The organism is Paraburkholderia sp. RAU6.4a, from assembly GCF_050435625.1.
Classification (GTDB): domain Bacteria; phylum Pseudomonadota; class Gammaproteobacteria; order Burkholderiales; family Burkholderiaceae; genus Paraburkholderia; species Paraburkholderia tuberum.
Genome location: NZ_JBNDKQ010000002.1, coordinates 3,783,836 through 3,840,647, shown reverse-complemented (window position 1 = coordinate 3,840,647; position 56,812 = coordinate 3,783,836). Strand labels below are relative to the sequence as shown.

At 63.2% G+C, this 56,812-nt stretch carries 52 protein-coding genes, 1 tRNA gene and 5 pseudogenes (2 of these 58 cut by a window edge); 31 read left to right on the top strand and 27 right to left on the bottom strand.

Going from position 1 to position 56,812, the window contains the following annotated elements; translation table 11 throughout:
• The 3 genes from uvrA to OKW40_RS22595 form a co-directional block, all read right to left on the bottom strand.
• A protein-coding gene (gene uvrA / locus OKW40_RS22605; protein WP_429491568.1) for an excinuclease ABC subunit UvrA crosses the window boundary here: on the bottom strand, positions 1–3,263 show its 5' portion. Its footprint begins 2,686 nt before the window's first position; the window shows 3,263 of its 5,949 coding nt (coding positions 1–3,263); it begins with the start codon at positions 3,261–3,263; the stop codon falls past the left edge of the window.
• Between the two features lie 221 nt (positions 3,264–3,484).
• Entirely contained in the window at positions 3,485–4,999 is a 1,515-nt protein-coding gene (locus tag OKW40_RS22600; RefSeq protein WP_429491567.1) for an amino acid racemase, read from the bottom strand.
• A gap of 137 nt (positions 5,000–5,136) precedes the next feature.
• The gene (locus OKW40_RS22595; protein WP_429491565.1) at positions 5,137–6,027 is read right to left on the bottom strand and encodes a LysR family transcriptional regulator; all 891 of its coding nucleotides are present in this window, start codon (positions 6,025–6,027) and stop codon (positions 5,137–5,139) included.
• Between the two features lie 118 nt (positions 6,028–6,145).
• On the opposite strand from OKW40_RS22595, the gene OKW40_RS22590 reads away from it, so the two are divergent.
• Positions 6,146–6,889 (top strand): SDR family oxidoreductase, encoded by a 744-nt coding sequence (locus OKW40_RS22590; protein ID WP_429491563.1) that lies wholly within the window; start codon positions 6,146–6,148, stop codon positions 6,887–6,889.
• Positions 6,890–6,973: 84 nt separating this feature from the next.
• On the opposite strand, the gene OKW40_RS22585 is transcribed toward OKW40_RS22590, so the two are convergent.
• From OKW40_RS22585 to OKW40_RS22575, 3 genes are all read right to left on the bottom strand, one after another.
• Complete coding sequence (locus OKW40_RS22585) at positions 6,974–7,999, bottom strand: aldo/keto reductase (RefSeq protein ID WP_429491562.1); 1,026 nt, start codon at positions 7,997–7,999, stop codon at positions 6,974–6,976.
• 68 nt (positions 8,000–8,067) lie between these two features.
• Positions 8,068–9,807, bottom strand: a complete 1,740-nt coding sequence (locus tag OKW40_RS22580) for a tetratricopeptide repeat protein (RefSeq protein ID WP_429491560.1) — start codon at positions 9,805–9,807, stop codon at positions 8,068–8,070.
• Positions 9,808–9,917: 110 nt separating this feature from the next.
• Positions 9,918–10,493 carry a DUF4142 domain-containing protein gene (locus OKW40_RS22575; protein ID WP_429356927.1) on the bottom strand — a complete coding sequence of 192 codons (576 nt, stop codon included), beginning with the start codon at positions 10,491–10,493 and terminating at the stop codon, positions 9,918–9,920.
• 350 nt (positions 10,494–10,843) lie between these two features.
• On the opposite strand from OKW40_RS22575, the gene OKW40_RS22570 reads away from it, so the two are divergent.
• Positions 10,844–11,836, top strand: a complete 993-nt coding sequence (locus OKW40_RS22570) for a chemotaxis protein (RefSeq protein ID WP_090803881.1) — start codon at positions 10,844–10,846, stop codon at positions 11,834–11,836.
• Between the two features lie 100 nt (positions 11,837–11,936).
• Here OKW40_RS22570 and OKW40_RS22565 read toward each other — a convergent pair.
• From OKW40_RS22565 to OKW40_RS22550, 4 genes and pseudogenes are all read right to left on the bottom strand, one after another.
• A pseudogene (locus tag OKW40_RS22565) lies at positions 11,937–12,053 on the bottom strand (asparaginase); the annotation flags it as partial.
• 56 nt (positions 12,054–12,109) lie between these two features.
• Positions 12,110–13,372: an MFS transporter gene (locus OKW40_RS22560; RefSeq protein WP_187611969.1), complete on the bottom strand. Its 1,263-nt coding sequence runs from the start codon at positions 13,370–13,372 to the stop codon at positions 12,110–12,112.
• A 276-nt stretch (positions 13,373–13,648) separates the two neighbouring features.
• Complete coding sequence (locus tag OKW40_RS22555) at positions 13,649–14,845, bottom strand: phytanoyl-CoA dioxygenase family protein (protein WP_429491557.1); 1,197 nt, start codon at positions 14,843–14,845, stop codon at positions 13,649–13,651.
• A 71-nt stretch (positions 14,846–14,916) separates the two neighbouring features.
• Positions 14,917–15,819 (bottom strand): class I SAM-dependent methyltransferase, encoded by a 903-nt coding sequence (locus tag OKW40_RS22550; RefSeq protein WP_429491555.1) that lies wholly within the window; start codon positions 15,817–15,819, stop codon positions 14,917–14,919.
• Between the two features lie 295 nt (positions 15,820–16,114).
• Between OKW40_RS22550 and OKW40_RS22545 the strand changes: the two genes are divergently transcribed.
• From OKW40_RS22545 to OKW40_RS22510, 8 genes are read left to right on the top strand one after another with little or no spacing between them, the layout of a single operon-like run.
• Positions 16,115–18,916, top strand: a complete 2,802-nt coding sequence (locus OKW40_RS22545; RefSeq protein ID WP_429491553.1) for a monovalent cation/H+ antiporter subunit A — start codon at positions 16,115–16,117, stop codon at positions 18,914–18,916.
• Entirely contained in the window at positions 18,916–19,248 is a 333-nt protein-coding gene (locus OKW40_RS22540; RefSeq protein ID WP_090803875.1) for a Na+/H+ antiporter subunit C, read from the top strand. The genes OKW40_RS22545 and OKW40_RS22540 overlap by 1 nt, the downstream gene beginning before the upstream one ends.
• Entirely contained in the window at positions 19,245–21,026 is a 1,782-nt protein-coding gene (locus OKW40_RS22535) for a monovalent cation/H+ antiporter subunit D (protein ID WP_429491551.1), read from the top strand. The genes OKW40_RS22540 and OKW40_RS22535 overlap by 4 nt, the downstream gene beginning before the upstream one ends.
• A gap of 2 nt (positions 21,027–21,028) precedes the next feature.
• A complete protein-coding gene (locus OKW40_RS22530; protein WP_184032634.1) occupies positions 21,029–21,523 on the top strand; it encodes a Na+/H+ antiporter subunit E in 495 nt (164 codons plus the stop codon).
• Entirely contained in the window at positions 21,517–21,792 is a 276-nt protein-coding gene (locus OKW40_RS22525; RefSeq protein ID WP_018418609.1) for a K+/H+ antiporter subunit F, read from the top strand. Before OKW40_RS22530 ends, OKW40_RS22525 begins: the two co-directional genes overlap by 7 nt.
• A gap of 8 nt (positions 21,793–21,800) precedes the next feature.
• Positions 21,801–22,193 carry a Na+/H+ antiporter subunit G gene (locus OKW40_RS22520; protein WP_429491548.1) on the top strand — a complete coding sequence of 131 codons (393 nt, stop codon included), beginning with the start codon at positions 21,801–21,803 and terminating at the stop codon, positions 22,191–22,193.
• 59 nt (positions 22,194–22,252) lie between these two features.
• Positions 22,253–22,333 (top strand): hypothetical protein, encoded by an 81-nt coding sequence (locus tag OKW40_RS22515; RefSeq protein WP_409259047.1) that lies wholly within the window; start codon positions 22,253–22,255, stop codon positions 22,331–22,333.
• Complete coding sequence (locus OKW40_RS22510; RefSeq protein WP_429336071.1) at positions 22,323–22,613, top strand: contact-dependent growth inhibition system immunity protein; 291 nt, start codon at positions 22,323–22,325, stop codon at positions 22,611–22,613. Before OKW40_RS22515 ends, OKW40_RS22510 begins: the two co-directional genes overlap by 11 nt.
• Before the next feature lie 108 nt (positions 22,614–22,721).
• On the opposite strand, the gene OKW40_RS22505 is transcribed toward OKW40_RS22510, so the two are convergent.
• The 7 genes and pseudogenes from OKW40_RS22505 to OKW40_RS22475 form a co-directional block, all read right to left on the bottom strand.
• On the bottom strand, positions 22,722–23,333 hold the full coding sequence (locus tag OKW40_RS22505) for a phytanoyl-CoA dioxygenase family protein (RefSeq protein ID WP_429491546.1): 612 nt from the start codon (positions 23,331–23,333) through the stop codon (positions 22,722–22,724).
• Between the two features lie 6 nt (positions 23,334–23,339).
• Positions 23,340–23,801, bottom strand: coding sequence for a hypothetical protein (locus OKW40_RS22500; protein ID WP_429356917.1), 462 nt, complete (start codon positions 23,799–23,801; stop codon positions 23,340–23,342).
• Between the two features lie 176 nt (positions 23,802–23,977).
• On the bottom strand, positions 23,978–25,108 hold the full coding sequence (locus tag OKW40_RS22495; RefSeq protein WP_429491543.1) for a 2Fe-2S iron-sulfur cluster-binding protein: 1,131 nt from the start codon (positions 25,106–25,108) through the stop codon (positions 23,978–23,980).
• Between the two features lie 15 nt (positions 25,109–25,123).
• Positions 25,124–25,927 (bottom strand): annotated as a pseudogene (locus tag OKW40_RS22490) (RHO alpha subunit C-terminal catalytic domain-containing protein); the annotation flags it as partial.
• Between the two features lie 37 nt (positions 25,928–25,964).
• A complete protein-coding gene (locus OKW40_RS22485; protein WP_184032630.1) occupies positions 25,965–26,165 on the bottom strand; it encodes a hypothetical protein in 201 nt (66 codons plus the stop codon).
• Positions 26,166–26,226: 61 nt separating this feature from the next.
• Positions 26,227–26,712 carry a hypothetical protein gene (locus OKW40_RS22480; RefSeq protein WP_260330531.1) on the bottom strand — a complete coding sequence of 162 codons (486 nt, stop codon included), beginning with the start codon at positions 26,710–26,712 and terminating at the stop codon, positions 26,227–26,229.
• Positions 26,713–26,740: 28 nt separating this feature from the next.
• Positions 26,741–27,505 carry a hypothetical protein gene (locus tag OKW40_RS22475; protein WP_429491541.1) on the bottom strand — a complete coding sequence of 255 codons (765 nt, stop codon included), beginning with the start codon at positions 27,503–27,505 and terminating at the stop codon, positions 26,741–26,743.
• A 618-nt stretch (positions 27,506–28,123) separates the two neighbouring features.
• Here OKW40_RS22475 and OKW40_RS22470 point away from each other — a divergent pair.
• The 8 genes and pseudogenes from OKW40_RS22470 to OKW40_RS22435 all read left to right on the top strand — a co-directional run bounded on the left by OKW40_RS22470 (position 28,124) and on the right by OKW40_RS22435 (position 34,488).
• Positions 28,124–28,366 carry an AAA family ATPase gene (locus tag OKW40_RS22470; RefSeq protein WP_429491539.1) on the top strand — a complete coding sequence of 81 codons (243 nt, stop codon included), beginning with the start codon at positions 28,124–28,126 and terminating at the stop codon, positions 28,364–28,366.
• Positions 28,363–28,926: pseudogene (locus OKW40_RS22465) on the top strand (IS30 family transposase); the annotation flags it as partial. The gene OKW40_RS22470 and the pseudogene OKW40_RS22465, both read left to right, overlap by 4 nt.
• 773 nt (positions 28,927–29,699) lie before the next feature.
• Positions 29,700–31,040 (top strand): group II intron reverse transcriptase/maturase, encoded by a 1,341-nt coding sequence (gene ltrA, locus OKW40_RS22460; RefSeq protein WP_429491537.1) that lies wholly within the window; start codon positions 29,700–29,702, stop codon positions 31,038–31,040.
• Between the two features lie 85 nt (positions 31,041–31,125).
• Positions 31,126–31,584: pseudogene (locus OKW40_RS22455) on the top strand (IS30 family transposase); the annotation flags it as partial.
• A 5-nt stretch (positions 31,585–31,589) separates the two neighbouring features.
• Positions 31,590–32,582 (top strand): AAA family ATPase, encoded by a 993-nt coding sequence (locus tag OKW40_RS22450; protein WP_429491535.1) that lies wholly within the window; start codon positions 31,590–31,592, stop codon positions 32,580–32,582.
• 17 nt (positions 32,583–32,599) lie between these two features.
• A complete protein-coding gene (locus OKW40_RS22445) occupies positions 32,600–32,926 on the top strand; it encodes a hypothetical protein (RefSeq protein ID WP_429491533.1) in 327 nt (108 codons plus the stop codon).
• A 29-nt stretch (positions 32,927–32,955) separates the two neighbouring features.
• On the top strand, positions 32,956–34,116 hold the full coding sequence (locus OKW40_RS22440) for an IS30 family transposase (RefSeq protein WP_429488392.1): 1,161 nt from the start codon (positions 32,956–32,958) through the stop codon (positions 34,114–34,116).
• A gap of 36 nt (positions 34,117–34,152) precedes the next feature.
• Positions 34,153–34,488: a hypothetical protein gene (locus OKW40_RS22435; RefSeq protein ID WP_429491531.1), complete on the top strand. Its 336-nt coding sequence runs from the start codon at positions 34,153–34,155 to the stop codon at positions 34,486–34,488.
• A gap of 238 nt (positions 34,489–34,726) precedes the next feature.
• Here the strand turns inward: OKW40_RS22435 and OKW40_RS22430 are convergent.
• The 4 genes from OKW40_RS22430 to acs all read right to left on the bottom strand — a co-directional run bounded on the left by OKW40_RS22430 (position 34,727) and on the right by acs (position 39,480).
• Positions 34,727–34,817: transfer RNA gene (locus tag OKW40_RS22430), tRNA-Ser, on the bottom strand.
• 70 nt (positions 34,818–34,887) lie between these two features.
• Positions 34,888–36,906, bottom strand: a complete 2,019-nt coding sequence (locus OKW40_RS22425) for a sodium:solute symporter family protein (protein ID WP_429491529.1) — start codon at positions 36,904–36,906, stop codon at positions 34,888–34,890.
• A 4-nt stretch (positions 36,907–36,910) separates the two neighbouring features.
• Complete coding sequence (locus OKW40_RS22420; protein WP_429491527.1) at positions 36,911–37,339, bottom strand: DUF4212 domain-containing protein; 429 nt, start codon at positions 37,337–37,339, stop codon at positions 36,911–36,913.
• Positions 37,340–37,497: 158 nt separating this feature from the next.
• Positions 37,498–39,480: an acetate--CoA ligase gene (gene acs / locus OKW40_RS22415; RefSeq protein ID WP_429491526.1), complete on the bottom strand. Its 1,983-nt coding sequence runs from the start codon at positions 39,478–39,480 to the stop codon at positions 37,498–37,500.
• A 467-nt stretch (positions 39,481–39,947) separates the two neighbouring features.
• Between acs and OKW40_RS22410 the strand changes: the two genes are divergently transcribed.
• The 9 genes and pseudogenes from OKW40_RS22410 to OKW40_RS22370 all read left to right on the top strand — a co-directional run bounded on the left by OKW40_RS22410 (position 39,948) and on the right by OKW40_RS22370 (position 47,385).
• Entirely contained in the window at positions 39,948–40,850 is a 903-nt protein-coding gene (locus tag OKW40_RS22410) for a DMT family transporter (protein ID WP_429491524.1), read from the top strand.
• 208 nt (positions 40,851–41,058) lie between these two features.
• A complete protein-coding gene (locus tag OKW40_RS22405; protein WP_184062143.1) occupies positions 41,059–41,409 on the top strand; it encodes a YqhA family protein in 351 nt (116 codons plus the stop codon).
• A 51-nt stretch (positions 41,410–41,460) separates the two neighbouring features.
• Positions 41,461–42,985, top strand: a pseudogene (locus tag OKW40_RS22400) (fumarate hydratase).
• A 202-nt stretch (positions 42,986–43,187) separates the two neighbouring features.
• Positions 43,188–43,667: a bacterioferritin gene (gene bfr / locus OKW40_RS22395; RefSeq protein WP_018418627.1), complete on the top strand. Its 480-nt coding sequence runs from the start codon at positions 43,188–43,190 to the stop codon at positions 43,665–43,667.
• 164 nt (positions 43,668–43,831) lie between these two features.
• Complete coding sequence (gene murI, locus OKW40_RS22390; protein ID WP_429356908.1) at positions 43,832–44,719, top strand: glutamate racemase; 888 nt, start codon at positions 43,832–43,834, stop codon at positions 44,717–44,719.
• A 149-nt stretch (positions 44,720–44,868) separates the two neighbouring features.
• Positions 44,869–45,123, top strand: coding sequence for a (2Fe-2S)-binding protein (locus OKW40_RS22385; protein ID WP_090803857.1), 255 nt, complete (start codon positions 44,869–44,871; stop codon positions 45,121–45,123).
• A 328-nt stretch (positions 45,124–45,451) separates the two neighbouring features.
• On the top strand, positions 45,452–46,189 hold the full coding sequence (locus tag OKW40_RS22380; protein ID WP_429491522.1) for an energy transducer TonB: 738 nt from the start codon (positions 45,452–45,454) through the stop codon (positions 46,187–46,189).
• Between the two features lie 28 nt (positions 46,190–46,217).
• A complete protein-coding gene (locus tag OKW40_RS22375) occupies positions 46,218–46,949 on the top strand; it encodes a MotA/TolQ/ExbB proton channel family protein (RefSeq protein ID WP_429491520.1) in 732 nt (243 codons plus the stop codon).
• A gap of 16 nt (positions 46,950–46,965) precedes the next feature.
• Positions 46,966–47,385 (top strand): ExbD/TolR family protein, encoded by a 420-nt coding sequence (locus tag OKW40_RS22370; protein ID WP_090803854.1) that lies wholly within the window; start codon positions 46,966–46,968, stop codon positions 47,383–47,385.
• A gap of 434 nt (positions 47,386–47,819) precedes the next feature.
• On the opposite strand, the gene OKW40_RS22365 is transcribed toward OKW40_RS22370, so the two are convergent.
• On the bottom strand, positions 47,820–48,830 hold the full coding sequence (locus OKW40_RS22365) for a LysR family transcriptional regulator (protein ID WP_187613915.1): 1,011 nt from the start codon (positions 48,828–48,830) through the stop codon (positions 47,820–47,822).
• 122 nt (positions 48,831–48,952) lie between these two features.
• On the opposite strand from OKW40_RS22365, the gene OKW40_RS22360 reads away from it, so the two are divergent.
• From OKW40_RS22360 to hemP, 4 genes are all read left to right on the top strand, one after another.
• Positions 48,953–49,831, top strand: coding sequence for a pirin family protein (locus OKW40_RS22360; protein WP_429491518.1), 879 nt, complete (start codon positions 48,953–48,955; stop codon positions 49,829–49,831).
• Positions 49,832–50,035: 204 nt separating this feature from the next.
• Positions 50,036–50,434, top strand: a complete 399-nt coding sequence (locus OKW40_RS22355) for an OsmC family protein (RefSeq protein WP_429491516.1) — start codon at positions 50,036–50,038, stop codon at positions 50,432–50,434.
• Positions 50,435–50,519: 85 nt separating this feature from the next.
• Positions 50,520–51,002: an SRPBCC family protein gene (locus tag OKW40_RS22350; RefSeq protein ID WP_090803848.1), complete on the top strand. Its 483-nt coding sequence runs from the start codon at positions 50,520–50,522 to the stop codon at positions 51,000–51,002.
• Between the two features lie 184 nt (positions 51,003–51,186).
• Positions 51,187–51,447: a hemin uptake protein HemP gene (gene hemP / locus OKW40_RS22345; protein ID WP_090803846.1), complete on the top strand. Its 261-nt coding sequence runs from the start codon at positions 51,187–51,189 to the stop codon at positions 51,445–51,447.
• A 278-nt stretch (positions 51,448–51,725) separates the two neighbouring features.
• Here hemP and OKW40_RS22340 read toward each other — a convergent pair whose 3' ends face one another.
• From OKW40_RS22340 to uvrB, 5 genes are all read right to left on the bottom strand, one after another.
• Positions 51,726–53,135, bottom strand: coding sequence for a 4Fe-4S binding protein (locus tag OKW40_RS22340; RefSeq protein ID WP_429491515.1), 1,410 nt, complete (start codon positions 53,133–53,135; stop codon positions 51,726–51,728).
• Positions 53,132–53,977: an FTR1 family iron permease gene (locus OKW40_RS22335; protein WP_429491513.1), complete on the bottom strand. Its 846-nt coding sequence runs from the start codon at positions 53,975–53,977 to the stop codon at positions 53,132–53,134. The genes OKW40_RS22340 and OKW40_RS22335 overlap by 4 nt, the downstream gene beginning before the upstream one ends.
• A gap of 108 nt (positions 53,978–54,085) precedes the next feature.
• Complete coding sequence (locus tag OKW40_RS22330) at positions 54,086–54,418, bottom strand: cupredoxin domain-containing protein (RefSeq protein WP_429491512.1); 333 nt, start codon at positions 54,416–54,418, stop codon at positions 54,086–54,088.
• 111 nt (positions 54,419–54,529) lie between these two features.
• Positions 54,530–55,078 (bottom strand): iron transporter, encoded by a 549-nt coding sequence (locus OKW40_RS22325; protein ID WP_184032585.1) that lies wholly within the window; start codon positions 55,076–55,078, stop codon positions 54,530–54,532.
• Between the two features lie 340 nt (positions 55,079–55,418).
• Positions 55,419–56,812: the 3' portion of an excinuclease ABC subunit UvrB gene (gene uvrB / locus OKW40_RS22320; RefSeq protein ID WP_184062154.1), read on the bottom strand. Its footprint extends 700 nt past the window's final position; the window shows 1,394 of its 2,094 coding nt (coding positions 701–2,094); its start codon lies off the right edge, out of view — the gene reads right to left on this strand; the stop codon is at positions 55,419–55,421.

Below are 56,812 nucleotides of genomic sequence, written 5' to 3'. Positions count from 1 at the left end.
CCTTCGTGGAACAGGATGTCGAACGCGAGCGTCGATTTGCCCGAGCCCGACACGCCGGTGATCACGTTGAACTTGCCGTGCGGAATGTCGACGTCGAGCGCCTTCAGGTTGTGCTCGCGCGCGTTGACGATGCGCACGACGTTCTCGCCTTCGATCGCGCGACGTGCGCGGGCCGCGCTCAGGGCCTTCTGCAGCGGGATGCCCTGGGGCTCCGCCGCGGTTGCGGTGTCCATCGCGCGGTCGTATTGCAGCAACGCCTCGCCAGTATGCGATTCGGCGCACGCTTTCACTTCGTCCGGCGTGCCCGCGCACAACACGCGGCCACCGCCGTCGCCGCCTTCGGGACCGAGGTCGATGATCCAGTCGGCCGCGCGGATCACGTCGAGATTGTGCTCGATTACGATCAGCGAATGACCGCTCGCGAGCAGCTTGCCGAACGCCTGCATCAGCTTCGCGATGTCGTCGAAATGCAGACCCGTGGTCGGTTCGTCAAACATGAACAGACGCTTCGCGATCACCTGCTTCGCGCCGCGTGCGCCGCGCGCCTGTGCCGACTCCGCGAGAAAGCCCGCGAGCTTGAGCCGCTGCGCCTCGCCACCCGACAGCGTCGGCACGGGCTGGCCGAGCTTCACGTATTCGAGCCCGACGTCGACGATCGGCTGCAGCACCCGCAATACTTCGGCGTCCTGCGCGAAGTACGCGGCAGCCTCGCTGACGGTCAGTTCGAGCACGTCGGCAATGCTCAACCCGCGCGCCGGCTGGTCGCGCTCGATCTTCACCTCCAGAATTTCCGCGCGATAACGGCGCCCGTCGCAATCGGGGCAGCGCAGGTACACGTCGGAGAGGAACTGCATTTCGATGTGCTCGAAGCCCGAGCCGCCACAGGTCGGGCAGCGGCCGTCGCCCGAATTGAAGCTGAACATGCCGGGGCCGTAGCCGCGCTGTTGCGCGAGCGGTGCCTTCGCGAACAGCTTGCGGATTTCGTCGAACGCGCCGACGTAGCTGGCCGGATTCGAGCGTGCGGTCTTGCCGATCGGCGACTGGTCGACGAACACGACGTCGGTGACCTGGTCCGCCCCGTTCAGCGCCTTGAACGCGCCGGGCGCTTCGGTGGCGAGCCCGAAGTGGCGCGCCATCGCCGGATACAGCACGTCCTGCAGCAGCGTCGATTTGCCGGAACCCGACACGCCGGTCACGCAGACGAGCCGCTGCAATGGAATTTCGACCGTGACGTCGCGCAGATTGTGCTCGCTCGCGCCTTCGAGCACGATGCGCGGCGTGCTCGCGTCGACCGCGCGACGCGACCAATGCGCGGCATCCGCGACATGGCGCCGGCCGCCGAGGTACTCGCCGGTCAGCGTGCCGGTCGAGCGAATCGCCTCGGGCGCGCCGTCGAAAATGATCGAGCCACCGCGCTCGCCCGGTCCCGGACCCATGTCGATGAGCCGGTCCGCCGCGAGCATCACCGACGGATCATGCTCGACCACGACCAGCGTATTGCCCGCGTCGCGCAGCCGGTGCATCGCTTCGACGATGCGGTTCAGGTCGCGCGGGTGCAGGCCGATGCTCGGCTCGTCGAGCACGAACAGCGTCTTGGTCAGCGACGTGCCGAGCGCGGTGGTCAGGTTGATACGCTGCACCTCGCCGCCCGACAGCGTGCGGCTTTGCCTGTCGAGCGTCAGATAGCCGAGACCGACGTCGCATAGATACTTGAGGCGCGTGCGCACTTCGGCGAGCAGCAGCTTCAGCGCGTCGTCGAGCAACGCGCTCGGCAGCGTGATGTCGTCGAAGAAGCGGCGGATGCGCTCGATCGGCATCAGCATGAGATCGTGCACGGTCAGGCCCGGCAACGCCTCGAGCTGCGCGCGCGACCACTTCACGCCGCGCGGCATGAAGCGCTGCGCGGGCGCGAGCACGTCGTTCGCATTGGCCTTGCTGCCGAGGCGCCACAGCAGCGATTCGGTTTTCAGACGCGCGCCGCCGCAGGTTTCGCACGGCGTGTAGCTGCGGTATTTCGACAGCAGCACGCGGATATGCATCTTGTACGCCTTCGATTCGAGATAGTCGAAGAAGCGTTTGACGCCGTACCAATGCGTCTGCCACTTGCCGTTCCAGTCCGGCGAGCCGTTGATGACCCAGCTGCGTTCGCGCTCGCTGAGCTCGCCCCACGGCGTGTCGCGGCGGATGTCGGCTTTCGCCGCGTAGCGCATCAGGTCGTCCTGGCACTCCTTCCACGCGGGCGTCTGCATCGGCTTGACCGCACCTTCGCGCAGCGTCTTGCGCGCGTCGGGGATCACGAGACCGAGGTCGACGCCGATCACGCGGCCAAAACCGCGGCAGGCATCGCAAGCGCCATAGGCCGAGTTGAACGAGAACAGCGCGGGCTGCGGATCGGCATAGCGCAGATCGCTTTCAGGGCTGTGCAAGCCGGTGGAGAAACGCCAGATGCGCGGCTCGACGGCTTCGGCCTGCGGCTCGTCCGAGGTAGCCGGCAGCACGTAAATATTGACGCGCCCGCCGCCGCGCTTCAGCGATGCCTCGATCGCCTCGATCGCGCGTGCTTTATCCACCGAGCGCAGCCGGAAGCGGTCGGCGACGACGTCGAGCAGCTTGCGCTTGCCGGTCGGCGAATCGACTTCGCGCTGCGCCTGCACGCGCGTATAGCCGCTCGCCGACAACCACTGCTCGACCTCCTGCGCGGACGCCGACTCCGGCAGCTCGACCGGGAACGTGACGACGAGCCGCGGCTCCTCCTGCGCGGTGCGCTCGAGCAGTTCCGCGTAGATCGTCTCCGGCGTGTCGTGCCGCACCAGATACGCGCTCTGGCGGTCGAACAGCTCGGCCGCGCGCGCGTACAGCAGCTTCAGGTGATCGTTGAGCTCGGTCATCGTGCCGACCGTGGAGCGCGAGCTGCGCACCGGGTTGGTCTGGTCGATCGCGATGGCGGGCGGCACGCCGTCGACGCGGTCGACCTGCGGCCGATCCATCCGGTCGAGGAACTGGCGCGCGTACGCGCTGAAGGTTTCGACGTAGCGGCGCTGACCTTCCGCATACAGCGTGTCGAACACGAGGCTCGACTTGCCCGAGCCGGACGGCCCCGTGACGACCGTCATTTCGCCGGTGCGCACGTCGAGGTCGACGTTTTTCAGGTTGTGCTGGCGGGCGCCGCGAATGCGGATCGTGCCCTGGATCTTGTTGCCGCTCGGGTTGCCGCCTTGGGGAGTGTCAGCGAGGGTGTCAAGGGTTGCGTCGTTGGAGGACAATTTTTCCGACCGTCTGAAGGAGTGGGTCACCTCTCACGGCCGGCTCTCGCGACCGCGCAAGTTCGGTGCAGCCGGGTCGGCGCGAGGAGCGCCCGGAAGCCTGGCTGTAGGGGGATACTATACTGTATGTTTATACAGTTTTCCATGGCGGGCGCAGACGCGCCTTGACCTCTGGATCGGCGGCGAGGCGCAAACGGCTGCGCCGCGGTCACGCCACCCGACTAGCCCAGCGCGCTTTCAACCCGCGAGCGCCCGGCCGCATCCGGCGTCGCGCAACCCGCCGGTGTGCCACACGCGACACCGTCGCCATGCGCATACGCAACGCAGCGCCTCGCCAGCACGTCGGTCGGATCGACCAGCCGCACCACGCGCCCGCCCGGACACGCGAGCACCGGCTCACGCAACAGCAACGGCAACTCCGTGCACGCGAGCACGATCACCTGCACGCCCTGCGCGAGCAGATCGTCGACGGCCGCCGCGAGGTCGTCGCAACAGTCGCCCGACGTGTGCCCCGCCTTCACGCCGCGCGGGCCGTAGATCGCGTTCATCAGACGCGCTTGCGCAGTGGCGGACGGCGCGATCTGCGCCAGGCCGCGCGCGTCGAGCGCCTGTTCGTAGACGCGGCTCGCGAGCGTACCCGAGGTGGCCAGCACGCCCACTTCGCGCAGACCCGGAAAGGTCTCGCGCAGATAATCGGCGGTACAGGTCAGCATATTGACGATAGGCACGCGCAGCGCCGGCTGGAGCCGCTCGACGAACGCATGCGCGGTATTGCACGGAATCGCGATCAGATCCGCGCCGCCGTCCTCGAGCGTCTTGCAGGCCGCGTACAGCGCGAGGGTGGGATCGTCGCCGCGCTCGAGCAGCGCCGCGGTGCGGTCGGGGATCTGCGGATTCTGCTCGACCATGATCCGGATATGGTCCTGGTCGCGCGCGGCCGGCGTGTTGCGCACGACCTTGGCCATGAAATCGACGGTCGCGGCCGGCCCGATGCCGCCGACCACGCCGAGGCGGAACGCCCGCTCCGGCTGCGTGTACTGCGCCGCCGCGACATAGCGCGCATACACCTGGTTCGTATCGACGAGCGGCACCTCGATGCGCCCGAGCGCGCGCAGCACGAGGCCGATCTCCGCGAGCCCCGGCACGATCACGTCGACGCCCTGCGCGACCAGATCCGCGCACGCCGCGCGCAACAGCTCGACGGGCCGCCCGTGCAGGCGCCCATCGCGGATGCCCCCGACACCGAAGACGGCGCTCGTCACGCCGTCGAAACCGGTGTCGTTGCGCGGATAGCACACGTCGAACTGCCCGGCTTCGAAGTAGCGCTCGAACAGGCCGTTCGCGCGAATCGCCGCCGACGTCAGCACGCCGATTCGGCGCGCCGACGGATAGGTGCGCCGCACGTGCGCGGACAGCGCGGTCATGATGTTGGCGACCGGCACGCTGACGTTGGCCGCGAGTTCGTCGATGAAGGTATGGCTCAGAAAGCATGGCAGCACGATCGCGTCGACGCCGCGTTTTTCGAACGCGCGCATCGTGTCGAACACGTGGATCTTGAACTGCGGGTCCGTCGCCTCGGGCGCGGCGGGCCCCTGCCACGCGCGCGGTTCGAAAATCAGATCGAAGGGGCGCGCCTCGCCTGGCCGGCGCGACGCCGTGCTAATCCGGCTGAGGATGTCGGCACTGGCGAACTGCGCCGCGCCCGTCGCCACACCCAGCGAACGAAAACGATTCATGATCAGATCCCCCGGTCGTTCTGTGCGTCCACCCTCGATCACGGGCGGCTTTCTGCGCTCTTGAGAATGACATTATGCGAGGCGCACATGTCCAGGCGTTAACCACGAAAACGCATTCCTTTGCGTTTTTCGCTCCCTCAGCTCACCGGCTCGAAAATCTCCCGCAGCCACTGCGCGAACACCCGCACGCGCGACGACAACTGCCGGTTCTGCGGATACAGCACCGACACCGGCATCGGTGGCGGCGGATAGTCCGCCAGAATGACCCGCAGCCGCCCCGCCGCCAACTCGCCATCCACGCGGTAACGCGGTACCTGCACGATGCCGAGCCCGGCGAGGGCCGCGCCCGTGTACAGTTCGGCGCCGCTGACCGACACCGCCGACGGCAGCACGAGCGCGGCATCCCGCCCGTCGACGCGGAATTCGAGCGGCACCGGCTTGCCGGTCGCGCTCGACACGTAGTTGACCGCGCGATGCGTCGACAGCGCGTCAGGATCGGCCGGCTCGCCATACTTGGCCAGATACGCGGGACTCGCGACCGTCACCTGCTGCAGTTGCGCGACGCGCCGCCCGACCATCGACGAATCCTGCAGCACGCCCGCGCGCAGCACGCAATCGATGCCCTCGCGCACGAGGTCGACGAGCCGGTCGTCCTCGCCGATCATCAGCTCGATGTCGGGAAAGCGCGCGAGAAACGCGGGCAGCGCCGGCACCACGAAGTGTCGCGCGAGCGTGCCCTGCACGTTCACGCGCAACAGCCCCTTTGGCGCGAGATTGGAAAACGCCCCCTCGGCCTCCTCCATATCGGCGATCAGGCGCACGCAGCGCTGGTAATGCGCTTCACCGTCGGGCGTGAGCCGCACCGTGCGGGTCGTGCGTTCGAGCAACCGCGCGCCGAGCCGCTGCTCGAGGCGCTTCATCAGGTTGGTGACGGTCGCGCGCGGAATTTGCAGATCGTCGGCGGCGCGCGTGAAGCTCTGGCGCTCGGCGATCCGCACGAATACGCGCATTTCCTCGAAACGGTCCATAGCGGCGGATTATTAAAGCAAACGGAATGATGATGGCGAGTCTAACCGGATTATCTCTGCGCGCAAAGCGTTCATGATCCACCTCACCGATCCACCACCTTCTATGAGGAAACCAATCATGAACACGAACCCACAACCGAAAGTCGCCATCGTCACGGGCGCATCGCGCGGCATCGGCACGGCGATCGCACAGCGGCTCGCGAACGACGGCTATGCGGTCGCCGTCAACTACGCAGCGAGCGCGGGCGAAGCCGACGCGCTCGTCAGCGCGATCCGCGAAGCTGGCGGCAAGGCGGTCGCGGTGCAAGCCGACGTGTCGAAGCCCGGCGACGTACGTCGCATGTTCGAAATCACCGAACGCGAACTCGGCAAGGTGGATGTGCTCGTCAACAACGCGGGCGTGATGAAGCCCACGCCGCTCGCCGACACGCCCGACGCACTCTACGACCAAACCTTCGACATCAACGTGCGCGGCACCTTCAACACGCTGCGCGAAGCGGCCGCGCGCCTGAACGACGGCGGGCGCATCGTCAATTTCTCGACCAGCGTGCTCGCGCTGAACCTGCCCGGCTATGGCATCTACACGGCGACCAAGGCGGCCGTCGAAGCGTTCACGCGTGTGTTCGCGAAGGAACTGCGCGGGCGCAACATCACGGTGAATGCGCTCGCGCCGGGACCGATCGCGACCGCGCTGTTCCTCGAAGGCAAGACCGACGAGCAGATCGAGACGTTCGCGAAGATGCCGCCGCTGCAACGCCTCGGCGAGCCGGAAGACGTGGCGGGCGTGGTCGCGTTTCTGGTCGGCCCGGATGCGGGTTGGGTCAATGGGCAGGTATTGCGGGCCAATGGCGGTTTGGCTTGACGGGATGCGCTGGTCCAGCGTGCGGCCGCGCTGGACCAGCGCATTGCGCCGGCTGCGGCGCCTGGAACGTGGTCGACCCGCCGCTCAAACCGCCTTTGGATTGCGTTCCGCGAAGCCTTCCTGATGCCAGTACGGATACGCGGGGCGCACCGTGCTGGCCGCATCGAGCTTCGCGACCTGGTCCGGCGTCAGATTCCAGCCGACCGCGCCGAGGTTTTGCCGCAGTTGCTCCTCGTTGCGCGCGCCGATCAACAGCGTCGCGACGGTCGGCCGTTGCAGCAGCCAGTTCAGCGCGATCTGCGGCACGGTCTTGCCGGTTTCGGCGGCAACTTCGTCGAGCGCGTCGAGCACGTGGAACAGATAGTCTTCCGGCACCGGCGGCCCCATGTCGGCGGTCTTGTGCAGACGGCTCGTCTCCGGCAGCGGCTGGCCGCGCTTGAGCTTGCCGGTCAAGCGGCCCCAGCCGAGCGGGCTCCACACCACGGCACCGACGCCCTGGTCGACACCGAGCGGCATCAGCTCCCACTCGTAGTCGCGCCCGACCAGCGAGTAGTAGGTCTGATTCGCGACATAGCGCGGATAGCCGTAACGGTCGGCGATATCAAGCGACTTCATCAGATGCCAGCCGGAGAAATTCGACACGCCGATATAGCGGATCTTGCCCGCGCGCACGAGGTCGTCGAGCGTGGACAGCACTTCGGGGATCGGCGTTTTCGCGTCGAAGCCGTGCAACTGGAACAGGTCGATGTAATCGGTTTGCAGACGCTTGAGCGCTGAATCGACCGCCTGGATCAGATGGAAGCGCGACGAGCCGACGCCGTTCGGATCGTCGTCGAAACGAAACGTCGCCTTGGTCGACAGGATCGCCTTGTCGCGCTTGCCCTTCAGCGCCTCGCCGAGCACCGACTCGGACGCGCCCTTCGAATAGATGTCGGCGGTGTCGAACATCGTGACGCCCGCGTCGAAGCAGATGTCGATCAGACGCCGCGCTTCGGCGACGTCGGTCGCGCCCCACGCCTGGAAAAATTCACCCTTGCCGCCGAACGTACCGGTGCCGAGACTCAGCACCGGCACCTTGAAACCCGATGCACCCAGATGTCTGTATTCCATTGAAGAACTCTCCGTGGCATTGCCATCGATGAACGGAAGTTCAGTCTACGCGTGTCCGCCCGAAGGCGTCACGAAGGCGGGGCGCTCAGATTCACCAATGCATCGCGCACGGCATCGATCACGCCGCCCCAATCGCCGAGCGCCGGTTGACGGAACAGACGTGCGCACGGATACCACGGCGTGTCGCTGCGTTCGAGCAACCAGCGCCAGCAGGTGTCGAAGCGGTTCAGGATCCAGACGGGTTTGTCGAGCGCGCCGGCCAGATGCGCGGTGGAGGTGTCGACCGAAATCACCAGATCGAGACTGGCGACGAGCGCGGCGGTATCGGCGAAATCGTGCAGCAGCCCGGTGTAATCGGCGACGCGTTCACCGTAGGCGCTTTCGGCTAATTGCGGCGCGGCCGCGCCCTTCTGCACGCTGAAGAAGCGAACGTTCGGCACCTCGAGGAGCGGCGCGAGTTGCTCGAACGTGAGCGACCGACGCGCGTCGATCTTGCGCAGCTCGGCGATATGCGCGCGGTTCTCGCCGGCCCAGACGAGGCCGACTTTCAGCGGCCTGATTGCGTTGGCATCCGCGTTGATGTTGCCGTCGTGTTCGATCCGCTCACGCCATTCGCTGACGGCCGCCGGCTGCGCAAAAAGATACGGCGTCGCCGCCGGAATGCTCGCTTCGTTCGTGCCGAACGCAAGCGGCAAGCTCAGCAGCGGGCAATGACAATCGAACGGCGGCAACGGCTGCCCCGCTTCGATCAACTGATCGACACCATCGAGCGTCGACAGCAATCGCAACAACGCGCCCGGCACTTCGAGCACGACCTTCGCGCCGAGCTTCGCAACGAGCGGCGCATAGCGGCAGAACTGCAACGTATCGCCCAGGCCCTGCTCCGCATGCAGCAGAATCGTTTTGCCGTCGAGCGGAACATCGCCGAGCCACAACGGCTGCGCGAACGCGCGCCTGCCGGCCTTGATGCGGCTGCGCTCCCAACGCCATTCGTATTCGCGCCAGCCGGTATCGAAGCGGCCCATTTGCAGCAGGCACAGCGCCTGGTTCCAGTGCGTTTCGACCGACGCCGGATTCAACGCAAGCGCGCGCTGATAGCTCGACAACGCCTGTTCGCGCTGATTCAGATCGATCTGCGCGAGACCGAGGTTGTTCCATGCATCGACGAAAGCAGGCGCAAGTTCCAGCGCGCGTTGGTAGCAGTGTCGTGCTTCGTGCGGCTGGTTCAGATCGCCGAGCACGTTGCCGCGATTGCTCCACGCATCCGGATAGTTCGGCTGCAACGCGAGCGCCTGGTCGCAGCTATCGAGCGCATCGGCATAGCGGCCGAGATCGCGCAGCACGCATGCGCGATTGTTCCACGCCGGCGCAAACTCCGGCACGAGCGAAAGCGCGCGTTCGTAGCTCGCGAGCGCATCGAGCGGACGGTTCAGCGCCGCCAATGCGTTGCCGCGATTGTTCAACGCATCGGCGAATTTCGGCTGCATCGCGAGCGCCCGCTCGGCACACGCGAGCGCTTCGTCATGGCGCTGCAACGCGTTCAGCGCATAGGCGAGATTCGAATGCACGGCCGGCTGTCTCGCGTTGACCACGAGCGCCTTCTTCAGCAGATCGACGCCTTCCTGCAAGCGGCCCGTTTGCAGCGCGAGTTCGCCGAGCCAGCGCAACGCGTCGCCATGCTTCGGCTTCAGTTCGAGTATCTCGCGATACATCTCCTCGGCTTCGACGAGCGCGCCGTTCTGCTGGAGCGCGACGGCTTGTCGAAGCAGATGGTCCAACTGTTGCGGCAGACTGGCGTGCTTGCTCATGCGGTACCTGGAATCGGAGGCGCGAAGAATCGTCGGAAGAAGCGCACGATTATCGCCGAAAAGCCCGGGTTCGAAGTACCGCCGCCTGCCGCGTAGCGACGTGACGCCGCTTATTGCGCGGCCACGGACAGATGCTTGCGCTTCGCGAGATCCTGCGCCATCGCATAGTGCTGCTGGATCGTCGGCAGCGCCTGTTTCGCGGCGGCCGTCAACTGCTCGTCGCGGCCCGCTGCGATTTCCGCCTGGAAAGCGGACAGTGCCTTCTGTTCACCCGCGAGCGCGACCTGCTCGATGTACACCTTGTCGAAGTCCGCGCCGCGCAGATGGTTGATGCTTGCGAGCACGGCCGCATCGGGATCGTTCTTCGGCACGTCGACACCGCGCGGACTCGCCGCGCGCAACGCGTCGGTGATCCTGGCGTCGTCGCTCGACACGCGCTCGGCGAAGGCCTTCACGTCGCGGTCGGCCGAACGCGCGGTGGCGATACGCGCCGCATCGCGCTGCGTCGCGACGGCTTGCGTGCCGTCCGCGATGAAGGTCTGGTCGGCGGCATGCAGGCGGCCCGTGTCCGTGGACGCGGCGCTCTGCGCGCTGGCCACCGAGGCGGCCGTCAGAAGACCACCGAAGCAGGCAACGGCGGCGATGCGGGCCAAAGCGACGGAAGGGACGGAAGGCAGGCGGATCATACGTTCTCCTTGAGGTGAAAGCATCTGAAAGCAAAACGACGGACACGTGTGCGCCGCGAACGAAGCGTGCGATGCAAAACGCTGCGGACTGCTTGCGAGCCCAGCGCGGCGCCACGCTTTTATCGCTGCCGATTCTAGAAGCCACCCCGTCGGGCAGGTGAAACGCTGCTGTCGCTTCTGTAACCTTAGGTAACCCTCATATGAATGCGCACACGTTTGCCGTATTCGTGTGAATCGCGCGCGCCGCTCGACGCTGCCACGCAGTGCTGAATTTTTCGCCATCGGCGCCGATAACCAGATACAGGCACGCTCAGCACCGCTCAGCACCGCAATTCTGGAGAACGATTCCGATGGCAGACGACCACCGTGCCAATCACGAGCGCCACACCGAACGCAGCAACCTGACGAGCTCCAACAAGTTCGAGCTGCTGCTGTACCGCCTCGGCCACGTGCCGGGCAGCGACGCGCACGAGTTGTATGGGATCAACGTGTTCAAGGTGCGCGAAATCTCGACGATGCCGACCGTCACGCCGATCGCCGGATCGTCGCCTTACGTGATGGGCGCGGTCGACATTCGCGGGCAGATCATCCCCGTGATCGATCTGCCGCGGCTGATGGGCTGCGAGCCGACGCGCGGCCTGAACATCCTGCTGGTCACCGAATTCGCGCGTTCGACGCAGGCCTTCGCGGTCGAGGAAGTCGACGACATCGTGCGACTCGAATGGAACCAGGTGCTGTCGGCCGATGGCTCGGCGGGCGGCAAGCTCGTCACGAGCATCGCGCGCATCGACGGCAATACCGGCGACTCGCGCCTCGCCCAGGTGATCGACGTCGAGCAGGTGTTGCGCGACGTGTTCCCGTCGCAGCATCCGAGCGTCGATCCGGCCTCGGTCGGCCAGGCGCTCGGCATCCGCCGCGGCGCGAAGATCCTCGCCGCCGACGACTCCGGCTTCGCGCGCAAGCTGATCGAACAGGCGCTCACCGCGATCGGCGCTGACTACATCATGACGAAGACCGGCGAGGAAGCGTGGCAGACGCTGCAGCAGGTCGCGCGCGAAGCGCAGAAAAACGGCGCGCGCGCGAAAGACACCATCGCGCTCGTATTGACCGATCTGGAGATGCCGGAGATGGACGGCTTCATGCTGACGCGCCAGATCAAGGCCGATGAACGCACGCGCGATATTCCGGTGATCATTCACTCGTCGCTGACGGGCGCGGCCAATGAGGCGCATGTGAAGAACGCGGGCGCCAACGGCTATGTCGCGAAGTTCGCGGCGAGCGAGCTCGCCGATGCGATCCGTGATGCCCTGGGTGCCGCGCCGGCGAAGGCGGCGGCGGCTTGAGCTCTGGGGTGTCGAGCAGTGAATCGGGTCGCCGCGCTCAACGATGCGCGGCAAGCTCGATCGAGAAGTCCATCCGGCCGATCTCGACGCCCATCGTGTTGAGGCGCTGCGGCGCATCGACGACCGCGACGTGCGCGAGATGCGTGTTCTCGACGGATTCGCCACGATAGATCGTCGCCGCGACCGGCGCGGCGGGGTGCAGTTCGGACTGGCTCATGTGGTTCGTCTCCTCGTCGTGTCATGGATCGGGCGATGGCGCCCAGGCCCTGGCAATCAGGCGCTCGCCGCGAGCGCCTCTTCGCGCTCGAGCGTGCGCGTGTGCCGCAGTTCGGGAAAGAACCGCATCCACAACAGCGCGATCGCGATCGTCGCGACACCGCCGACCAGCACCGCCGGCTGCGCGCCCCACCATCCCGCGGTCAGGCCCGATTCGAACTCGCCCAATTGATTCGACGTCCCGATGAACAACGAATTGACCGCGCTGACGCGGCCGAGCATTTCATCGGGCGTGCGCAATTGCACGAGCGACAGCCGCACCACCACGCTGATCGTGTCCGACGCGCCGAGCACCATCAGCGCGAACAACGAAACGAGGAACTGATGCGACAGCCCGAACACGATCGTCGCGATGCCGAACACGATCACGCCGCCGAACATCGCCGCGCCGGGCCGGTTGCGCAATGGAAAATGCGCGAGCCAGATCGTGCCCGCGAGCGCGCCGATCGCCGTGCCCGAGCGCAACAGGCCGAGACCGAGCGGGCCCGCGTGCAGCACGTCGCGCGCGAAGATCGGCAGCAACGCGGTCGCGCCGCCGAACAGTACCGCGAACAGATCGAGCGACAGCGCGCCGAGAATCACCGGCTCGCGACGAATGAACGCGATGCCCGAAAAGATCGATTCAAGCGTGACGGGCGCGCGGCTCGCCGGCTTCATCTGCAACGGAATGCTCCACACCGATGCGGCCGCCGCCGCGAACGTCAGCGTGCACGCGAGATACGCGGCACCGGGACCGATGCCGTACAGCAGACCACCGAGCGCGGGCCCGGCGATCTGCGCGGTCTGATTGGCGGACGTCGCCCACGCGGTCGCCTTCGGCAGATAGCCGCGCGGCACCACGGCCGGCAGCAGCGACGCCACGGCCGGCGATTCGAACGCGCGCGACGCGCCGACGCAGGCAGCCAGCACGTAGATGACCGGCGCGCTGATCCAGCCGCCGAAGGTGCCGATCGCGAACAGCAATGCAGCGACACTTTCGAGGCTCTGGCAGACGGCGGCGATGCGGCGGCGATCGTAACGATCGGCGACATGGCCGACGACGAGCGTCAGCAGGAACATCGGCAGAAACTGCGCGAGGCCGACGAGGCCAAGTGCGAACGCGCTATGCGTGAGCGCGTAGACATGCCAGCCCATCGCGACCGCGAGCATCTGGAACGACAGCGACGACAGGATGCGGGTGCACCAGAAACGCTGGAACGGCGGGTGTTTCGGCAGGCTGAAATGCGGGGAATCGGCGGGATCGATGGAGGCTGGGGGCATCGGTTGTTGCTCGTGACGGGGCGCATCGGGGCGTGGGTTGGGCGGGCGCTAGTTTAGAGCAAGACCGGAGGGCATGCACAAAGGAGGCTGGCACGGGCGGCGTGATGGCGGACGGCCCGTGCCGGGGCGGGCGCGCTCGAACGCATGCTTTGGGCGGAGGCGGGTCGTCAACCCGGGTGACTGTGCGCGCGAGACGCGGACAAAAGGTTTCGACATGCACCTTCCGCGAACTTGCCGAAGCAGGCCGCCTTCGCCTGCCTCGGCGCCACGCATGACTCAGGGCCGCAACGGCCGGCCTTCCGCGCGGCCGAAGTCGACGAAGTGATCGACCGGGTCGACGCCCGCCGCGCCGACGTCGGGATTCGCTTCGAGGTAAAGCTTCGGATCGAAACCGTCAGGCAGTTGGGCAAGCCGCGCCTTGCGTCGAAACGATTCGGCGCTGCTCAACGGGCGACCTTCGAATCGACCGTAGTAGATGTAGTGCTGCAATGCATTGCCGCCGCTCGCGGCGACGTCCGGATTGGCCTCGAGGTACGCCTCGCCGTCGAAGTCGACGATTGGCGTCAGGCTCGACGGCATGCCGGTCAGGTCGTGATAGCACAAACAGCCATCCGCGAAAAAATGGCAAACCAGTGCCTTGCGACTCACGTGCGCCGGATCGCGCATCTTGCTGCCGCCGTGCAGCAGGTTCGCATGCCACAACAGCACATCGCCCTTTTTCGGGTAGAAGTGCTGTGGGCCCGATGAACGTTCAGCGATGAGCTTCTGAATCGCGGGTTCGTAGATGTCGTGATAAGCGGAATACCCGCAACCGAACGGCATGCCCAATTCAGTCGACATCAGATACGGCAGCTTGTGCGTGCCGGGGTGATAAACGAGCGGCCCGGAGTCGGGATGAATATCCTCGAAGGCGATCCAGTTCGCGACCAGATACCCGTTCGGATAGGTCGACATGTGAATCGAATCGGAATGCTCGAGTTGCTCGCTGCTCTTGTGACCGCCGATCGTCTGGAACGGCGCCGATTTCGCGCCCAGCAGCAGACTCACGATCTCGTTCATGCGCGCGTCGAACAGCATCTCGCGAACAGCCGGCACGTTGAAATGCGGATTCAGCGTGCGCCCAGGCAGCGTATCGCCTTCGAAAAGCGGCTCGGGCGGCGGCCGCAGCGTGCCGTCGACAATCGCGTTTTCGTAGGCTTGCCACGTCGAATCGAGCTGTTCCGTCTTGAAGAAACCCTCAATGATCAGGTAGCCGTCGCTCACCCATTTGCGGCACCATTCGGCCTGCTGCTCGCTGATTACGCCTCGGGACAACAGCTTGGCAACCCGCTCCAGCGCATCCGGTCGATCGAGCCAGGGAACGGGGCCCGCCGCGGGAAATTTTTCGAATTTGAAAACCTGGGTCTGATTGTCGATCGGAACGTCCGCGACGACGGGCCTATCGAAAAAGCGCTGATTCTCGAGAGTATTCATGTTCGGGAAACTTTCCGGGTTCGCGTTTTAGGGTAACTGGCTTGAACACGACGCTGGCTGTGCGGTGTCGATCACTCGAACGAGCGCCCTTCCGCACGGCCATAGCGGATGTAGTGTTCCGCGCCAGAGCTGATGTGCTTGTGCGCAACGGCTTCTGCTACGTCGGGGTTGCGCTGAAGATAGTGCGCCTCGTTGAAATGCGGAATGCGAGCAGCGTAAAGAAGAATCGACGGGCCGGCCGGATGTTGTTCGCGATCGTCCACGCCGACGATCACCGTCATACCCAGTGCGTCGAGGACCGCCATCAGGCTTTCGCGGGTCATCCAGTTGGCTTGCGGAGCAGTCCCGCCGATGAATTTTACGTTGTTGATGCTGTCGAGATAACTATGTCGGTGGAGATGCACTTCGCGTCCGCGAAACTCCGAGACGGTTGGCGTCGGATCGACGTGCCTTTGCAGGTTCGCATTCGTCCGCGCGACTTCGGCATCGTAATAGTGCGTCCAGATGCAGATCGAATCTGACGCATATGCCATATCTTCCAGTAGCGATACCGGATCGATCATGTGATAGAGCACGCCGCTTGCAAGAATCAGATCGAATCGCTGATCGCGCTTTTTCAGCAATTCTCTGAAATCGCCATACATGAATTCGGCATTGAACTTCAATGCATTCTGCACGAGCAGGCATTTGAGAAAGGACTTCGAATTCGCCTCGATAGCAAGGACACGTGAGGCGCCGGCTTTGGCCATCATGAACGTATGGCCGCCTTCCATGGGTCCGAGTTCGAGCACGCTTTTTCCGGAAAAGCCGCCGCACATGATCTCGAACCAGTGGAGACGCCCATCGTCGAAATGGGGCGCCATACCTAAACCGTAGCCCGGCACATCGGACACCCATGTGCCATCGAAAAGATTGAAAGCCAAAGTATGGCCTGGCTCTTCAGTTGCATACAGATCCAGTTCAGTTCCTTTCAATTTGGCGCCTCGATTGATCGTCAAGTTTGCCGATTATGGTGCATCAGCGCGCCGCATGTCACGCGACGGGTGTTAAATCGAACGCGCGTCCGCATCAATGGGCATGATTGGGCATCAGTCGGGCTCGCCGCGCGCTTCGCGGTGCGTATATTTATGCTTGATGTATCGATGTGAACTGCCGGGCTGTTTGCGGCTATGATTGTGCCCCGTGGGCAACCGCCCGGCTGGCGGCACGCCGGCCCAGTCCCACCGGCCAGCCACACCGTCTAACACTCGAACTCCCGGAGGGCATCGAATGGTACTGGGGTGGCTCGTCCTACTTCCGTTCATGGCCGCGGCGCTCATTGCGCTCACGAGGCCGCGCGCCGCCGCGCTCTGCACCTGGATCGCGTTCGCGACGGCGCTGTTCGGCTGCGCGCTGCTGCTGAGCGAGCGCGTGGGCATGGGCGACCACGACGTGCTGCAATGGCGCCATGAGTGGATGCCCGACATCGGCCTCGCGCTGTCGCTGCGCCTCGATGGCCTCTCGTTCATGTTCGCGTTGCTCGTACTCGCGATCGGCCTGCTCGTCTTCATCTACGCACGCTACTACCTCGCCGGCAGCGATTCGTTGCCGCGTCTGTACCTGCTGCTACTGCTCTTCATGGGCGCGATGCTCGGCATCGTGCTGTCGAACAACCTGCTGCTACTCGTCATCTTCTGGGAACTGACGAGCCTCGTCTCGTTCCTGCTGATCGGCTTCTGGCCATCGCGGCCCGACGCGAGGCGCGGCGCACGCATGGCGCTCACCATCACCGGCGCGGGCGGTCTCGCGCTGCTTGCGGCCGTGCTGTTGCTCGGCCACGTATGCGGCAGCTACGAGCTGAACGACGTGCTCGCCCAGCTTGACAAGGTGCAGCACGATCCGCTCTACCCGGCCATTCTGCTGCTCACGCTGTTCGCGGCGTTCACGAAGTCGGCGCAGTTTCCTTTTCACTTCTGGCTACCGCACGCGATGTCGGCGCCCACACCCGTGTCGGCCTATCTGCATTCGGCGACGATGGTGAAGGCCGGCGTGTTCCTGCTCGCGCGTCTCTATCCGCTCTTCGAAGGTACCCACCTGTGGGCTTACACGGCGACAGTGGCCGGGCTCGTCACGCTGGTGGGCGGCGCGGGGTTGGCGTTGTTGCAGCGCGATCTGAAGGGCCTGCTCGCCTATTCGACCATCAGCCATCTCGGCCTGATCGTGCTGCTGTTCGGCCTCGACACGCAGCTCTCGACTGTCGCCGCGCTCTTTCACACGGTCAACCACGCGGTGTTCAAGGCGTCGCTCTTCATGGCCGCGGGCATCGTCGATCACGAAACCGGCACGCGCGATCTGGGCCGTCTGCGCGGCCTGCGCAGGTACATGCCGCATACGGCCGTGCTCGCTAGCGTCGCGTCGCTGTCGATGGCCGGCGTGCCGCTGCTCAACGGTTTTCTCTCGAAGGAAATGTTCTTCGGCGAAACACTCGCGCAAAGCATGTTCGGGCCGCTGAACCTCGCCGTGCCGGTCATCGCGATCGTGGCGGCGGCGCTCTCCGTGGCGTACTCGCTACGTTTCGTCTGGGGCGTGTTTTTCGACGGCGAGACGCCGCGCGATCTGCCGCACTATCCGCCGCACGAGGCGCCGCGCTTCATGCGGCTGCCGGTCGAGATTCTCGTGGCGCTGTGCCTGCTGATCGGCCTGTTCCCGCAGCAAAGCATCGGCAGGCTGCTCGAGTCGGCCGCGTGGGTCACGCTCGGCGGCAAGCTGCCCGACTATAGCCTGAGCCTGTGGCACGGCGTCAATACGCCGCTCGTGATGAGCGCGGTGTCGTTCGCGGCGGGCGCGGCGCTCTTTTTCCTGCGCCGCAATGCGTTCCGCCACCGTCGAACGGCGCTCACCGAGTTGAACGCGAGCGAAATCTTCGACCGCTTCGTGCAGCGTCTCGAACAGTGCGCCGGCGTGATCGTGCGCTTGTTCGAGACGCGCTCGCTGCCGGCCTACCTCGCATGGATGATCGCGGCGATGCTGATCGTGCCGGGCGTGCCGCTCGTCGCGCTCGACACCTGGAGCGGCAGGCACACGCGCCTGCCGCCCGATCCGTTCACGCTGGGCGGCCTCGTGCTGATGGCGTTGCTCGCCGTCGGCGTGGTGCTCGTGCGTGCGCGCACCCTTTACGCGCTCGTGATGCTGAGCACTTGCGGCCTGCTCGTGTCGCTCGCCTTCGTGCGCTTCTCCGCGCCCGATCTCGCGCTCACGCAGATCTCCGTCGAACTGGTCACGATCCTGCTGCTCGTGCTGGCCGTCTATTTCCTGCCCGCGCTGCAACGCGCCGTCGAGCCGCTCCCCGTCCGGCTGCGCAACGGCGTGCTCGCGCTCGCGGGCGGCGCGCTGCTCGGCGCCGTGTCGTACAGGATCATGACGAGCGCGCCGCTGCCAGGCATCGCTCCGTACTTCCTCGCCAATGCGCTGCCCGGCAGCGGCGGCCACAACGTCGTCAACGTGATCCTCGTGGATTTCCGCGGCTTCGACACGATGGTCGAAATCAGCGTGCTCGTGGTCGCGGGGCTCGCCGTCAAGGCGCTGCTGCGCGGGCTGCGCCTGAAGTCGCCCGATGCGGGGCCGGATGGCCGGCCATGGTCGTCGCAATCGCATCCGCTGATGCTCGCGATCCTCGCCCGGCTGATGCTGCCGCTCACCGTGCTCGTCGCCGTGTTCGTGTTCCTGCGCGGCCACAACCTGCCGGGCGGCGGCTTCATCGCGTCGCTGATCCTCTCGATCGCGTTGTTGCTGCAGTACGTCGCGAGCGGGGTGCTGTGGACCGAGTCGCGCATCCACCTCAACTACCGCGCGCTTGCGGGCTTCGGCATTCTGATCGCCGCGGCCACGGGGCTCGGCAGTCTCGCGTTCGGCCAGCCGTTTTTGACCAGTGCGTTCGGGCACCTGCACGTGCCGCTGATCGGCGAGATCGAACTGTCCACGGCGATGCTGTTCGATCTCGGCGTAACGGGCGCGGTGGTCGGCACGACGCTCACGATCGTCTCGCACCTCGGCGTACGCGACAAGGACATGCAGTCCGTGGAGAAAAGCTGATGGAAGCCGCCTTTGCCATCGCGATCGGCGTGCTTTGCGCGTGCGGCATCTACCTGCTGCTGTGCGCACGCGTGTTGCCGGTGATTCTCGGCATCACGCTGTTCTCGTATGCGATCAATCTGTTCCTGCTCGGCATGGGCCGGCTTGCGATCGGCAAGCCAGCGGTCATCGCGGCGGGGGCGCAATACGTCGATCCGGTGCCGCAAGCGCTCGTGCTGACGGCCATCGTGATCGGCTTCGCAATGACGGCCTTCACCGTGGTGCTCGCGCTGCGCTCGTTTTCGATCACGGGCAACGATCACGTCAATGACGAGGAGACGCCCGTCGAATGAACCACGTTCTCCTGCTCCCGATCCTGATTCCGCTCTTTTCCGCGGGCGTCATCGTCGTGCTGCCGCTGCGCGCGAAACGCCTGCAACGCGCGCTGAACGCGCTCGCCATCATCGCGCTGCTGCCCGTCGCGTGCCTGCTGATGGCGCGCGCCGCGCAAGGCGAGATCGCCAGCTACGCGCTCGGCGCATGGCCCGCGCCGTTCGGCATCGTGCTGGAACTCGACCGGCTCGGCGCGCTGATGCTGGTGCTCACCGCCGTGCTGGCGGTCTGCTGCCTGCTCGGCACCTCGAGCGAGGACGCGAGGCGCGGCCGCTATTTCCGTGCGTTGGTCCAGTTCGAGCTGATGGGCCTGAACGGCGCCTTCCTCGCGGGCGATCTCTTCAACCTGTTCGTGTTCTTCGAGCTGCTGCTGATCGCGTCGTACGCGCTGCTGCTGCATGGTGGCGGCGCGCGACGGGTGCGCAACGGGCTGCACTATCTGTTGATGAACCTCGTCGGTTCGTCGTTCTTTCTGGTCGCGATCGGCGTGCTCTACGGCGTCACGGGCACGCTCAACATGGCCGACATGGGCGAACGTCTGGCGCGTCTCGGGCCGGAGTCGCTGCCGCTCGCGCAGTTCGCGGGCGCGACGCTGATGCTCGTGTTCGGCCTCAAGGCCGCCGTGTTTCCGATGTCGTTCTGGTTGCCGCAGGCCTACCGCAGCGCCATCGGCCCGGTGGCCGCGCTGTTCGCGATCATGACCAAGGTCGGCATCTATGCGATGCTGCGCTGCGACGCGCTCGTGTTCGGCGCGGCGGGCGGCGTGCTCGATGCGTTCATGCATCAGTGGGCGTGGTGGCTCGCGATCGCGACGATCGTGTTCGGCGCGCTGGGCGCGTTGGCGGTGTCGAGTCTCAAGACCACGACGGGCTATCTCGTGCTGGTTTCGGTGGGTCTGCTGATCGCGGCGATCGCACTACAGACGCCGCTCGCATGGAGCGCGCTGCTCTACTACCTGATCAGCACGACGCTCTGCACTGGCGCGCTGTTCCTGCTCGCCGACACGCTCGAACCCGAGCAAGCCCCGACCCCGCACGCCGCCCATGCCGCCGTTTCCGCCGATGCCAATTCGATCGAGCCCGGTTCGCTCGAAGCGCTCGACGACGCGGCCGCGGCGGCCATCTCGCCCGCCCCGGACGGCGAAGCGGTGGCGACGCTGGCGCGGGTGCAGCCGCTGCAGGTCGAGACGGCCGGCGCGCTCGCCGTGCTGGTCGGGGAACCGGCTCACACCGAAGCCGAAGCTACGGTCGAAGCGGTCCCGCGCACGCATGCACCGTGGCCGTCGAACCTCGCCGCGCTGCTCTATCTGATCGCCGCGGTGGGCGCCGCGGGCCTGCCGCCGCTGTCCGGGTTCCTCGGCAAGGCGATGGTGCTGGCCGCCACGCCGCTCGGCGCGGCAGTCGTGCTGTGGCCGGCCGTACTGCTGTCGAGCCTGCTCTCGATCGTCGCGCTGAGCCGCACGGGCACGCGCCTGATGTGGGCCGCGCCGGCCGCGCGCGCCGCCGCCGGCAAAGAGGAGCGCGCACCGCGTGGCAGTAATGCGAAGCTGGCCGCCTGCGCGATCCTGCTCGGCTGTGTCGTGGCCATCACGCTCGGCGCGGGCGCGGTGCGGCACTATCTCACCGATACGGCGACACAGCTATTCGATCGCGCCGCCTACGTGCACGCGATCCTGCCCGCGGCGCGCTCCTCGCCACCAGCGGCCGCCGCGACCACGGCCGACGCACAGGGGAACTGACGATGTTGAAAAGGCTCTTCCCCCACCCGTGGCTCGCGGTCTTGCTGATCATCTGCTGGGTGCTGCTGATGAACGACGTCTCACCGGGCAATCTGCTGCTCGGCGCCGCGCTCGGCTACGCGATCTCTTTTCGCGTCGCCGAAGGCTTGTGGCTGCGACCGGTGCGCTTCGGCCGACCGTGGCTGCTCGTGCTCCTCGCCTGGCATGTGTTGGTCGATATCATCGTGGCCAACGTCGAGGTCGCGCTGCTCGTGCTCGGCCCGACGCAGCGGATGCGCCCGGCATTCATCGAAGTGCCGCTCGACAGCACCCACGAGATCGCGCTCACGGTGCTTATCAGCGTGGTCTCGCTGAGCCCTGGCACACTGTGCGCCGAACTCAGCGACGACCGCACGCGCCTCTCCGTGCACGTGCTTGATCTCGGCGACGAAGCGGCACTCATCGCGCTCATCAAGTCCCGTTATGAAGCCCCATTGATGGAGATCTTCGCATGCTAGCCATCGTGATTCCGATCTCGCTCGCGATCCTCGGCATCGCGTTCCTGCTCGCGCTGTGGCGCCTCGTGCGCGGGCCGTCGCTGCCCGATCGCATCGTCGCGCTCGACACGCTCAACATCAATGCGATCGCGTTGATCGTCGTGTACGGCATCAGCTTGCGCTCGACGGTGCTCTTCGAGGTTGCGCTTCTGATTGCCGTGATGGGTTTCGTGGGTACCGTCGCGCTCACCAAGTACCTGCAGCGCGGCGACATCATCGAACTCAACTAGCGTGGGGTATGCCGATGGAAACTTTTGTCGAAGCGATCGTTTGTTTGCTGCTGCTGGCCGGCAGCCTGTTCACGCTGGTCGGGGCGGTCGGGCTCGCCCGGCTGCCCGACTTCTTCATGCGGCTGCACGGTCCGACCAAGTCGACCACGCTCGGTGTGGGCGGCATCGTGCTCGCGTCGGTGGTGTATTTCAGCGCGCATAACAACTTCGCGAGCCTGCATGAGTTGCTGATTCCGGCGTTTCTGTTTCTCACCGCGCCGATTAGCGCACATATGCTGGCGAAGGCTGGGATTCAGGAGGGAGTGACGCTGTCAGAGGCGACGCGGGGGCGGCCGCCTGTTACGGGCGCTTGCGCGGAACGGGGGAATACGGGGGAGTTGCGGGAGGGGGATGAGGGGTGAGGCTCGTCGAAGCTTCGCGCCTCTCGGGAATTGCACGACAGACAGGAAAATTGACGCGGATGAATGAGGTTGTCGTTGTACTGAAATATCAAACCTACAATGGAATGCCGTACTACATTCTTACTGCATATGTTGGATGATCGTTACCCGAAACTGTATCAGTTGTTTGGCGCATACCTTAATCAGGATTCTGATTTATGGGGAGATACGATTCCGGAAATTGTTTCATGCTACAAGAGGGACTGCCCGCGGGAAAGCCAACTCGAAATGATCCACGAAATAGATTCGTTCATAAGCGAGCACCCGGATGATCTGGATTCAGCGTTTGAAACGGATTACGGGCAAGATTTCGACCCGGCGTTGTGGGGCTACACGACCGCTTCGTTTCTCGAGGAATTGAGGCGTCTTCTGAGCGAGTAAGCGACTCGTCGGAGCGCGAGGTTGGTTCGATCTCACCTGGCGTGGCCACTCCGAGCCCGACCTTGCCGATCAGATGGCTGAACCGGCGTGGATCGAATACCCCACGTCTCAGAGAAACTTCCACCGCCGCCCTTCCCGACACCCGTGTTCAAGGTAGTGTGCCGCCGGATCTGCATTGGCTGCCGCAATGTCCGGATTGAGTTGGAGATAGACGGCGGAATCGAAATCCGGTGGGAGTTTCGGCCTTGCGTAAGGCTCAAATGCATCAGGCATGCTGCGTTCGATGACGGCATGCTCGACCTCGACTCCAGAATAAATGTTGGGCTGAACAAAACCTGTGCTGGCATCCTTGATCTGTCGATAGTGGGTCTGACCGAACGCCGGGTCAGATACCACAGGGGTGTAGTACACGCAGTTTTCGAAGTAATAGTGCGTGACCTGACTCCAACGGGTACGGGTTGGATCGGTCTGCTTCGAGCCGCCATGCAGCAGGTTCGAAGCCCAAATCAGTGCCTGCCCCTTCCTGGCGTGGAACGTTACAGGGGCGATTCCTGCTTTCCTGATCAGTTGCTGCCAGAGGCTCAAGTATCGAGCGTAGTGCGCCGTGGGCTTGTGCTGCGTTGCCGAGCAGACGCCCATGTGCTCATTCACATAGGTCGGAAATTTGTGGCTGCCCGGATAGTATTCGAGCGCGCCATTGGTGCCGTCCACGTCTTCCAATGCGACTCACACACCGCACATGAAGCGCTCTGGAACGCACGAAAAGTGTATGGCGTCGTTGTGGATAGGCTGCTGGGTTCCGACAGGAAAGTTCAGCGTCTGGAACGGGATGGCACGGCGTCCGTAGAGCTGGGAAAGAAGATGAAGAATCTGTGGATTGGAGGCCAGCGATCGCACGTCCTCGTCGGTCTCCCACGCGTCCTGCACCCTCATGCCGTCATTTTTATGCCAGAGCTCGTCGCGCCAGTGGTCAAAATCAAACCTTCCATGGAATTTCGTTTTGATTCGTTCCGCGCGCGCGTCGAACTCGGCATCCGGAAAATCGATAATCGCGAAGCCATTCTCACGGAGTTGTCTGGCCACACGTAAAACGTTTTCAGATGCCTCCTTCTGGGCGAAAAGCTCGTCGAAGAACGGCGATTCAACATCTGGAACGCCTGGCAACGGATTCACGAAGGAAGTATTCATGTTGGGTGTATCGGCAATGTTTATGTTGCGAATGACCACCGATGCAGTCTAGCACGTTGGTTTTGCCGCACCACCGTTACCTTGTCATCACCATGTGCAGCGCCGCTCGCGCCAACCTCAATCTGGAGCACAGTCCGCACGACCGGACTATCGCGGGAGGAATTCGGAATGCAGTTTCAAAGCTCGAGAACGAGGTCCGATGTGCGTCGGCTGCAGCAAAGCAAACGGAAGCCCTTTTGAACCTCTCTTTCACGAATCCCACCGTTGTGCTTCATATCCACAGTGCCCTCGAGCACCCTGGTTTTACACGTCCCGCATACACCCTGACTGCAGGACGACGGTATCGGGACGCTGTTCTTCCTGGCAGCAGCCAGCACGGTGTCAGACGGGCTCATGGTGAACGTCCTGGCCGAGCGGGAAAGCCTGACCGTGAACACCTCTCGAACCGCACCGTTCTTTTCCTCCACAGGCTCCGGCGCCACAGCCGGCGCGAAAGTGAAGCTTTCCTGATGGTAACGGTCCGGGTCGTGACCGCCTTCGTGGAGCAATTCTTTTACTGCGGACATGTAGCCGGCAGGGCCGCAGGTGAAGAATTCCCGCTCCTTGAAGTCGGGCAGCCATTCAGAAAGCCGTTGCAGGCTAAGCCGACCTGTCGCGCCAGCCCAGTCGCCTTCGTCACCGATGCCTTCGCATACGAAGAACAGCTTCAGTCGCGGCGACAGCTTCGCCAGCCTTTGCAGTTCCGCGCGAAAAACGATATCGGCAGGCGTCCTCGCGCTGTGCACAAATGCGATATCCCGGTCAAGCCCGAGGTCGATGCTCGCCCGGGTCATCGACATCAGTGGCGTCACTCCCGAACCGGCTGACAGATAGAGCGACTTTGGCGCAGCGGAAACCGTAGACGTGAAGGTTCCCGACGGACCATATGCGCGCAACTGCCCCCCCGGCTTCATATTGTCGTGAAGCCAGTTCGACATGACGCCGCCAGGCACGCGCTTGACGGTAATGGACACCAGATATGGACGCGTTGGCGGCGAAGAAATCGTGTAGCAGCGTTCGACTGTGTGTCCCTGTACGTTCGCGGACACCGTCATGAACTGCCCCGGCTCAAAGCGCACTGGCAAACCATCCTCCGTGCGGAACTCGAAGCTCTTGACGTCGTGCGTTTCGTCAACGATGCGGCAGCACGTCAGCGTTTGCTGTTCACCACTCGGCCAATGCCGGGCACCACTTTCCCAGGTTCCGGCGTGAGTGAGTCGGTCGACAATCTCCGGTGCCCGGTCAAACATCTTTTCTACGGAATTCATGATGGTGACTCTGCTTCAGATGCCGTGCGCGCTCAGGCGGACCGCATACCAGCGTGAAAACTGGTCGACATAGGCTTCGGTGAACGGCGAGAACACACCCGGCACATATGCCGGGTCTTGCGTACCTTCGTGCGTGATTTCCACCAGGTGCTTGTCCTGTGTGTTGGTCGCTATCCAGACTTCAGTCAAATCCTTGAGGTTGTAATCGGCACCCTCAACCGCATCGGCATAAACCAGCCACTTGGTGCGCACCAGCGTCTTGTCGGGGGCAACGGGAATGATGTACGAGATGACCGACGAGATGACCGCGTGGTCGCTCATGACGTGAGTCCATGAGTTGTGTGTCCACAGGTGCTGGTCGCCGAGGTCGCGTCGCGTGAGATTGCCGAACAGCTTCGTGCTGGCGACCCTGGTGCTGATGGTCTGCGACTCGCCTTCGCCGGCGATGCCAAGTTGCTGCGCCCGGAACTGGGTGACCGCATCTTCGTCAAGCCACTCGACGGCCTCGCCTATGAACCCATCGCGCTCCCAGCTCGTCTGGCACGCTGCGTTACGCGTCTTGTAGTCTTCGAGTGCGCACAGCGATTCTTCGCTCAGATTCTCTGGACAGAAGCCGAAGTCTTCGGGCAGGAATGAGGCCGTTAGTTCCGGATGAGTGGCCTGGCAGTGGTAGCACTCGCGGTTATTTTCCATCACGAGTTTCCAATTGCCGTTCTCGATGATTTCCTGCTCGAAGGCAATCTTCGTATTTCGCAAATCGTACGGTGCGAATCGAGGCGTCATCGTCTCTTCCAGCTTCGAGATGTCCTCGGGTTGTTCTCCGTTTCTGCCGGACAGCGCGAAACGGACAAGCTCTCTATGGTGCCGGAGTGACAGAAACGAACTGTTTCAGCTCCAGCTTGTATTCAGCCAGCAGGCTCAGAATGGCAGCGCCAAAACGACGTGCGAACTCGTCGTCAAGCTTGAAATCGAATTCTTCCAGCAGTACGGGAATGTCCAGTTTCCCCTCGCACAACGGACGTATTGCCGCTTCGGCGACAGCATTGCACACCAGCATTTTTTCTCGGTGTCGTAGCGAACGACGATCGAACTGGGGTGCAAGGATCGGCTTTTACTTTTCACTCGAAAGACTCAGGGGCGACGGCCCCACCTTTAATCACAAGATGCGCCGCGTCAACGCCTGGGGCGAAAAATCGCCAGTCTTCGGCTCCTTCGATTCCATCCGGGGTAACGACGAGACGAAATCCGCGCGACAGCGAAACGATCATGCCCCCGTCATCACTGACTGACACGCCATCGACAATACAAGGTCCGCGCTCTACCAGCAGTCCTCGAAGGTGATCCGCAGTCGCGTATGCGCTTTCGTCGGACCCGCTGAGATCTTCTTGAGTTGCCACAACTTGAGCCGTTTCCTCTAGCCTCCAAGCGCATTGGATATGGAGTGCCCATTCGCCGACATGTTTGATAACGCCGCGAAAGTTGGTGACGGGCCGCAGATCGCCAAACCCCAAAGTCAGCATATCGGCAGCACGGTTCACGCTGCTCAATTGCAGGCCCTGAAGCGCCGATAAACGACGCCCGATTTCTTTCTGTGTATCAACCATCAAAATTCTCCTGTTCTGACCTTGTCAATTACCACAGGTTGAACATATCTTTCGCGCGCTCCATGATTTCATGAAACCCGAGCCCTTGACCGGTAATCTCGTCGTGAAGCTGCCGGGATTGACCGGGCGTTAGCCGCAAAATTCGAGCGATGTCATCGGTTTGTTTGTTCTGTGCCTGATTGTTGCGAGGTGTTCCCTGATTGCCAGCGACCTGCACGGCGTCTACATCAGGCATGTCAGGCCGATACTCGAATGGCTGCGCATCACCAAGCAGCGTTGATGCACCCCTATCGCCAGCCCTGGCTGCGCGCGCAGCGTCCAGCCGGGTTTGCCAGGTGGCCGGATCATACTGGACGGACAGCACAGGTTCACCGTCCGGGTGACTGCCGGTCCTCGCTACGGGATTCATTAACGGCGTGCTGCTGTACGGTGACGGAAACAGGCCATTACGCGGACCTTTAACGGCAAGCAGTTTGCCCCGGCGCACCTCTTCGAGCAGAGCAACGATGACCCGCCAGCCATCGGAGTCAGGATTCCGGTCCCGTACATCATGAAAAAACAGCCAGTGACTGCCAATGAGATTCCTAATCAGTTTCCGGTCCTCCTCCCACTTCCTGCGATTCAGTGCGGCGATAGCAAGAAATTCCCGGGTCTCCGCCCTGGCTCTCTGAAGGTCTGCGGCCTTGCCGAGGCACGCTTTATAGTGCCATTCGTCGCAGATGACATAACAGGCACCCGGTGGCCGCTGGCAGAACAGCTCCACGGAGTGCATTTCAAATACGGACAGGGACATGGGTGTGTCGATGGTCTATCTGAAGTCGCTGCCGGAGTTGACAGCAGTCAGATAATTACTGTGCGACAGGCAGTCCGTACATGGGCGACCGCCCAAAATCTCGACGGCTCTCGCTGAAACGGAAAAAAAAAGACGCTCGCGGGAATGGCTTCGCGGTTCAACTTTCCCCAAGCATTTGGCGGAGGGCCATATGGGGGAAAAACAGACAGGCACGCTGCGTCGCAGGGGGCACGGATTAGCGGCGCAGATCTTGGTCCGCGTGCGCTACAGTGCTGCACTCGTGTGCGTATGGGAAAGAGCTATGAGCCTTTTGAGTCATGCCGCCAAGACGGCGGTTGGCGTCGTCGTCGGAGCCCTCGCGGTAATCGCTGCCTACTACGGGCTAACTGCCACGCAATGGCGACTTGGCTTCATTCAATGGTCAAGACAATGACTGCCGAGAGGACGGTCCACCAGATCAATCAGACGGACGATTCATTACCGTCTCTGATACCCAATATTGGAATGGCGCGTTATGATCTGGCACGACCAAGCCAGCGTCCGCTAGTAGACGAAAGAGCCAGTAACAAGACATCGTAGGCTGCCACCTCGCCCGCTGGCTAGATAACCGGGAAAGCTATGCTTACTAAGCTCGAAGCTCACGGATTCAAAAACCTGCTCAACTTTTCCGTGTCGTTTGGCCCTTTCAATTGCATCGCAGGGCTCAATGGCGTCGGCAAGTCGAACATTTTCGATGCGATAAAATTCCTCTCGCTGCTGAGCGATAAGTCCATTATGGAAGCTGCATTGGCGGTACGCGATTCGGAGGGCGGCCTCAATTGTGAAGTGCAACACCTTGGACCTGCTAAGGTGCGCACATGAATTCGCGAACATATCAGCAGTTGCAGCCTGAAGAACGTCTCACTATTGCCAGCATGAAACAGCAGGGGTTGAGCGTTCGGGCCATGGCCCGAACGCTCCGCCGCTCGGCGTCGAGTGTAAGCCGCGAGCTGGCACGCAATACCTGTGCTGTGCGTGGCTACGCTTCGGTTCACGCGCAGGCCATCAGTTCGAGCCGTCGGGCGGCGGCTCGCCCGCCGCACAAACTGGACCCGCAAGGCGCGCTGTGGCGCATTGTGCTCAGCCTGCTGGATTGGAAGTGGTCGCCACAGCAGATCTCCGGTACCCTGAAACGCATGTGGCCTGATGACCCGAGCATGCATGTCTCGCACGAGACGATCTACAACGCGATCTACGCGCGGCCGCGCGGCGAGCTGCGTCGCCAGCTCATCGCGTGTCTGCGCCAGACCCACAATACGCGTATGCCGCGCAGTCGCGGCAACGACAGGCGCGGCCAGCTGGCCGGCATGCTGAGCATCCATGTGCGTCCTCCTGAAGTCGACGATCGCGTCATGCCCGGACATTGGGAGGGCGACTTCATCGTGCGACCTGCAAGTCGCATGTTTCTCTGTTTCAAGGGGGTAGGCATGACCTGACGAAACCGGCTGTTCCATCAGCTGTTCCCTACCCGCGCATGCAGAACCGGTAACAGTGCTGTGTGAAGCCTCGGGGACAACGTAGCCGCCGGATATCCGGTACGCCGAGCCGCGAGGCAAGGCGGAATCTGCCAGCACGAAGGCGGAGAGGCGCAAGGGATGGATGGGTACGACCAACACATGTGAACGTCTCAAACGCGCCGTTACGCCTAACAAGCCAAACGTGCTGACAGGCTTGAACCAAAACGGTATGCGGCAAGGAATGGCCTCTGATGAATGGGCCATCATGGACAGAACGCCGCCGGCGCATAGGACGGGTCCGCACCATCCTGAGATTCATGCGGAACAGGGTAAGCCCATAGTGCTGCCGGCAACGGCAGGCGAACCGCAAGGAACGCTGTTGGCGCTGCGGGTAAAGGAATGCGGAAAAAGCGAAGGCCCGCCTGTAATGGACGGGATACGGACTGAGACATCGTCCGACGCGAAAGCGGGCTGACTTCCGCGCGGTCATTCATGGCGAGAAAAATTTGACGAATCGTTGTACGAGGAAAAGCAGATGACGGCGAACGATACGCTAGTGTCGGGCGCTGGTGCGTCCTCGCGCGCCGCCCAGATGTGGGACCAGGCGAACTGGACATACATCGAGGCAGAGGTGAAACGACTTCAGTTGCGTATCGCCAAGGCAGTCCGGGGAAGGCCGATGGGGCAAGGTGAAGGTCTTGCAACGTCTGCTGACCCGCTCGTATCACGGCAAGATGCTGGCCGTGAAGCGGGTGACAGAAAATCGCGGCAAGAGAACGCCGGGGGTGGACGGGAAGATCTGGTCATCACCGGCGGCCAGATGGAACGGAATGCTGTCGCTGCGTCATCGTGGCTATCGCGCGATGCCGCTGCGACGTGTCTACATTCCCAAGAGTAATGGAAAGAAGCGTCCGTTAGGAATTCCGTGTATGCGGTGCCGGGCGATGCAGGCTTTATGGAAGCTCGCACTGGAACCCGTGGCCGAGACACTGGCGGATCCGAATTCCTACGGCTTTCGGCCCGAGCGCTCGACTGCCGACGCCATCGAACAATGCTTCATCGCTCTGGCTAGGCGTGTATCGCCAGAGTGGATTCTGGAAGGTGACATACGAGGCTGTTTCGACAACTTCAGTCACCTCTGGCTTCGGGAGCACATACCGATGGATAAGGCGATCCTGCGCAGGTGGCTTGAGGCCGGATATATTGATGAGGGAACCCGGTTCGAGTCGCGGGCGGGCACACCCCAAGGGGGTATTGCCTCGCCCGTGATCGCGAATATGGCGCTGGATGGACTTGAGGCGGCAGTACACGCGAGCATCGGTGTCTCGAAACTCGCACGTCGCACGGCCAAACTCAACGTTATCCGGTATGCCGATGATTTCGTGGTGACCGGTGCTTCGAAAGAAGTACTGGAATCCGTGGTTCTTCCTGCGATCCGTCGCTTCATGGCGGTTCGTGGTCTGGAACTGTCGGAGGAGAAAACCCGGATTACACGCATAACGGAGGGTTTCGATTTCCTGGGCCAGAACGTACGCAAGTACGGCGGCAAACTGCTGATCAAGCCAGCGAGGAAAAGTGTCAGCTCGCTGCTTGAGAAGGTCAGGGGAATCATCAAGGGTAACGCAAGCGCCACGCAGCGCGCGCTGATACAGCAACTCAACCCGGTCATCCGGGGATGGGCCATGTATCACCGCCACATCGTGGCGAAGGCCATCTTCTCATTGATAGACTCACACATCTGGCAACTGCTCTGGAGGTGGGCATTGCGCCGGCATCCCACCAAAGGAGCACGATGGGTCAGGAGGCGATACTTCCGGACCGACGGACAAAGGTCGTGGGACTTTGCGACGGAGGCAGTTCGGTCTGACGGCAGTATCGGTAGCCTGCGGCTCTTCCGCGCAACGACGGTCGCGATTACGCGTCACGTTAAGGTTCGTGGACCGGCCCATCCGTTTGATCCGGCATGGACGCCCTACTTTGCCCGTCGTCGCGCCGCGAAACATCCGGTCGGTCTGTCCGGTGCCACCCCATGGTGCTGAAGAATGGCTTGAGCCGGATGCGGGGTGACTCGCCCGTCCGGTTCTTAGGGGAGAACGTGCCGGTAACGGCACGTTCTTACCCGACAAGGGCGCGGGCAACCGCTCCGCCGTGGGCGTGCTGGTCGAGCGTTCCAGCCGGCTTGTGCTGCTGGCGAAGATGAACGACGCCACTGCCGCCTCCGCGCTGGCTGGCTTCAGCGCCAAACTGAACTCCATCGCCGCTCCGATGCGCCAGAGCCTGACCTACGATCAGGGCAAGGAAATGGCGCGACATACCGAACTCACTGCCGCCACCGGCGTGCGCGTGTACTTCTGCGACCCGCACAGTCCGTGGCAACGCGGCACCTGCGAGAACACCAACGGGTTGCTGCGTCAGTACCTGCCCAAAGGTACGGATCTGTCCGTGTGCAGCCAGGATGAACTTGACGCCATCGCTGACAGCATGAATAGCAGGCCACGTGCTACGCACGCATTTCACTCGCCTCTGGAGGTCTTCGCACGCATGCTCGAAGCCGCTTCACTGCCTCCGCCTGCGTTTCATTAACCCCGTTGCGCTTCACCCTTGAAACCGCCATCAATAAGGGCGAAGCGGCCAACAAGCTTCATTTTCCTTTGAGTGCCGCGCTGTTTCGCGATCAGGTAGTCGTGAATAAGCGGAAGGGAGCCGGATACATTTCGACACAGGTCGTGGACGACGGCATAACCGAAATTCATTTGCACCAAGACGGGGGCAGTGGCGGTCAACCGCAAAAAATCCCCGCGCATCGAATTCCAAAGACGGTTGTTGCAAATACCAATAGCGCAGTGTGGCCCACTGTTCTCGCAGCGCGCAGGGAAATGCAGTCATGGCGCTTTCTTTCCTTGGAGCCGAGCGCCATGCGGCGTTCAAACAAGATGCACGAAGAAAGCAGTGTCGGTGCAGACGGGGGGAAACTGGCCGCCACGTTGTATAAACTTCAGCGACGAGATCAGAACGTCTGTTCGCGTATTGCCAGTCGATTGTCGGAGATTGTTCCTACTTCGGATGTCAGGGTCGACGTCGATCAGGTCCGACAACTATTAACCATTGAAGTCAAGGAACGCTCGGGCGCCTTCCTTCCAGCACGAGCGCTTTCTGACGGTACATTGCGATTCCTTGCACTGTGCATTATGGCTGAGGACCCAGACTTCAAAGGGTTGCTCTGCTTTGAGGAACCTGAGAATGGCATTCATCCCGCCAAGATGAGTGCGATGCTTGGATTGCTCAAGGAGTTGGCAGTCGATGCGAACCAGCCTGCAGGCGAGGACAACCCCATGCGGCAGATTTTTATTGCCACACACTCACCAGTACTGGTGAAGCTCGAGACGCCGGACGACCTGATCTACGCAGATATCGTCAAAGTTCGTGGGCCAGATGGCAAACCGGCATCAACGATTCGCTGCAAGAGTTTGCAGGATAGCTGGCGAAACGTGCCAAACAACGCCTGCGTCGACCGAGGGTCGATCATTGCTTATCTCACACTTCCGCCGAATGCTCAAATAGAGCTGGACTTAGAAGAATAAACGATGGGGAGGCGGACATGAAAATACGTTTCATACTCACGGGCGAAGGCACATCCGATTTGAATTTGGTGGACCATATCGAAAATGTCTTAATTGAGGAGGGTTTCTCAGAAGTCAGCGGCGAAGCTCCGGATTTGAGCATGTTCCAGCGTCCAGTTGGGCGCACGGTTCGTGAGAAGCTTGATGCTCTATTGAGGCACTATCCAAACGCCGACGTGATATTTGTCCATCGAGACGCGGACAACGCTGGGATCGTCCAGCGGGAACAAGAAATCATCGCGGCCGCAGACGGTCTGGTGGCAGCAGACAGGGGGCGGATTCAACCGGTGGATGCAACACACTGAAGACTGCGCAAGCAGTGGGAGTGTTGCAGATGAAACAGCGACGCCGGATTTACTACAGCGAGAAGCAGAAAGCGCTGATGTGGGAACGTTGGCGGAAGGGAGAGTCTCTCCAGAAGATCGCCCAGCTTTTTGACCGGAACCACTCGTCTGTACAGGGGATTCTGGCTGAGACAGGTGGAATCCAGCCACCACAAAGGCATCGATCGGGATTGGCATTGACGCTGGAGGAGCGCGAAGAGATCTCACGGGCACTTGCGGCCGACGATTCGATCCAGTCAATCGCCATGCGACTTTCGCGAGCTCCCTCCACCATCTGTCGTGAGATCAAACGTAACAGCGGCCCGGACGGCTATCGGGCAAGCCACGCCGATCAGCTCGCGTGGGATCGCGCGCAGCGACCCAAAGCCTGTAAACTGGTTGAGCACCGGATGTTGGCGCACATCGTGGCAGCCAAGCTACAACTGCAGTGGTCACCGCAGCAGATCGCCGGATGGCTCAGACGCGCGTACCCAGACAACGAGGACTACCACGTGTCCCACGAGACAATCTATCGTTCTCTCTTCATACAGGCCCGTGGAGCCCTGAAGAAGGAGTTGCTGGAGCACCTGCGGCGCACCCGGGCCATGCGCCGTTCGCGCCATCACACGCTAAAGACGGAGGATCACGGCAGGATTCGTGACACCGTATCGATCAGCGAACGCCCGGCTAGCGTTGAAGACCGCGCGGTACCGGGCCACTGGGAAGGTGATCTGCTGTGCGGTAGCGGCAGCAGCCAGATTGCGACGCTCGTCGAGCGCCAGACACGCTATGTCATGCTGGTGAAGATAGCCAGCAAGGACAGCGAAACGGTCATCAATGCGCTCATCAAACATGCCAGCAAGTTACCGCAGGAACTCTACAAGTCGCTCACCTGGGATCGGGGGACGGAGATGGCCGGGCACAAGCGCTTCACCGTCGCCACCGACATTGCCGTCTACTTCTGCGACCCGCAACATCCCTGGCAGCGTGGGTCGAATGAGAACACGAATGGACTATTGAGGCAGTACTTCCCGAAAGGTACCGATCTGTCAGTGTATTCGCAGGCCAAACTCAACGCTGTGGCAAGACGACTGAACGAGCGTCCAAGAAAGACACTGGACTACGAGACGCCCGCCGAACGATTCCAGCAAACTATTGCATCCACCGGTTGAATCCGCCAGGTCATTCCAGTCATTCCGGTGACGCAGTTGGAAACGTGGCTCCTCACCGATCGCGAGGCAATCAAGCGCATAGCCGGCAACGCGGATTACAGAGGGAAGTTGGATTGTATTCCCGCGATTCGCCGACTGGAGGATGTTAGAGACGCCAAGGGGCTGTTGCTCGAGGCCCTATGTGAAGCGAGCGAGACTCAGGGCGCTCGCTTGAGGAAATTTAAGAATCGTTTCTTTGAGATGCGAGCGCGCCTAGCGTTTGATCTCAACACTAGCGGACCGGTGCAGGATTTGCCGTCTTATCAACGTTTCCGTGGAAAGATCACAACTTTTGCCCAACGCAAAATGCGCGGCCTCGCCGGAGCAATGTGATTGTTGCCGACCCCACGGGGCGCGGCGCGCACTGCTCGAACATCTTGCCAGTACGAATTTGCCCTCTCAGGGTGCGCACGATACGCTTTCAGCGGGGCGCGGTCAGCGATGCGCTTATGGTGTCCCTGACCCGCGCCCCGCCGAAAGTCGTTTGAAGGTCGTTTGATAGTCGATTTGTCAGTCAGAAAAACAAAAACCCTGCAATTCACTGAACTTGCAGGGTTTTGATATTTCATTCTGGCGGAGAGAGGGGGATTCGAACCCCCGATAGGCTATTAACCTATACACGCTTTCCAGGCGTGCGACTTAAACCGCTCATCCATCTCTCCGGCGGGGAGCCGAATTATAGCAAACTTCGCGCCCTGCGCCACACCCTGGCCAAAGCCCCGCGCAAACCGCCTATGGATGCCGGATATAGTCGACCAGCGCGATCGTATAAGCGTCCGCCTTTCGATCGAGCAAACTCACCCCGATCGCCACGAGAAAACCCGCCGGCACACCGAACACGCCCGAACTGATCGGCTCGATGCCAAACCAGCGCGCACCTGTGAATCCCGTCATCTGCGTGAAGAACGGATACGTCGACACGATGTAGTAGATGCACACGACGAGCCCCGCGACCATCCCCGCCACCGCGCCGAGCCGCGTCGTGCGTTTCCAGAACACGCCGAGCACGAGCGCCGGAAACAGACTCGACGCCGCCAGCGAAAACGCCGCCCCGACCAGAAACAGAATATTCCCCGTATTCAGCGACGCCACGTACGACGCGAACAATGCGACACCCAGCAGCAGAATCTTCGAGATCGTCACGCGCCGCTGGCTCGACGCGTTCGGATCGACCATGTGGTAGTACACGTCGTGCGATAGCGCGTTCGCGATCGTCAGCAGCAGACCATCCGCGGTCGATAACGCCGCCGCGAGCGCCCCCGCCGCGATCAAGCCCGACATCACATACGGCAGCCCCGCGATCTCGGGCGCCGCGAGCACGACCATATCGGGCTGCATCTGTATCTCGCTCCAGCGCACGATACCGTCGCCGTTCGTATCGGCGAGGCTGATCAGGCTCGGTTCGACCTTGCGCCATTGCATCAGCCACTGCGGCAGATCGGCGAAATGATGGCCGACCAGATTCGACAGGATCTCGTACTTGATCAGCACCGCCAGCACCGGCACGGTCAGATAGAACAGCGCGACGAAAAAGAGCGTCCAGCCGACCGAGCGCCGCGCCGACGCCACCGAAGTCGTCGTGTTATAGCGCGTCAGGATATGCGGCAGGCTCGCCGTGCCAAGCGACAGACACAGCAGCAGCGATAGAAAGTTACGCGCGTGCGTGCTCCGGTCTTCCTCACCGACAGCAGGAAACGGTTCCTGCATCGGCACCGGCGCGCTCGCCCGCATCAGCATGTCGTCGCGCTTCTGACTCCAGACGATCTGCGCGGCGGCGGCATCGCGCGGAAACTGTTCGAGCGCGCGCTCGCGCTCCTTGATCTCGCGCAATGGACCGTTATGGCGGCGCAGATCGCCGACCTCCTGCGTGAGCCGCTGCTTTTCCTCGATGAACGATTGCGGCAGCGTATCGAGCCGCAGTTGCATCAACGCGGCGCGGCGTCGATAGTCGTCGCGCACGCGCTCCTCGAGCGGCGCGTCGCGCACCTGCTTCTCGAGCCCTTCCATGCGCTCCATCAGGCGCCCGTAGCTGAATTGCGGCACCCAGCCGAGGCCGTCCTTGTGCGCGATCATCGATACCGGTATCAGCATCGCGAGGATCAGGATGATGTACTGCGCGACCTGGGTCCACGTGACGGCACGCATGCCGCCCAGAAACGAGCACACCAGAATGCCCGCGAGCCCGCAGAAAATGCCGACCGCGAAATCGACGCCGATAAAGCGCGTCGCGATCAGCCCGACGCCCTGGATCTGCGCGACCAGATAAACGAACGAGCACAGGATCGCGGCGAGCGCCGCGAGGCCGCGCACCGCGTTGCTCGAATAGCGCGTGCCGAGAAAATCGGGAATCGTGTAGCGCGCGAGCTTGCGCACATACGGCGCGAGCAGGAACGCGACGAGGCAATAGCCGCCGGTCCAGCCCATCATGTACGCGAGGCCGTCGTAGCCGGTCGCGTAGATCGAGCCGGCCAGACCGATGAACGACGCGGCCGACAACCAGTCGGCCGCGGTCGCCATGCCGTTGAACGCCGACGGCACGCGCCGCCCCGCTACGTAGTATTCGACCAGGTCGGACGTGCGCGACAGCACGCCGATCACCGCATACACCGCGATCGGCACGAACAGGAACACATAGCCGATCCACGTCCCGGGACCGGTGCTGCGCTCGATGCGCCACATCACGTAGACGAACAGCAGAAAGCCGAGCGTATAGAGCGCGTACGAGCGGATCAGCCGATGCGTGAGCTTCATCGGCTCAGCGCCCGCGCGCGGCCGGCGCGGCCTTGCCGATCGTGACGTCATCGTTCGCGCCGGTGGTGGAATCCGCGGCGGGACAGCTTGCCGCATCGCGCTGCGAATCCGCTTCGAACGCGTGCTGCAACTGACGATCGGCGCGCTGCATCAGCACGATATAGACGACGATCAACGCGAGGTAGATCAGGATTGCGCCTTGTGCGCCAAAGTAGAACGGCAGCCTGAAGCCGCCTGCGTGCACCTGCGCGAGCGCGGGCGCCAGCAATGGCACGACGAAGGAGACGAAGAAGCCAAGCGTCATCAGCACCGCGATCAACGCGAGGTTGAAACGCCAGTACTTGCGATGCGCGAGCGCCATCGCCGCCGAGACCGGTGGCGGTTCGGGCGGGGGGTTCAACCTGGCGTGGGAGGATAGGTGCGGCGCGGCCATGCGCCTATGTATCAAAAAGGCATCGGCGAGGCAATCGGGATTGTCCGCGCAACGCCGCGATGCAAGCCGTCCGCTCGAATAACGGGTCTGCGCGGCGTGCCTGCAAGCGTGTCGATCGACACCGCCGCCGCCGTCCGCGCAGATCCGCTTACAACGCTTTAAATCGACTCGCCGAGCTGATCGAGAATCGCCGGGTTTTCCAGCGTCGACACGTCCTGGGTGATTTCCTCGCCCTTCGCGAGCGAACGCAACAGACGACGCATGATCTTGCCCGAACGCGTCTTCGGCAGGTTCTCGCCAAAGCGGATGTCCTTTGGCTTCGCGATCGGACCGATCTCCTTGCCGACCCAGTTGCGCAGGTCGTTCGCGAGCTTCACGGCCTCTTCGCCTTGCGGACGCGCACGTTTGAGCACCACGAACGCGCACACCGCCTCGCCGGTCGTCGCATCGGGGCGGCCCACCACGGCGGCTTCCGCGACGAGCGGATTGGCCACCAGTGCCGACTCGATCTCCATGGTGCCGAGACGATGGCCCGACACGTTCAGCACGTCGTCGATGCGGCCCATGATCGTGAAGTAGCCGGTCTCCTTGTCGCGCACCGCGCCGTCGCCGGCGAGGTAGAGCCTGCCGCCGAGCTCGTCGGGGAAGTAGCTCTTCTTGTAGCGGTCCGGATCGCCCCACACGTTGCGCAGCATCGCCGGCCACGGGCGCTTGATCACCAGAATGCCGCCCTGCCCGTTCGGCACGTCCTGCCCGGTTTCGTCGACGACCGCGGCCATGATGCCCGGCAGCGGCAGCGTGCACGAACCCGGCACGAGCGGCGTCGCGCCCGGCATCGGCGCGATCATGTGGCCGCCGGTCTCGGTCTGCCACCACGTATCGACGATCGGACAGCGGCCGCCTCCGACGTTCTCGTAGTACCACACCCACGCCTCCGGATTGATCGGTTCGCCGACCGTGCCGATGATGCGCAACGTCGACAGGTCGTAGCTCTTCGGATGCACTTTAGCGTCGGCCTCGGAGGCCTTGATCAGCGAGCGGATCGCAGTAGGAGCCGTATAGAACAGCGTGACCCCGTGCTTCGCGATCATCTGCCAGAAGCGCCCGGCGTCCGGATAGGTCGGCACGCCCTCGAATACGACCTGGGTGCCGCCAAGCGTGAGCGGCCCGTACGTAATGTAGCTATGGCCGGTGATCCAGCCGATGTCGGCGGTACACCAGAACACGTCGGAGGGGCGCCAGTCGAAGGTCCATTTCAGCGTTTGCGCGGCCCACAGCAGATAGCCGCCGGTGCTGTGCTGCACGCCCTTCGGCTTGCCGGTCGAGCCCGACGTATAGAGGATGAAGAGCGGATGCTCGGCGCCGACCCATTCGGGCGCGCACTGGTCCGACTCGGCCTGTGCGAGTTCGTGCATCCACAGGTCGCGCCCTGCGTCCCACGCGACCTTGCCGCCGGTGCGCTGGTACACGATCACGCTCCTGACCTTCTCGCAGCCGCCGAGCGCGAGCGCTTCGTCGGCGATGTTCTTCAGCGGCAAAGCCTTGCCGCCGCGCATCTGTTCGTCGGACGTGATCAGCGCGACCGCGCCGACGTCGACGAGCCGCTCGTTGAGCGACTTCGACGAGAAGCCGCCGAACACGACCGAGTGCGTCGCGCCGATCCGCGCGCACGCCTGCATCGCGACGATGCCCTCGATCGACATCGGCATATAGATGACGACCGGGTCGCCTTTCTTCACGCCGCGTTTTTTCAGCGCATTCGCGAAGCGCGATACGCGTTGCAGCAGATCCTGATAGGTGACGTTGGTGACGGTACCGTCGTCGGCTTCGAACACGATCGCGACGCGCTCGCCGTTGCCGGCCTCGACGTGACGGTCGATGCTGTTATACGACGCGTTCAGCTGGCCGTCTTCGAACCACGTGTAGAACGGCGCCTTCGATTCGTCGAGCACCTTCGTAAACGGCTTGTGCCAACTCAGCGTCTCCTTCGCGAGACGCCCCCAGAAGCCTTCGTAGTCGCGCTCCGCTTCGGCGGCGAGCGCCCGGTACGCGTCCATGCCGGAGATCGTGGCACCCTTCGCAGTGTCAGCGGAGGGCGGAAAAACGCGGCGTTCCTGAAGAACCGATTCAATCGCAGACATCGACAACCCCTTGGTGAAGATGAAACGTAAAACCTGTACCGGCGCGCCTCGGGCGCGCGGGCCTTACCCGTGCGAGCCGCCACGAGCGGCGCTGTCTCCCACCTCGCGATACCGTCAAACGCGCGTGCGTGCGGCATCGCAACATCCGTGCATGCGGGCGGCCTGCGCGATCCTATTCCACGTCAAGGCTTAACCATAAGCGCTGCAACTTACCGGCCACTTACGCGCATCGTATTGATCTGCAAGCGAAAACCCTTAGATCGCGCCAGCCATCGACGCAGTTACGCGTTGATCAGACGAGATGCGCGCGAAAAAGATCGCCGTTCTACAGAGCCTTCTACGCTCGCAGCACATTGCATACCGCTGATGCGAACTCGACGCACCGCCAGCGCGCCCGCTTTCGCACCCTTACGCTGTCTCGCACGGCCTTTTACAATGCTAACTGAACTAGCCGTCCGGATTCCAGCTTGAATCGCTACGCCCTGCTTCTCATTACCTCGATGCTGCTGGTCGGCAGCAACGTCGGAATCGGTAAATCGATCGTCGCCTTCGTCCCCGTCCCGCTGTTCGCGCTGCTGCGTTTCGTAATCGCGATGGCCGTGCTATGGCCGCTGTTGCGCGCGACCAAACTGCGCCGTGTCAAACGCGACGAATGGATCAACCTGTTTTTGCAGGCGCTATTCGGCAACTTCGGTTTCACGCTGCTGATGCTCAACGGCGTCGCGCGTACCAGCGCGGTCGCGGCCGGCGTGATCACGAGCACGATTCCGGCGGTCGTCGCGCTGCTGTCGTGGCTGATCCTGAAGGAGCGGCCCGATGGCCGCGCGCTCGCGTCGATCGCGCTGGCGATCGTCGGCGTCGTCGTCATCAATGTCGCGCACGTCCAGGCGCGCGCAGATGCGACGGCCGGCACCGGCTCGCTCGCGGGCAACTTCATGGTGCTCGGTGCCGTGTGCTGCGAATCGCTGTACATCATTCTGTCCCGCCGCCTCACGCAGACGCTCGCGCCGATCGATATTTGCGCGTACACGCATCTGTTCGGCCTGCTGCTGATGCTGCCGCTCGGCGCCGGCGCGCTCGCGCATTTCGACTATCGCGCGGTGCCGTCGAGCGTCTGGATGCTGGTGTTGTGGTACGGGCTGTCGGCCAGCATCTTCTCGTTCTGGCTGTGGATGAAAGGCATCCGTCACGTGCCAGGCAGTCTTGCCGGCGTGTTCAGCGCGGTGCTGCCGGTCGCCGCGGCGCTCTACGGCATCGAGTTCCTCGGCGAGCGGCCCACGCTCGCGCACGGCATCGCGCTTGCCTGCGTGGTCGCCGGTATCGGCCTCGCGAGCCTGAAGGCGCGCAGCGTGCCGCCGATCGCATCGTAATTCCGGTGTGGCGGGCGCGCTGCCCGCCGCAAAGCAGCAGCTTCGACCGACGCTGTACAATGGCGCGCCTGACGCGAGTCTCGCGCCCCTTCGGTGGCCGCGCCCCGCACCGCCGTCGGCGCCTGGCCCCCTGTTCCGTCACCCGCGCTTCATCTGACCGTTGCCTATGTCCGCTTCGCGACCCGCCTCCGCCCGTCCGCGCCGCCCCATGCGCGCGCTGCCCCACCTCGTTTTCATGAGCCGCTGGCTGCAGGTGCCGCTGTACCTCGGGCTGATGCTGATCATGGTGATCATCGGCGGCTATGAAACGTTCGTATCGCGCCTCGGCCTCGACGGTCATCCGGACGAACCGGAATGGCTCGATCACGTGAACGCCGGCGTGCTGAAAGTGAAGCTGTCGATGGCGCTGATCAGCATCTCGTCGATCCATCTGCTGAAGACCTTCATCAGCCCCGACCAGAACACCACGCACACGCACCCCAAACATTTCGAAGGGCCCGCGGCCTTGCACGCCGTGGGTGGCACCAGAATTTCCACTCCCATGAAAGCGCAAGACTGACCGCACCGTGCTGCGATCCGACAACAAGCGCCACTCCCCACTGAGCTAGCCATGACCGTCATCAAACAGGAAGACCTGATTCAGAGCATCGCTGATTCGCTGCAGTACATCAGCTACTACCATCCGCTCGACTACATCGAAGCGCTCGGCCGCGCGTACGAGCTCGAACAGAGCCCCGCAGCGAAGGACGCGATCGCGCAGATCCTGACCAACAGCCGCATGTGCGCCGAAGGCAAGCGCCCGATCTGCCAGGACACCGGCATCGTCACGGTGTTCGTGAAGGTCGGTATGGACGTGCGTTGGGACGGCGCGACGATGAGCGTCACCGACATGATCAACGAAGGCGTGCGCCGCGGTTATCTGAATCCGGACAACGTGCTGCGCGCATCGATCGTGAGCCCCCCCGAAGGCGCGCGCAAGAACACCAAGGACAACACGCCGGCCGTGATCCACTACGAGATCGTGCCGGGTAACACCGTCGACGTGCAGGTCGCGGCCAAGGGTGGCGGCTCGGAGAACAAGTCGAAGTTCGCGATGCTGAACCCGTCGGATTCGATCGTCGACTGGATCCTGAAGACCGTGCCGACGATGGGCGCGGGCTGGTGCCCGCCGGGCATGCTCGGCATCGGCATCGGCGGCACCGCTGAGAAAGCGATGGTGATGGCGAAGGAATCGCTGATGGACCCGATCGACATTCAGGACGTGATCGCGCGCGGCCCGAAGGACTGGATCGAAGAGCTGCGCGTCGAGCTGCACGAGAAGGTACAACGCACTCGGTATCGGCGCGCAGGGCCTCGGCGGTCTGTCCACTGTTCTCGACGTGAAGATCATGGCCGCGCCGACGCACGCCGCATCCAAGCCGATCGCGATCATCCCGAACTGCGCGGCGACCCGCCACGCGCACTTCACGCTCGACGGTTCGGGCGTCGCCAAGCTCGAAGCGCCGTCGCTCGACGCATGGCCGAAGGTGCACTGGGAACCGAACACGGAAACCAGCAAGCGCGTCGACCTCAACACGCTGACGCCGGAAGAAGTGGCGGGCTGGAAGCCGGGCCAGACGCTGCTGCTGTCGGGCAAGATGTTGACGGGCCGCGACGCCGCGCACAAGCGCATCGCCGACATGCTCGCTAAGGGCGAGAAGCTGCCGGTCGATTTCACGAACCGCGTGATCTACTACGTCGGCCCGGTCGATCCGGTGCGCGACGAAGCGGTCGGCCCGGCGGGCCCGACCACTGCGACGCGGATGGACAAGTTCACCGAGACGATGCTCGCGCAAACGGGCCTCATTTCGATGATCGGCAAGGCCGAGCGCGGCCCGGTCGCGATCGAGGCGATCAAGAAGCACAAGGCCGCGTATCTGATGGCCGTCGGCGGTGCGGCGTACCTCGTGTCGAAGGCGATCCGCAGCGCGAAGGTGCTGGCGTTCGAAGAACTCGGCATGGAAGCGATCTACGAGTTCGACGTGCAGGACATGCCGGTCACGGTCGCCGTCGATTCGAACGGCACCTCCGTGCATCAGACCGGCCCGAAGGAATGGCAAGCCAGGATCGGCAAGATTCCGGTCGCCACGGCTTGATGAGTCGCGATTAACGCTACTCAGGTCAGTCGAAAAGCCGGGGCCGCGATCCCGGCTTTTTCTTTCCGTGCGTCATGCACGCGCAAGGCGCCGCACGCACGAGGCCGCCAACGCCGCCAACAGTTGTATCGGATCTCTTGGCTTTTTTGGACATGGCGTTTATTGTTGTTGGAAATTCAAGGTTCCCGAAAAAGGAAATAACATGCAAGGCGACAAGAAGGTCATCGAATATCTGAACGCGCAGTTGAAGAACGAACTGACCGCGATCAATCAATATTTCCTGCATGCCCGAATGTACGGCCACTGGGGCCTCGACAAGCTCGGCAAGCACGAGTACGACGAGTCGATCGGCGAAATGAAGCATGCCGACATGCTGATCGAACGGATCTTCATGCTCGACGGTCTGCCGAATCTGCAGGACCTGCACAAGCTGCTGATCGGTGAGGAAACCAAAGAGATCCTCGAATGCGATCTGAAGCTCGAACAGATTTCGCAAGGCACCTGCAAGGAGGCGATTGCCTACTGCGAATCGGTGCGCGATTTCATCTCGCGCGAAATCTTCACGAAGATTCTCGACGACACCGAAGAGCACATCGACTGGCTCGAAACCCAGCTCGATCTGATCGACAAGGTCGGTATCCAGAACTACCAGCAAAGCGCGATGGGCTCGGTCGAGTCCTGATCGAAGCACGCTGAAGCATCCCGCGCGGTAGCGGCACGACGCCTGCCCAGCAGGCATTCGCGCCGGACCGTACCGCACGGGCGATATACTTGCGCGCTTGTTCGCGCCTCACCGTGGTTTCGCCCTTTTCGCCGACCGCCACTTCACGCTCGTTTTTCTCGCCTATGCCCGTCCCTTCGCCGTCGCCGACTGTCCGCAGTGTTGCCGCTGGCGCCGCGTCGCAGGCGCCGATCGGCATTTTCGATTCGGGGCTCGGCGGCCTGTCCGTGCTGCGCGCGGTGCGCGCGCAACTGCCTGACGAGGCGTTGCTGTATGTCGCCGATTCGCTGTACGCGCCCTACGGCGAGCGCGACGACGACTTCATCACCGACCGCACGCTGGCCATCGGCGAATGGCTCGCCGCACAAGGCGCGAAGGCGCTCGTGGTCGCATGCAATACGGCGACCGCGCAGTCGATCGCGCTGGTGCGCGAAAAGCTGCCGATTCCGCTCGTCGGCGTCGAGCCGGGTGTCAAGCCCGCCGCGCTGCAATCGAAAAGCCGCGTCGCCGGCGTGCTGGCGACCCAGGCGACACTGCGCAGCGCCCGCTTCCAGGGGCTGCTCGAACGCTACGCCGCCGACTGCCGCTTTCTGTGCCAGCCCGGCCACGGGCTCGTGCAGGCGGTCGAGCGTTGCGACGTCGGCTCGGCCGAGCTGCAGGCGCTGCTGCGCAGCTACCTGGAACCGATGCTCGACGCGGGCGCCGACACGCTGGTGCTCGGCTGCACCCATTACCCCTTTCTCGACGCGGCGATCCGCGACATCGTCGGCGAGCGGCTCGCGCTGATCGACACGAGCGTGGCGATCGCGCGTCAGCTCGAACGCGTGCTCGAGCAGCACGGCCTGCGCGCCGCCGCGTCGGCCGGGGGCACGCCGCTGCCGCGCTTCTATTCCACCGACGACGGCATCCATCAGCAGCAACTCGCCGCCACGCTGCTGCGGATCGAGGCCGCGGTCGAGCAGGTATCGATACCGTCGGGCCGCACGGCCGCATCGGATTCTCGCGCCGCCTAGCGCCGGCAACCGGCGCGCGCCCCGCCCTTCCTGCCGACGAAATCCATTCTAAGAGTCTGGTTTTGTTACAAAAAATCGCACGGGACGCTTGCCAAACGAACCAAACAAAATGATAATAATTCGCATTAACGTTAGCTATGACGCCTGCCATGATCGTCTGTGTCTGCAAATCCGTATCCGACCGCACAATCCGCTCCTCGATTGCGGACGGCATCGACTCGTTCGACGAGTTGCAGTTTGAACTCGGCGTCGCCTCGTGCTGCGGCAAATGCGAGGAATCCGTGCGTGACGTGATGCTGCAAAGCGGTGTGTGCGCGAGCCGTTGCGGCGTGGTCGAGCATCGGCAGGTGCAGAGCGTCGCCGAGGTCGTGCAAGTCGCGTTCTACGAGCGCAAGGCAGCCTGAGCTCAGCTAGCAGGGCCGGTGCAAGCCGTGTCGGTGCGTCTAAAGCCCCTCCGCTTCACGCACGCTTTATGTAACGCTCCGATGCGACGTTGAATGTGCCGCACGTCTGCAACACAACCGCAGTACTGTCCACCGTACTGCGTTATCCCACCGCCGTCAGCAAGCCAGTACTCGTACCAGCCAGCTACCCCGCTCCCCCTTCGAAAGGAGTTCGAGATGGAATTGCTGATTGGTTTCGTGACTACTTTGTTCATTTCGCTGCTGATTTTCCGAACATGACGATGCCCTGTTTGACGCGCCGCCCGCACGGCGCGCTGCCACACTGACCATGCAGGCTCCGCATCCCGTTTCCGCCGGCGCCCCGCTGGCGTCGTCCACCCGACCGAATTCTCGCGCGCTGACGGCCACTGCCATAGTCGCCGCGGTTCACGTCGCTCTGCTCGCCGTGATCATGACGCTGCGTCACGAGCCTGTACCGGTCGCGCTCGAATCGCACGTGATGACCGCCGAACTGCTGCCGCCCGCGCCGCTCGCCGCGCCGGTCGCGCTGCAATCGATCGCTCCGCCGCCGCCCCGGCCGACACCGCCCGTCCATACGACGCCGAAAGCCCAGCCGAAGCCGACTCCGACGCCCAAGCCGACGCCAACTCCGTTGCCACAGGCCGCTGCGCCATCGCCGACGCGGGTCGCGGCGCCCGATCCGACGCCGCCCGCGCCCGCCGCGCCGGCGACACCGCCCACCGCGGCAGCGCCCGCGATCGGCAAGCCGACGATGGAAATCAGCGCGCCGAAAAACGTGCCGCACCTCGATTGCAATATCAGCCAGCCCGAATACCCGGCTCTATCGCGGCGCCGCGGCGAATCCGGCACCGCGTACGTGCACTTCGTCGTCGGTCTGACCGGCAAGCTCGAGAACATCGAGTTGAAGAAAAGCAGCGGCTTTAGCCGTCTCGACGACGCGGCCTTGGCCGCCGTACGCGCGAGCGCCTGCAAGCCGTATCTCGAGAACGGCGAACCCGTCAGGGCCGCGTACACCCAGCCTTTCAACTTCAATCTGACCGACTGAAGCAAGATTTCAAAAACAAGGAATTGCAATGCAAAACTACGGATTGGCACACGTGTGGGCGCAAGGGGATTTCGTGACGCGCGGTATCGCGCTCGCGCTATTGATCATGTCGGTGATGTCGTGGAGCGTGATCGTCGTCAAAGGCTGGAACGTGATGCGCCTGAAGCGCCTGACGAAGAACGCCGAGCAGGCGTTCTGGCATTCGGACGACCTCGCCGACGGCGTGAAGAAGCTCGGCGGCGGCGCCTCGACGCCGCATGACAACCCGTTCCTCGCGCTCGCGCTGTCGGGCCAGGAAGCGGCCGACCATCATCACCAGACGCAGCCGCATCTGCACGACCGCATGGACGTGTCCGACTGGATCACGCGCTGCCTGAAAGACACGATGGACGAAAGCGTCGCGAGCATGCAGAGCGGTCTCGCGATTCTTGCGTCGATCGGCAGCACCGCGCCGTTCGTCGGCCTGTTCGGGACCGTGTGGGGCATCTATCACGCGCTGCTCGCGATCGGCGCGAGCGGCCAGTCGTCGATCGACCAGGTCGCCGGCCCGGTCGGCGAAGCGCTGATCATGACCGCGTTTGGTCTGTTCGTCGCGATTCCGGCCGTGCTCGGCTACAACGCGCTGACGCGCGCCAACAAGGCGATCGTCGCGAAATTGAGCCGCTTCGCGCACGGGCTGCATGCGTTCTTCGTAACGGGTGCCCGTCTGTCGTCGACCAAGCGCGGCGACGGCCTGCGTCTCGCAACCCGCGCCAACTGATCGACGAGGCATTCCAATGGCAATGAGCCCTTTCGCCGGAGACGATGACGACGGCCTGATGAACGAGATCAACATGACGCCGCTCGTCGACGTGATGCTGGTTCTGCTGATCGTCTTCATGGTGACGATTCCGGTGATCCGTCACGCGGTCAAGATCGATCTGCCGCACGCGAGCAGTCAGAGGGAAGATACGAAGCCCGCGCAGGTGACGGTGTCGATCGACGCGGACGGCAACGTGCTGTGGGACAGCACCAAGGTCGACGATGCGGCGCTCGCCGCGAAGATCGCCGCGGCCGCGCAGGCGAGCCCGCAGCCGGAGTTGCATCTCGATGCGGACCGCAAGGTGCCGTACGAGAAGGTCGCTCAGGTGATGTCCGCCGCGCAGGCTGGCGGACTGACGAAGATCGGTTTCGTCACGCAGCCCAAAGCGAAGTAAACGGTAACGTGGCACGCGGAGCGGCAAGCGGAGCAGCGCGCTCGTCTACGGGAAAACCCTTTTAAACAGGGCCAAAAAGTAAAAGGCCTTCATCGTCGGATGAAGGCCTTTTTTTGTGCGCACTCGGCGCCTTCGGGCGGCGGGATCATTTGCCATCGGCCGAAGACTGATAGCTTTTATCACCGCATGCGAGGGCCGTGGTCGACACGGACAACGCGGTCAGCCCTATCAGGCCCGCTATGATAGCGGCCATGAGTTTTCGCATAGGACACTCCTTAGCGAAAGGGATTTCACTATATGCCTGTGTGTGCGCGCATTCAAGCACGCGGCCATTGAAAGTAATCATGACAGGCCGCGCTTAAATGCTAAAAACGATTTGCGAAGCGCGCTAGCGGCCCGCAGCGCACCCTGCCCCCTCAAGTTGCCACAGAGCCTCATGAAACCGCCGCCGACACAGCGGAGGAAGCCCTCGCCACCGATCCCTGCGCCGCCGCTTTTTCGGCGCGCTCAGGACACTCGCCGATGATGTGCTTGCCCTCATCCGGATCGAGCATCTCGACCAGATAATCGACAAACGCGCGCACGGCCGGCACCATCCCCTGACGCGACACGAACACCGCGTACAACTGCGGCGTCGGAAAACTCCAGCCCGGCATCACGGGCGACAGTTGCCCCGCTCTCAACGCGGCTCCATACATCATCTCCGGCAATGCGGCGATGCCGACGCCGGCGAGCACCGCCTCGCGAATCGTCATCAGATCGGCGGTCACGAGGCGCGGCTCGTGTTCGTGAGCATGGCGCGTGCCGTCGGGCGAGATCAGGTTGTACACGTGGCGGCCATCGCTCGTCGGCACGTCGAGTGTTTCGAAGCGGTTCAGGTCGCCCGGCGTCAGCGGCGGCGCATTCTGCTGCAGCAGGCTCGGCGCGCCGACCAGCATCTGCTCGGTGCGCCACAGCGGCCGCACGACGATGTTCGCGTTTTCCGGCGGATCCGAACGCACGCGCAGTGCGACGTCGATCGAATCCTCGAACAGATCGACCACGCGATTCGTCACGCGCATCACGACGCGCACCTCGGGAAAGCGGTGCATGAATTCCGGCAGGATCGTCGACAGAATCGTCTGCGAGATCGTAACCGGCACGCTGACGCGCACCGTGCCGCGCGGCGACGAGCGCAGCTGCTGCACGACATTGACCGCCGCCTGCGCTTCGCTGAGCATCGCCTGACAGTGCTGGTAGAACAGCTGCCCCGCTTCGGTCAGTGCGAGCTTGCGAGTGGAACGCTGCAACAGGCGCACGCCGAGCGACGCCTCCAGCTCCGTGAGCCGACGCGACAGGCGCGACTTCGAGATGCCCAGCACCCGCTCGGCGGCCGAAAATCCGCCATGTTCGACGACCTGCGAAAAGTACATGAGGTCGTTCAGATTGTGTGAATCGATCTTCATCTCATCGTTCCATGAATAGAACAATCCATTGCTGACGGGCGGCTGGCACCGCCAAAAACGGTCCCTATAATAGCCCCATGTTTCAGAAATCGCGCTATTCCCCATTTTTCGAGGTGATATTGATGACTACGTCACGCACGATCGAACGCACGTTCCCGTCGGTTCGCACAGTGGAGGGCGGCGGATTCATCGTTTATCGACCGTTTCCGACGCGTCTGCTGATGGACTTCGATCCGTTCCTGCTGCTCGACGAAATGGGGCCGGTCGACTATGCGCCAGGCGAGGCCATCGGCGCGCCCGATCATCCGCATCGCGGCTTCGAGACGGTCACCTATGTGCTCGAGGGCCAGTTCGGCCACAAGGATTCGGCGGGCCATTCCGGCACGCTGCACGCCGGCGACGTGCAATGGATGACCGCGGGCGCGGGCGTCGTGCATAGCGAAATGCCGGACCCGGAATTCACGCGCACCGGCGGTCGCGTGCACGGCCTGCAGCTATGGGTGAACCTGCCGCGCCGCGACAAGATGATCGCGCCGCGCTACCAGGAAATCCCGTCGACACGCATTCCGGCCGCGACGTCCGAAGACGGTCAGGTGCGCGTGAAGGTCATCGCGGGCGAAGCGCTCGGCGTCAAGGCCGCGATCGAAACGCGCACGCCGATCCTGTATCAGCATTTCTCGTTGCAGCCGGGCGCGACGATCCGCCAGCCGGTACCGGCCGACTATCGCGTGTTCGCGTATGGGCTGTCCGGCAAGGGCGTGTATGGCGAAGGCGACGCGCGCGCGGACATCGACGCGCGCACGATGGTGGTGTTCGCCAACGACGGCGACGCGGTGACCATTACGGCCGGCGACGAACCGCTCGAAGTGCTGCTGCTCGGCGGCGTGCCGCTGAAGGAGCCGGTGGTGCGCTATGGCCCGTTCGTGATGAATACCGAAGACGAGATCCGTCAGGCGGTGATCGACTATCAGGCCGGGCGGATGGGCGCGATCACGCACTGACAGGCAGCGCCTGCCGCGCGTTTGTCACGCCTGTCGGCGCGAGGCGAAGCTTGCCACCAGCCACGCGCGCGCCGCCAAATCACCCGCCTCGGGGCGCGAACGCCGCTAAATTCGTTCACAATATCGGCTCATGTCGCGCGGCCCGCGTTGATTTCGACAGTCCGCGGCGCGCGACGCTATTAGATCCCTAGCAGAGGAGCGCACATGGCAGAGCCCACCGTCACCGCCCACATCGGTTCGACGAATTTCCAGGTCGTGTTCGACGACGGCAAGCACACCTGGCTTGCCGACGAACCCGAATCGCTAGGCGGCGGCGACCGCGGCCCGACGCCGGTCTCGCTGCTGCTGTCGAGCCTCGGCGCTTGTACGTCGATCACGCTGAAGATGTACGCGCAGCGCAAAGGCTGGCCGCTCGCGGGCGTACGCGTCAAACTGTCGATGGAAACCGGCGACGCAGGCTCGACGATCGACCGTCAGATCATGCTCGATGGCGAACTCTCCGACGAGCAGCGGGAACGGCTTTTGCAAATTGCCAATGCGTGCCCGGTGCACAAGATCCTCACGCACACGATCTCGATCCGCTCCGCGCTCGCGGTCGCTTAACAGCCGCAGCAAACGCGCATAGGACGGTCGGACGCCGTCCGTTCGGGTCACGGGTATTGCAATATTTTCATAGGACGCAGTCGTCTTGAATTTCGAACACCTTATTCAGATCAACGATCCGTTGAATCCCTTCGTCGAATCGATGACGCGCGAGCAGCTGTGGGAAGGGCTCGTGCTGCGCGCCGAGCAGCCGCAACTGTTCGTGATTGGTCTCGACAGCTGCACGATCCTGTCGCGCGACGGCAATGTGCTCGAGCGTGAGTTGCACTACGGCCAGGCCACCGTGCGCGATCGCGTCACGCTGCAGGAAAGCGAAAGCGTGCGCTACGACATCCTGCCGACCGCCGAGCACGTCGGCGGCTCCCTGACGATGACGATCGAGCAGCCCGATGAGCTGCAGTTGTTCCTACGCTTCGAGTACGCGACCACGCTGCCCGTCTCGACCGACCAGGACGCCGTGCAGACGCAGGAGATCGTCAAGTCCGCGTATCGCGAGAACGATATCGATACGGTGCGGCTGATCCGCCAGTACGTCGCGGCCGGGCAGGAACCGGGACCGTTGCACTGACATACCGCGCGGGCGCCCTGCCCGCGCTTTCGCGGGGCGATGTCAGAATGGCTTCCAGAATCGCCATCTAGACGCACTTTCATTCAGCTATCAAAAGTCGGATCCGATCAATTTCTCGATCTTGTAAATAGGAATGGTTATCATTTAGAATGATCACATCGAATCGACGAACAAGCTAAAACGAATGACCGATATGACTCGCTCCTCCACGCTCAGCCTACGCCGCTCGGCGGCCGCGCTAACCAGCCGCCCGAAATCGTCGACGACGGCCGCGCCCGCGGCGAAACCCGGCGCGCAACGCACCGCCGGCCAGAGCGAGACGTCGGAACGGGTCGTGCGCAGCGACGCGCTGCTGCAAGGCCATAGTCACATCAGCATCGTGCACAACGGCGACACGTATCAACTGCGTGCAACGCGCCTCGGCAAGCTGATCCTGACGAAGTAGCAAGACACGAGGTAAGTACCGGGTATTGTGGGGACCACCTCCCAGAGAGGTGTTAGGCATTAGCCAGCCACGACGGTTTGCACGCGAGAACTAGACCCCTTCGTGCAGACACCAAGCCAGCCGTCGCAGCAAGCCAGGCCGCTTTTTTGGTTCTCGCTCGAAAGCCGATGCGCGCAACGGCGTACATCGCTGAAAATGATAAAGCCGTGGGGTGTCACCATCCCACGGCTTTTCGTTTGCGCTTGCGCCTGCGTTCGCACCGGACACAGGCTAAAGACTTACTTCGAGGCCCAGCCCCAGAACATCAGCCACCACGCGCTATTGACGACCGCCAGCGCCGCGACGAACCACAACATCGCCAGCACGCGTTGCACGAAGCGCTCGCTGTAGCGGCGCGTGACGAGCCACGCGAGCCATGCGCTCCACGCGCTCGCAATCACGAGAATTGCGATGCGCAGATCCGACGCCCACCACAGCGACACGTGCTCGGCGCGCAGCAGCGACAGCGTCGTCGCCGACAAACCAAGGAATACGCCCGCGCCCGCGATCGGAATCAGCCCCTGCGTCAAGTGATGCAGACGCGTTGCGTCGAAGCGCCCGAGCATGCGCGTCGCGCCCGTCAGCAACAGCAGCAGCGCGGTGCCGTAGACAAGCGCCGTCGACAGGATGTAGCCGATCAGCAGCGAGCCGTCGAGCCACGAGAACACGTCGTTCTGGTCGGGGTAATGCGTGAACAGGAACCACGGCGCGTTGGTGTCGAGCGGCCACGTGATGTCGCGATCGACGAGCCACGTCGCGGCGAACATCTTCAGGTCGATGAACCAGCGCGACGCGGTCCAGTGGAACGCGCCGATCGCGATGCCGAGCAGGCCGTACAGGATCAGCGCGGTGTCCCACGGGTTCGCGTTCTTGTCGCCCAACTGCACGACTTCGGTCGACGGCTTGCGCCACGTCAGCGCGATCGCATCGCGGTGTCCGCTGCAGCGGCCGCACATATGGCAGTCCGCCGCGCCTTTCATGTTGCGCAACGGCACGAGCGGCGCGCAGTTGATCGGAATCACGCGATGCCCATGCTCGCCGTTCTTATACGAGCGGCGCCACGCGTCTTCGTCGACCTTGTAGTGAAACGGCGCGAGCCGTGACAGAAGCGAAAAAACCCCGTTGACCGGGCACAGGTATTTGCACCAGACGCGCTTCTCGCGTCCGTATAGCAGACCGATCACGATTGCCGCGAAGGTCGAGCCGCCGAGCACCAGCAACACCGCTTTCGGATACTGGTAGACGCTCACCATCTGCCCGTAGATCGTCGTGATGCCGAACGCGACGAACGGCCAGCCGCCCCAGCGCATCCAATGCGGAATCGCGCGGCCGCGGCCGAATTTGCTCGCGAATTCGGCGAGCGCGCCCTCCGGACACAGCACGCCGCACCAGACGCGGCCGAGCATCACCATCGACAGCAACACGAACGGCCACCAGATGCCCCAGAACACGAACTGCGCGGCGAGCGTCAGGTTGTTCCACAGATGCGCGGTGTCGTCCGGCAGCGGCATCAGCGCGGGCACGACGATCAGGAACGCATACACCGCGACCACGACCCACTGGATGCCGCGAATCACCGCGCCGTGGCGCTGCATCCACTGGCCGGCCGCCGCGAGGCGGCCCGACCGGGAAGCCGTCACGGCGCTCATGCCGCGCGCCCTACCGTCTGCTGCGCGGGCTTGCGACTGGCGCGGCGCACGAGCAGATAAACGACCGCCCAATACACGGCATAGGCGAGCAGATTCATCAGCGCCGGATGCGCGCGGTAGCCGGTCAGCGTTGCGACGAGCGAACCGAAGGTGCTCGAGTCATCGAGAATCGCCGACGAATTCCACAGCTGGCCGACGAGCGTCGGCAGGATTTCCTTGTCGATCAGCTTGTCGACGCCGGTCTGGAACAGCCCCGCGCCGAGGAACAGCAGCATGATTTCGGTGACGCGAAAAAAGAGCCGCCACGAGATGATCTTGCCGCCGAGCTGCAACACGTAGAAGGTCAGGAACGCAAGCGCGAGACCGATCACGACAGCGAGCATCTGACTGCCGCCGACATGACCCGACTGGCCAAAGCCGAGGCCGTACAGGAAGATCACGGTTTCGCTGCCTTCGCGCGCGATCGCCAGTGCGACCAGCAGCGCCACGCCCCACCAGTTCGAATCGCGCTGGCTCTTTTGCAGCGACTGTTCCATGTCGCGCTTCAGCGTGCGGCCGTGCTGCTTCATCCACAGCACCATCTGCACGATCAGCACGCAGGCGATGAGCACCATCGCGGTCTGGAAGTAATCCTGCGCGTCACCGGAGAGTACCTCGGTGAAGCCGACCAGCGCCGCGCCGAGCGCCACCGCCGCGATCACGCCGGCCGCCACGCCGCCCCACAGGTACGGCAAGCCGCGGCGGGCGTCGTCGTCGCCATTTTTCAACCATGCGTACAGGATGCCGACGACCAGCAGTGCCTCGACGCTCTCCCGCCACACGACGAACAGAATCTGACCCATTCAAGCTCTCCCTTCGATCCTTCTACAGCCCGCTTCCGTTGCCTCGCGCGACCGACAGCGCCCGCTTGCCGTGGCGAGTTCGCGTTCGCATTCGATCGAGACCACTGCTTACTTCGCGACGATCACGCCCTGCGCCTGGTGGTGAAAGTCGTCGAAAAACTTGTATTCGCCCGGCTCCAGCGGAGCGATCACGACGAACGAATCGGCGCCCGGCGCCAGAACCTTCTCTTTACGCAACTGCACGCTTTCGAATTCGGCCGCGCCCTTGCCGGTGTTGCGCACTTCGATCTTGATACGCTGGCCTGCCGGCACTTCGATGCGGGCCGGGTTCAGTTTGCCGTCGTTCATTTCGAGCTTGAAGGTCGGCAGGTCGGCTGCATGAGCCGTGGCCGCCAGGAAAAACGTGGCGGCAAGCATCGCGATCTTTCGGTTGATTCTCATTGCCCTTTCCGGAAAACGCGACGCGCCAATGCCAGATATGACTCCGACTGTCCGCGCGCCGTCTGCTGCATTCACTGATACGTTGAGCGACACATTGGCACCGCGCGCCGATCAGTAACCGCCCTTCTTGCCGATGCCAGCGAAGGTGAAGTCGTATTCGAGCGTGATTGGCTTGAACCACGGACCCACGCCGGTTTCCTTGTCGACGTGACGGCCGAACGCCATGTGGCCCATCTGCATCGGCGGTTCGACGATCAGCTTCAGGTGATACTTGCCCGGGCCTTGCAGCTTGACGTTGTCGCCGTAGTGCGGACCATCGTTCGCGACCATCGGCATCAGGTCGCCCTTCAACGGCTGGTTCGAGCCGGCCTTCGTCAGTTCGTAGTGCACCTGCAGATACGGCATCCAGTCCCCTTCGGCGAAACCGGTCGGATTGTTCTTGACCGCGTGGATGTCGGACTCGAGGTGGATGTCCGAATCCGACGCCTTGCGCATCATGCCTTCGGGTTCCATCGTGACCGGCTGCAGGTAGACCGCGCCGATTTCCATGCCGCCCTGGATCTGCTGTTTGCCGATCGGATATTCGGCGGCCGAGGCCGACAGCGCCGCGACAGCAGCTACCGCTGCCGCGCCACCGCGCACAAAGGAAGAAATCCGCATTGAAGCTCCTTGTTTCTATCAGACTGGAATCGATTTCATTGAAACGCTGCGCTCGCAAGTCAGATGTAAATTTAAATGCGAACCATTCTCAATATTGGGGCGAGTTTATCATCGATCGTTGACGAGAACAAACCTGTCAGCACGCTCTGCCTGATGTCAGCAGGGTCTTAAGGCTCGCTTAAGAAACGCTCGTGCGGCGGGGAAACAGGGACGGAATTCGTCACGGCCAAGTTGGCCGCGCCGACGGCTGCAGCGGGAGCTAAAGCGCCGGCCGATGTGAACAGGCGCGGCGAATGGCCGCGCCCTTTCGTGGTGGACAAAAGCGGTGGAGGGACGCTAGCTATTCGACGCCCGACACGTGGTCGCCGACGTTCGCGCCGAACACGCGCTGACGCAGCAGCGCTAGCTGGTCGCGGGTCTGCGCGGCCTTCTCGAATTCGAGATTCTTCGCGTGCTCCATCATCTGCTTTTCGAGGCGCTTGAGCTCCTTGGCGAGCTGCTTCTCGGACATGTCCTCGAACTTCGCGCGAGTCTGCTGCTCCTTCAACTCGGCACGCGCTTCGTCGATGTTGTACACGCCATCGATGATGTCGCGAATCCGTTTCACGACGCCGCGCGGCGTAATGCCGTGCGCGGCGTTGAACGCGATCTGCTTCGTACGGCGCCGCTCGGTTTCGTCGATCGCGCGACGCATCGAGTCCGTGATGTTGTCTCCGTACAGAATCGCCTTGCCGTTCACGTTACGCGCCGCCCGGCCGATGGTCTGGATCAGCGACCGCTCGGCGCGCAGGAAGCCTTCCTTGTCCGCGTCGAGAATCGCGACGAGCGACACCTCGGGAATATCGAGCCCCTCGCGCAGCAGGTTGATCCCGACCAGCACGTCGAACGCGCCGAGACGCAGATCGCGGATGATCTCGACGCGCTCGACCGTGTCGATGTCGCTGTGCAGATAGCGCACCTTGATGCCGTGGTCGGCCAGGAACTCGGTGAGCTGCTCGGCCATCCGCTTGGTCAGCGTCGTGACCAGCACGCGGTCGCCGGCCTTGATGCGCTCGTTGATCTCGCCAAGCACGTCGTCGACCTGGCTGCGCGCCGGCCGCACCTCGATTTCAGGGTCGACGAGGCCGGTCGGACGCACAAGCTGTTCGGCGACCTGCCCCGCGGTCCTCTTCTCGTAATCGGCGGGCGTCGCCGACACGAACACGACCTGGCGCATCTTGCGCTCGAACTCGTTGAACTTGAGCGGCCGGTTGTCGAGCGCCGACGGCAGCCGGAAGCCGTAGTCGACGAGGTTTTCCTTGCGCGCGCGGTCGCCGTTGTACATGCCGTTCAGCTGGCCAATCAGCACGTGCGATTCGTCGAGCATCATGATCGCGTCGGGCGGCAGGTAATCGACGAGCGTCGGCGGCGGCTCGCCCGGCGCCGCGCCCGAGAAGTGCCGCGAATAGTTCTCGATGCCCTTGCAGAAACCGAGCTCCTGCAGCATTTCGAGGTCAAAACGGGTGCGCTGCTCGAGGCGCTGCGCCTCGACGAGCTTGCCTTGGCTATAGAAGAATTCGAGGCGCTCGCGCAGCTCGGCCTTGATCGTTTCGACGGCGCGCAGCACGGTATCGCGCGGCGTCACGTAGTGCGACGACGGATACACGGTAAAGCGCGGAATTTTCTGTCGCACGCGGCCGGTGAGCGGATCGAATAGCTGCAGTGTTTCGATTTCGTCGTCGAACAGCTCGACGC

What these genes read in the sequence shown, in the direction of transcription:
- OKW40_RS22575 (WP_429356927.1), bottom strand. Translation starts at nt 10,493, where the DNA reads ATGATCCGCCTGCCTTCCGTCCCTTCCGTCGCTTTGGCCCGCATCGCC.
- OKW40_RS22355 (WP_429491516.1), top strand. Translation starts at nt 50,036, where the DNA reads ATGGCAGAGCCCACCGTCACCGCCCACATCGGTTCGACGAATTTCCAG.
- OKW40_RS22420 (WP_429491527.1), bottom strand. Translation starts at nt 37,339, where the DNA reads ATGGCCGCGCCGCACCTATCCTCCCACGCCAGGTTGAACCCCCCGCCC.
- OKW40_RS22570 (WP_090803881.1), top strand. Translation starts at nt 10,844, where the DNA reads ATGGCAGACGACCACCGTGCCAATCACGAGCGCCACACCGAACGCAGC.
- OKW40_RS22520 (WP_429491548.1), top strand. Translation starts at nt 21,801, where the DNA reads ATGCCGATGGAAACTTTTGTCGAAGCGATCGTTTGTTTGCTGCTGCTG.
- OKW40_RS22585 (WP_429491562.1), bottom strand. Translation starts at nt 7,999, where the DNA reads ATGGAATACAGACATCTGGGTGCATCGGGTTTCAAGGTGCCGGTGCTG.
- OKW40_RS22555 (WP_429491557.1), bottom strand. Translation starts at nt 14,845, where the DNA reads ATGAATACTCTCGAGAATCAGCGCTTTTTCGATAGGCCCGTCGTCGCG.
- OKW40_RS22535 (WP_429491551.1), top strand. Translation starts at nt 19,245, where the DNA reads ATGAACCACGTTCTCCTGCTCCCGATCCTGATTCCGCTCTTTTCCGCG.
- OKW40_RS22470 (WP_429491539.1), top strand. Translation starts at nt 28,124, where the DNA reads ATGCTTACTAAGCTCGAAGCTCACGGATTCAAAAACCTGCTCAACTTT.
- OKW40_RS22545 (WP_429491553.1), top strand. Translation starts at nt 16,115, where the DNA reads ATGGTACTGGGGTGGCTCGTCCTACTTCCGTTCATGGCCGCGGCGCTC.
- OKW40_RS22495 (WP_429491543.1), bottom strand. Translation starts at nt 25,108, where the DNA reads ATGAATTCCGTAGAAAAGATGTTTGACCGGGCACCGGAGATTGTCGAC.
- OKW40_RS22480 (WP_260330531.1), bottom strand. Translation starts at nt 26,712, where the DNA reads ATGGTTGATACACAGAAAGAAATCGGGCGTCGTTTATCGGCGCTTCAG.
- hemP (WP_090803846.1), top strand. Translation starts at nt 51,187, where the DNA reads ATGACCGATATGACTCGCTCCTCCACGCTCAGCCTACGCCGCTCGGCG.
- acs (WP_429491526.1), bottom strand. Translation starts at nt 39,480, where the DNA reads ATGTCTGCGATTGAATCGGTTCTTCAGGAACGCCGCGTTTTTCCGCCC.
- OKW40_RS22405 (WP_184062143.1), top strand. Translation starts at nt 41,059, where the DNA reads ATGCGCGCGCTGCCCCACCTCGTTTTCATGAGCCGCTGGCTGCAGGTG.
- OKW40_RS22380 (WP_429491522.1), top strand. Translation starts at nt 45,452, where the DNA reads ATGCAGGCTCCGCATCCCGTTTCCGCCGGCGCCCCGCTGGCGTCGTCC.
- OKW40_RS22500 (WP_429356917.1), bottom strand. Translation starts at nt 23,801, where the DNA reads ATGAATACTTCCTTCGTGAATCCGTTGCCAGGCGTTCCAGATGTTGAA.
- OKW40_RS22335 (WP_429491513.1), bottom strand. Translation starts at nt 53,977, where the DNA reads ATGGGTCAGATTCTGTTCGTCGTGTGGCGGGAGAGCGTCGAGGCACTG.
- OKW40_RS22510 (WP_429336071.1), top strand. Translation starts at nt 22,323, where the DNA reads ATGTTGGATGATCGTTACCCGAAACTGTATCAGTTGTTTGGCGCATAC.
- OKW40_RS22370 (WP_090803854.1), top strand. Translation starts at nt 46,966, where the DNA reads ATGGCAATGAGCCCTTTCGCCGGAGACGATGACGACGGCCTGATGAAC.
- OKW40_RS22540 (WP_090803875.1), top strand. Translation starts at nt 18,916, where the DNA reads ATGGAAGCCGCCTTTGCCATCGCGATCGGCGTGCTTTGCGCGTGCGGC.
- OKW40_RS22360 (WP_429491518.1), top strand. Translation starts at nt 48,953, where the DNA reads ATGACTACGTCACGCACGATCGAACGCACGTTCCCGTCGGTTCGCACA.
- OKW40_RS22580 (WP_429491560.1), bottom strand. Translation starts at nt 9,807, where the DNA reads ATGAGCAAGCACGCCAGTCTGCCGCAACAGTTGGACCATCTGCTTCGA.
- OKW40_RS22325 (WP_184032585.1), bottom strand. Translation starts at nt 55,078, where the DNA reads ATGCGGATTTCTTCCTTTGTGCGCGGTGGCGCGGCAGCGGTAGCTGCT.
- OKW40_RS22340 (WP_429491515.1), bottom strand. Translation starts at nt 53,135, where the DNA reads ATGAGCGCCGTGACGGCTTCCCGGTCGGGCCGCCTCGCGGCGGCCGGC.
- OKW40_RS22595 (WP_429491565.1), bottom strand. Translation starts at nt 6,027, where the DNA reads ATGGACCGTTTCGAGGAAATGCGCGTATTCGTGCGGATCGCCGAGCGC.
- OKW40_RS22440 (WP_429488392.1), top strand. Translation starts at nt 32,956, where the DNA reads ATGAAACAGCGACGCCGGATTTACTACAGCGAGAAGCAGAAAGCGCTG.
- OKW40_RS22475 (WP_429491541.1), bottom strand. Translation starts at nt 27,505, where the DNA reads ATGTCCCTGTCCGTATTTGAAATGCACTCCGTGGAGCTGTTCTGCCAG.
- murI (WP_429356908.1), top strand. Translation starts at nt 43,832, where the DNA reads ATGCCCGTCCCTTCGCCGTCGCCGACTGTCCGCAGTGTTGCCGCTGGC.
- OKW40_RS22560 (WP_187611969.1), bottom strand. Translation starts at nt 13,372, where the DNA reads ATGCCCCCAGCCTCCATCGATCCCGCCGATTCCCCGCATTTCAGCCTG.
- OKW40_RS22485 (WP_184032630.1), bottom strand. Translation starts at nt 26,165, where the DNA reads ATGCTGGTGTGCAATGCTGTCGCCGAAGCGGCAATACGTCCGTTGTGC.
- OKW40_RS22445 (WP_429491533.1), top strand. Translation starts at nt 32,600, where the DNA reads ATGAAAATACGTTTCATACTCACGGGCGAAGGCACATCCGATTTGAAT.
- OKW40_RS22530 (WP_184032634.1), top strand. Translation starts at nt 21,029, where the DNA reads ATGTTGAAAAGGCTCTTCCCCCACCCGTGGCTCGCGGTCTTGCTGATC.
- bfr (WP_018418627.1), top strand. Translation starts at nt 43,188, where the DNA reads ATGCAAGGCGACAAGAAGGTCATCGAATATCTGAACGCGCAGTTGAAG.
- OKW40_RS22375 (WP_429491520.1), top strand. Translation starts at nt 46,218, where the DNA reads ATGCAAAACTACGGATTGGCACACGTGTGGGCGCAAGGGGATTTCGTG.
- OKW40_RS22515 (WP_409259047.1), top strand. Translation starts at nt 22,253, where the DNA reads ATGAATGAGGTTGTCGTTGTACTGAAATATCAAACCTACAATGGAATG.
- OKW40_RS22525 (WP_018418609.1), top strand. Translation starts at nt 21,517, where the DNA reads ATGCTAGCCATCGTGATTCCGATCTCGCTCGCGATCCTCGGCATCGCG.
- OKW40_RS22590 (WP_429491563.1), top strand. Translation starts at nt 6,146, where the DNA reads ATGAACACGAACCCACAACCGAAAGTCGCCATCGTCACGGGCGCATCG.
- OKW40_RS22365 (WP_187613915.1), bottom strand. Translation starts at nt 48,830, where the DNA reads ATGAAGATCGATTCACACAATCTGAACGACCTCATGTACTTTTCGCAG.
- OKW40_RS22425 (WP_429491529.1), bottom strand. Translation starts at nt 36,906, where the DNA reads ATGAAGCTCACGCATCGGCTGATCCGCTCGTACGCGCTCTATACGCTC.
- OKW40_RS22330 (WP_429491512.1), bottom strand. Translation starts at nt 54,418, where the DNA reads ATGAGAATCAACCGAAAGATCGCGATGCTTGCCGCCACGTTTTTCCTG.
- OKW40_RS22385 (WP_090803857.1), top strand. Translation starts at nt 44,869, where the DNA reads ATGATCGTCTGTGTCTGCAAATCCGTATCCGACCGCACAATCCGCTCC.
- OKW40_RS22600 (WP_429491567.1), bottom strand. Translation starts at nt 4,999, where the DNA reads ATGAATCGTTTTCGTTCGCTGGGTGTGGCGACGGGCGCGGCGCAGTTC.